The sequence below is a fragment of the Shewanella halotolerans genome, assembly GCF_019457535.1.
GTDB classification, from domain to species: Bacteria; Pseudomonadota; Gammaproteobacteria; order Enterobacterales; family Shewanellaceae; genus Shewanella; species Shewanella halotolerans.
The window spans coordinates 2938832-2996502 of the sequence record NZ_CP080417.1; the positions used below are offsets into that span (position 1 = coordinate 2938832).

Annotated in this window: 47 protein-coding genes and 1 pseudogene (2 of these 48 running past the window's edge); 21 read left to right on the forward strand and 27 right to left on the reverse strand. The window is 52.8% G+C overall.

Annotated features, from left to right (window positions below):
• The 3 genes from K0H81_RS12750 to K0H81_RS12760 form a co-directional block, all read left to right on the forward strand.
• A protein-coding gene (locus K0H81_RS12750) for a TRAP transporter large permease (RefSeq protein ID WP_220058556.1) crosses the window boundary here: on the forward strand, nt 1-683 show its final stretch. It extends 715 nt beyond the left edge of the window; the window shows 683 of its 1398 coding nt (coding positions 716-1398); the start codon falls outside the window, past its left edge; the stop codon is at nt 681-683.
• Between the two features lie 83 nt (nt 684-766).
• Complete coding sequence (locus K0H81_RS12755) at nt 767-2590, forward strand: sensor histidine kinase (RefSeq protein ID WP_220058557.1); 1824 nt, start codon at nt 767-769, stop codon at nt 2588-2590.
• Between the two features lie 2 nt (nt 2591-2592).
• Nucleotides 2593-3960, forward strand: coding sequence for a sigma-54-dependent transcriptional regulator (locus K0H81_RS12760; protein ID WP_011865241.1), 1368 nt, complete (start codon nt 2593-2595; stop codon nt 3958-3960).
• Nucleotides 3961-3975: 15 nt separating this feature from the next.
• Here K0H81_RS12760 and K0H81_RS12765 read toward each other — a convergent pair whose 3' ends face one another.
• Nucleotides 3976-5193: an MFS transporter gene (locus K0H81_RS12765; RefSeq protein WP_220060855.1), complete on the reverse strand. Its 1218-nt coding sequence runs from the start codon at nt 5191-5193 to the stop codon at nt 3976-3978.
• Nucleotides 5194-5393: 200 nt separating this feature from the next.
• Here K0H81_RS12765 and K0H81_RS12770 point away from each other — a divergent pair, with 200 nt between their 5' ends.
• Nucleotides 5394-6284: a LysR family transcriptional regulator gene (locus K0H81_RS12770; RefSeq protein ID WP_220044807.1), complete on the forward strand. Its 891-nt coding sequence runs from the start codon at nt 5394-5396 to the stop codon at nt 6282-6284.
• Nucleotides 6285-6313: 29 nt separating this feature from the next.
• On the opposite strand, the gene maiA is transcribed toward K0H81_RS12770, so the two are convergent.
• The 5 genes from maiA to phhA all read right to left on the reverse strand — a co-directional run bounded on the left by maiA (nt 6314) and on the right by phhA (nt 11234).
• Nucleotides 6314-6958: a maleylacetoacetate isomerase gene (gene maiA / locus K0H81_RS12775; RefSeq protein WP_220058558.1), complete on the reverse strand. Its 645-nt coding sequence runs from the start codon at nt 6956-6958 to the stop codon at nt 6314-6316.
• A gap of 95 nt (nt 6959-7053) precedes the next feature.
• Nucleotides 7054-8040, reverse strand: a complete 987-nt coding sequence (locus tag K0H81_RS12780) for a fumarylacetoacetate hydrolase family protein (protein WP_220058559.1) — start codon at nt 8038-8040, stop codon at nt 7054-7056.
• Nucleotides 8041-8286: 246 nt separating this feature from the next.
• The gene (gene tyrR / locus K0H81_RS12785) at nt 8287-9831 is read right to left on the reverse strand and encodes a transcriptional regulator TyrR (RefSeq protein ID WP_011865236.1); all 1545 of its coding nucleotides are present in this window, start codon (nt 9829-9831) and stop codon (nt 8287-8289) included.
• A gap of 233 nt (nt 9832-10064) precedes the next feature.
• Nucleotides 10065-10403, reverse strand: coding sequence for a 4a-hydroxytetrahydrobiopterin dehydratase (locus K0H81_RS12790; RefSeq protein ID WP_011865235.1), 339 nt, complete (start codon nt 10401-10403; stop codon nt 10065-10067).
• Between the two features lie 33 nt (nt 10404-10436).
• Nucleotides 10437-11234 (reverse strand): phenylalanine 4-monooxygenase, encoded by a 798-nt coding sequence (gene phhA / locus K0H81_RS12795; protein WP_220058560.1) that lies wholly within the window; start codon nt 11232-11234, stop codon nt 10437-10439.
• Nucleotides 11235-11687: 453 nt separating this feature from the next.
• Here phhA and galU (K0H81_RS12800) point away from each other — a divergent pair, with 453 nt between their 5' ends.
• The 4 genes from galU (K0H81_RS12800) to K0H81_RS12815 all read left to right on the forward strand — a co-directional run bounded on the left by galU (K0H81_RS12800) (nt 11688) and on the right by K0H81_RS12815 (nt 14708).
• Entirely contained in the window at nt 11688-12608 is a 921-nt protein-coding gene (gene galU, locus K0H81_RS12800) for a UTP--glucose-1-phosphate uridylyltransferase GalU (protein ID WP_220058561.1), read from the forward strand.
• On the forward strand, nt 12608-13621 hold the full coding sequence (galE, locus tag K0H81_RS12805; protein WP_220058562.1) for a UDP-glucose 4-epimerase GalE: 1014 nt from the start codon (nt 12608-12610) through the stop codon (nt 13619-13621). The genes galU (K0H81_RS12800) and galE overlap by 1 nt, the downstream gene beginning before the upstream one ends.
• Nucleotides 13622-13665: 44 nt before the next feature.
• Nucleotides 13666-14142, forward strand: coding sequence for a ferredoxin-type protein NapF (napF, locus tag K0H81_RS12810; RefSeq protein ID WP_220058563.1), 477 nt, complete (start codon nt 13666-13668; stop codon nt 14140-14142).
• Between the two features lie 110 nt (nt 14143-14252).
• On the forward strand, nt 14253-14708 hold the full coding sequence (locus K0H81_RS12815; RefSeq protein WP_011865230.1) for a bactofilin family protein: 456 nt from the start codon (nt 14253-14255) through the stop codon (nt 14706-14708).
• Nucleotides 14709-14866: 158 nt separating this feature from the next.
• On the opposite strand, the gene K0H81_RS12820 is transcribed toward K0H81_RS12815, so the two are convergent.
• The 4 genes from K0H81_RS12820 to cysQ all read right to left on the reverse strand — a co-directional run bounded on the left by K0H81_RS12820 (nt 14867) and on the right by cysQ (nt 18076).
• Nucleotides 14867-15535, reverse strand: a complete 669-nt coding sequence (locus K0H81_RS12820; RefSeq protein WP_220044800.1) for a DUF2982 domain-containing protein — start codon at nt 15533-15535, stop codon at nt 14867-14869.
• A 12-nt stretch (nt 15536-15547) separates the two neighbouring features.
• Nucleotides 15548-16288, reverse strand: a complete 741-nt coding sequence (locus K0H81_RS12825) for an ElyC/SanA/YdcF family protein (protein WP_220058564.1) — start codon at nt 16286-16288, stop codon at nt 15548-15550.
• A 74-nt stretch (nt 16289-16362) separates the two neighbouring features.
• A complete protein-coding gene (gene mak, locus K0H81_RS12830) occupies nt 16363-17253 on the reverse strand; it encodes a fructokinase (RefSeq protein ID WP_220058565.1) in 891 nt (296 codons plus the stop codon).
• A gap of 28 nt (nt 17254-17281) precedes the next feature.
• Entirely contained in the window at nt 17282-18076 is a 795-nt protein-coding gene (gene cysQ, locus K0H81_RS12835; protein WP_220058566.1) for a 3'(2'),5'-bisphosphate nucleotidase CysQ, read from the reverse strand.
• 385 nt (nt 18077-18461) lie between these two features.
• Between cysQ and K0H81_RS12840 the strand changes: the two genes are divergently transcribed.
• Nucleotides 18462-19928: a capsule assembly Wzi family protein gene (locus tag K0H81_RS12840; protein ID WP_220058567.1), complete on the forward strand. Its 1467-nt coding sequence runs from the start codon at nt 18462-18464 to the stop codon at nt 19926-19928.
• Nucleotides 19929-19963: 35 nt separating this feature from the next.
• Here K0H81_RS12840 and K0H81_RS12845 read toward each other — a convergent pair whose 3' ends face one another.
• From K0H81_RS12845 to K0H81_RS12855, 3 genes are read right to left on the reverse strand one after another with little or no spacing between them, the layout of a single operon-like run.
• The gene (locus tag K0H81_RS12845; RefSeq protein WP_220058568.1) at nt 19964-21460 is read right to left on the reverse strand and encodes a sigma-54-dependent transcriptional regulator; all 1497 of its coding nucleotides are present in this window, start codon (nt 21458-21460) and stop codon (nt 19964-19966) included.
• Between the two features lie 16 nt (nt 21461-21476).
• On the reverse strand, nt 21477-25043 hold the full coding sequence (locus K0H81_RS12850; RefSeq protein WP_258406287.1) for a PAS domain S-box protein: 3567 nt from the start codon (nt 25041-25043) through the stop codon (nt 21477-21479).
• Entirely contained in the window at nt 25040-25900 is an 861-nt protein-coding gene (locus K0H81_RS12855; RefSeq protein WP_220058569.1) for a phosphate/phosphite/phosphonate ABC transporter substrate-binding protein, read from the reverse strand. Before K0H81_RS12855 ends, K0H81_RS12850 begins: the two co-directional genes overlap by 4 nt.
• 400 nt (nt 25901-26300) lie before the next feature.
• On the opposite strand from K0H81_RS12855, the gene K0H81_RS12860 reads away from it, so the two are divergent.
• The 12 genes from K0H81_RS12860 (at nt 26301) to K0H81_RS12915 (ending at nt 41206) form a co-directional block, all read left to right on the forward strand.
• The gene (locus K0H81_RS12860) at nt 26301-27539 is read left to right on the forward strand and encodes a PP2C family protein-serine/threonine phosphatase (RefSeq protein ID WP_144204053.1); all 1239 of its coding nucleotides are present in this window, start codon (nt 26301-26303) and stop codon (nt 27537-27539) included.
• Nucleotides 27536-27928 carry an ATP-binding protein gene (locus K0H81_RS12865; protein WP_220058570.1) on the forward strand — a complete coding sequence of 131 codons (393 nt, stop codon included), beginning with the start codon at nt 27536-27538 and terminating at the stop codon, nt 27926-27928. The genes K0H81_RS12860 and K0H81_RS12865 overlap by 4 nt, the downstream gene beginning before the upstream one ends.
• A gap of 496 nt (nt 27929-28424) precedes the next feature.
• Nucleotides 28425-28784, forward strand: a complete 360-nt coding sequence (locus K0H81_RS12870) for an STAS domain-containing protein (protein WP_144204051.1) — start codon at nt 28425-28427, stop codon at nt 28782-28784.
• Between the two features lie 11 nt (nt 28785-28795).
• Complete coding sequence (locus tag K0H81_RS12875; protein WP_220058571.1) at nt 28796-30100, forward strand: polysaccharide biosynthesis/export family protein; 1305 nt, start codon at nt 28796-28798, stop codon at nt 30098-30100.
• Nucleotides 30101-30116: 16 nt separating this feature from the next.
• The gene (locus K0H81_RS12880; protein ID WP_258406288.1) at nt 30117-31532 is read left to right on the forward strand and encodes a GumC domain-containing protein; all 1416 of its coding nucleotides are present in this window, start codon (nt 30117-30119) and stop codon (nt 31530-31532) included.
• Entirely contained in the window at nt 31487-32791 is a 1305-nt protein-coding gene (locus K0H81_RS12885) for an O-antigen ligase family protein (protein ID WP_220058572.1), read from the forward strand. Before K0H81_RS12880 ends, K0H81_RS12885 begins: the two co-directional genes overlap by 46 nt.
• A gap of 281 nt (nt 32792-33072) precedes the next feature.
• Nucleotides 33073-34371 (forward strand): oligosaccharide flippase family protein, encoded by a 1299-nt coding sequence (locus K0H81_RS12890; RefSeq protein WP_220058573.1) that lies wholly within the window; start codon nt 33073-33075, stop codon nt 34369-34371.
• The gene (locus K0H81_RS12895; protein WP_220058574.1) at nt 34368-35414 is read left to right on the forward strand and encodes a glycosyltransferase family 2 protein; all 1047 of its coding nucleotides are present in this window, start codon (nt 34368-34370) and stop codon (nt 35412-35414) included. Before K0H81_RS12890 ends, K0H81_RS12895 begins: the two co-directional genes overlap by 4 nt.
• A 391-nt stretch (nt 35415-35805) precedes the next feature.
• Nucleotides 35806-37869: a WecB/TagA/CpsF family glycosyltransferase gene (locus K0H81_RS12900; RefSeq protein ID WP_258406289.1), complete on the forward strand. Its 2064-nt coding sequence runs from the start codon at nt 35806-35808 to the stop codon at nt 37867-37869.
• A gap of 21 nt (nt 37870-37890) precedes the next feature.
• Complete coding sequence (locus K0H81_RS12905) at nt 37891-39354, forward strand: sugar phosphate nucleotidyltransferase (RefSeq protein WP_220058575.1); 1464 nt, start codon at nt 37891-37893, stop codon at nt 39352-39354.
• A gap of 100 nt (nt 39355-39454) precedes the next feature.
• Entirely contained in the window at nt 39455-39871 is a 417-nt protein-coding gene (tagD, locus tag K0H81_RS12910; RefSeq protein WP_220058576.1) for a glycerol-3-phosphate cytidylyltransferase, read from the forward strand.
• Between the two features lie 33 nt (nt 39872-39904).
• Complete coding sequence (locus K0H81_RS12915; RefSeq protein WP_258406290.1) at nt 39905-41206, forward strand: CDP-glycerol glycerophosphotransferase family protein; 1302 nt, start codon at nt 39905-39907, stop codon at nt 41204-41206.
• Nucleotides 41207-41253: 47 nt separating this feature from the next.
• Here K0H81_RS12915 and cysC read toward each other — a convergent pair whose 3' ends face one another.
• From cysC to K0H81_RS12985, 14 genes and pseudogenes are all read right to left on the reverse strand, one after another.
• Complete coding sequence (cysC, locus tag K0H81_RS12920) at nt 41254-41883, reverse strand: adenylyl-sulfate kinase (RefSeq protein WP_220058577.1); 630 nt, start codon at nt 41881-41883, stop codon at nt 41254-41256.
• A 50-nt stretch (nt 41884-41933) separates the two neighbouring features.
• Nucleotides 41934-43661: an SLC13 family permease gene (locus K0H81_RS12925; RefSeq protein ID WP_220058578.1), complete on the reverse strand. Its 1728-nt coding sequence runs from the start codon at nt 43659-43661 to the stop codon at nt 41934-41936.
• A 160-nt stretch (nt 43662-43821) separates the two neighbouring features.
• Nucleotides 43822-45231 carry a sulfate adenylyltransferase subunit CysN gene (gene cysN / locus K0H81_RS12930; protein ID WP_041407060.1) on the reverse strand — a complete coding sequence of 470 codons (1410 nt, stop codon included), beginning with the start codon at nt 45229-45231 and terminating at the stop codon, nt 43822-43824.
• 65 nt (nt 45232-45296) lie between these two features.
• Entirely contained in the window at nt 45297-46202 is a 906-nt protein-coding gene (gene cysD, locus K0H81_RS12935; RefSeq protein ID WP_220058579.1) for a sulfate adenylyltransferase subunit CysD, read from the reverse strand.
• A 406-nt stretch (nt 46203-46608) separates the two neighbouring features.
• A pseudogene (locus tag K0H81_RS12940) lies at nt 46609-47351 on the reverse strand (phosphatase).
• A 181-nt stretch (nt 47352-47532) separates the two neighbouring features.
• Entirely contained in the window at nt 47533-48429 is an 897-nt protein-coding gene (gene rfbA / locus K0H81_RS12945; RefSeq protein ID WP_220058580.1) for a glucose-1-phosphate thymidylyltransferase RfbA, read from the reverse strand.
• A gap of 113 nt (nt 48430-48542) precedes the next feature.
• Nucleotides 48543-49427 (reverse strand): UTP--glucose-1-phosphate uridylyltransferase GalU, encoded by an 885-nt coding sequence (galU, locus tag K0H81_RS12950; RefSeq protein WP_220058581.1) that lies wholly within the window; start codon nt 49425-49427, stop codon nt 48543-48545.
• 70 nt (nt 49428-49497) lie between these two features.
• On the reverse strand, nt 49498-50541 hold the full coding sequence (wecA, locus tag K0H81_RS12955) for a UDP-N-acetylglucosamine--undecaprenyl-phosphate N-acetylglucosaminephosphotransferase (protein WP_220058582.1): 1044 nt from the start codon (nt 50539-50541) through the stop codon (nt 49498-49500).
• Nucleotides 50542-50694: 153 nt separating this feature from the next.
• On the reverse strand, nt 50695-51765 hold the full coding sequence (gene wecA / locus K0H81_RS12960) for a UDP-N-acetylglucosamine--undecaprenyl-phosphate N-acetylglucosaminephosphotransferase (protein ID WP_220058583.1): 1071 nt from the start codon (nt 51763-51765) through the stop codon (nt 50695-50697).
• Between the two features lie 424 nt (nt 51766-52189).
• On the reverse strand, nt 52190-53194 hold the full coding sequence (locus K0H81_RS12965; protein ID WP_220058584.1) for an NAD-dependent epimerase: 1005 nt from the start codon (nt 53192-53194) through the stop codon (nt 52190-52192).
• Between the two features lie 14 nt (nt 53195-53208).
• A complete protein-coding gene (locus K0H81_RS12970) occupies nt 53209-54375 on the reverse strand; it encodes a nucleotide sugar dehydrogenase (protein ID WP_220058585.1) in 1167 nt (388 codons plus the stop codon).
• Between the two features lie 377 nt (nt 54376-54752).
• Nucleotides 54753-55826: a DUF1972 domain-containing protein gene (locus tag K0H81_RS12975; protein ID WP_220058586.1), complete on the reverse strand. Its 1074-nt coding sequence runs from the start codon at nt 55824-55826 to the stop codon at nt 54753-54755.
• An 8-nt stretch (nt 55827-55834) separates the two neighbouring features.
• Nucleotides 55835-57577, reverse strand: a complete 1743-nt coding sequence (locus K0H81_RS12980; RefSeq protein ID WP_220058587.1) for an asparagine synthetase B family protein — start codon at nt 57575-57577, stop codon at nt 55835-55837.
• Nucleotides 57577-57671, reverse strand: partial view of an O-antigen ligase family protein gene (locus K0H81_RS12985; RefSeq protein ID WP_220058588.1) — the end only. Its footprint extends 1108 nt past the window's final position; 95 of the gene's 1203 nt are visible here — the last part of the coding sequence; its start codon lies beyond the right edge, outside the window; its stop codon occupies nt 57577-57579. Before K0H81_RS12985 ends, K0H81_RS12980 begins: the two co-directional genes overlap by 1 nt.

Sequence of the window (57671 nt, forward strand, 5' to 3'; positions counted from 1 at the left end):
CCGAGGCGGCGGCCGTTGCCTGTGTCTATGCCTATTTCATCGCAGTATTTGGTTATCGCGATATCGGCCCGCTGAAAAATGTCAGCTGGCGCGATAGCGGTGAATCGCTCATCAGAGCCGCGCTACGTAACCTTGGCTTCATGGTGCTGGCAGTTTTCAAAACCCCGGCCGACAAAGAGATCCGCCACGTGGTACGCGATGGTGCCAAGGTCAGCATCATGCTGCTGTTCATCATAGCCAACGCCATGCTGTTCGCCCACGTGCTCACCACAGAGCGTATTCCGCACCTTATTGCCGAAACCATAGTAGGCATGGGACTGCCGGTATGGGGCTTCCTCATCATAGTCAACTTGCTGCTGCTCGCTGCGGGTAACTTTATGGAGCCATCGGCCATCTTGCTGATCATGGCGCCCATATTGTTCCCAATCGCCACTCAGCTGGGGATAGACCCTATCCACCTGGGGATCATCATGGTCGTGAACATGGAGATAGGCATGTTGACGCCACCTGTGGGACTCAACCTGTTTGTGACCGCGGGGATCACCGGCCGCAGCATGGGATGGGTGATCCACTCCTGTATCCCTTGGCTGGCGCTGCTGCTCTTCTTCCTGGCACTGATCACTTATATTCCGCAGATCTCTCTGTTCCTGCCGGAATATATTGATAAGTTAAACGGTTATTAAATCACTTGATTTTGCTTAACAATTGGGCGAGTCTGAAACGGGATCTAATCGGTCCCCTTTCAGATTCGCTTTTTCAATTGGACATGCCTTATATGTCGAAAATTATAACAAGAAGAAAATATCTCGGCGTCGGCTTCATCATACTCCTAGGCCTCGCCTTTACCCTACGGGTCGCCTACTGGTTCCATCTGGAACATGGCTATGAGATGACGCGGCAACAATCCAACGCCCAGATGAAGGAGCTGCTGAGCTTCCTCTCGGGCTCTCTAAGTCGCTATGAGAGCATCCCCCATGTGCTCTCCACCAACCCGCTGCTGGCCAGTGCCCTGTTAAAACAGGACGATCCCGATACCATCACGCCGCTCAATCGCTATCTGGAGGAGATCCAGAGCATCACAGAGGCGCTGGATATCTATCTGGTCAATATCGACGGCGATGCCATCGCCGCCAGCAACTGGCAGCAGAGCTACTCCTTTATCGGCAAGAATTACGCCTTCAGACCCTATTTCAAGGATGCCATCGAGGGCAAGATGGGCCGCTATTTCGCCGTCGGCACCAGCTCGAACAAACGCGGTTATTACTTCTCCTATCCCATCTATAGCCACGGCTATCCGGTTACCCCCAGCCAGGGCGAGGCCAAGGTGTTAGGGGCGATAGTAGTCAAGGTCGATGTTACCGAGATAGAGCAGCAGAGCACGGGCATGGCCAGGGGCAGCAACTATGAGTTCGCCATCAGCGACCCGGACCATATTATCTTCCTCTCCAGCCGACCTGAATGGCGCCTCACCGCGCTGACGCCTGTGACTCATCAGCTCAAGCAGCGCATCGAATCCTCGAGACGCTACGCCAACCGCGAGATCAGTCCGCTGGCGATCGAGCCCCCCTTTGCCCCATCCCTAGCGGCAGACTATCAGATCTATCAGATAGGCGATGACAAGCGCGGCGCCGAGTTTATGGATAACGCCGCCTACATGAGTGACGCGGGCTGGCAGGTGCATATCCTCTCGCCCATGACACCCATCTACCGCTCGCTGCCGCCACTGCTCCTGCTCTATGGCGCCCTCTATCTGCTGTGCGCGCTGGCACTGTTATTCGCCATCGAGAAGCGTAAGAACACCCGCCGCATGCAACAAGCCCATGAGCAATTAGAACAAAGAGTCAAGGAGCGCACCCAGGCGCTGGAGACCAGTCACCAACAGCTCAAAGAGGCCCAGGATGAGTTGATCCAGGCCGCCAAGCTGACTGTGATCGGCAGCCTGTCGGCCAGCATCAACCATGAGATCAACCAGCCGCTGGCGGCGATTCGCAGCTATGCACAGAACACCCAGACCCTGCTCTCCCGCGCCAAGTGGGACGATGTCTCCAGCAACATAATGACCATCATAGAGCTCACCGACCGTCTGGCGGCCATAGTTTCGCAATTTAAGAGCTTTACCCGTAAGAGCCAGGGCAACGACAAGGCGATTAGCGTGGCGCAGTGCATCAGGGATGCGCTGACCATAGTCCAGCCCGAGGTGGACAAACAGGGGATAGATCTGGTGCTCAACAACACTGAGTGTCAGACGCTGCTCTGGGGCGACCCGATTAGGCTACAGCAGGTGCTGATCAACCTGATGAGCAATGCCATGGTGGCCATGCGTGCCAGCAACCCGAAACAGCTGATCATAGGCGTGGTGGTGAGCAATCGGCTGGAGATCACCATAGAAGATACAGGCACTGGCATAGACGAGAGCCAGATGCAGAAGATCTTCGACCCCTACTACACCAGCTCGCGTCAGGGGCTGGGCTTGGGGCTGTCGATCTCCCGGCGTATCGTCGAGGCGATGCAGGGTAAGATAAGCGTTGCCAACCGCCAACAGGGCGGCGCCATCTTCCAGATCACCTTGCCCATTCATGCAGTAGGATAACGATGCAAAATCAAGTTTTTAATCAATACGACATCTTAATCGTCGATGACGAGCCCCTGATAGGCTCGGCGCTGGTACAGCTGTTTGAACTGGAATCCTACCGCGCCCTGGCCCTCACCGACGCCAAGCAGATTGGCCTCGGCCTGCCCGACAACTGGCCGGGCATAGTGATCTCAGACGTCAACATGCCAGATATCGACGGCCTGTCGCTGATGCGCACCCTGCTGGCTCAGGACAAGGATATTCCCATAATCCTGCTGACCGGCCACGGTGATATCGCCATGGCGGTGCAGGCGCTGAAACAGGGGGCCTATGATTTTATCGAGAAACCCTTTAACAACGAGCACATGCTGGATATCGCAAAGCGGGCGCTGGAGAAACGCGCCCTGACCCTGGAAAACCGCAGCCTGAAACGTGAGCTGGAATCCCAGAGCACCCCTGGGCCACGTATCCTGGGCCACAGCCCGGGGATCAAGCAGATGCGCCACATCATCCACCAGGTGATCGATATGCCCGCCGATGTGTTGATCGAGGGCGAGACAGGCACGGGTAAGGAGCTGGTCGCCCGCTATCTGCACGACCACAGCCCCAGAGCCGAAGCCAACTTCGTCGCCATCAACTGCGGCGCTATTCCCGAAACCATCATAGAGAGCGAGCTGTTTGGCGCCGAATCTGGCGCCTTCACCGGCGCCGATAAGACACGTATCGGCAAGTTCGAATATGCTAACGGCGGCACCCTGTTTCTCGACGAGATTGAGAGCACGCCGCTATCCTTGCAGGTTAAGCTGCTCAGGGTGTTGGAAGACAGAAAGGTGGAACGCCTCGGCTCCAACAAGAGCATAGACCTGGATATTCGCATCATTGCCGCCACTAAGGTGGATCTCAAGAGTCTGTGCGACACGGGCGAGTTTCGCCAGGATCTCCTCTATCGCCTCAATCTGGTGACAGTGCCGATTCCGGCCCTCAGGGAGCGACGCGAAGATATCGGTCTTCTGTTTCTGCATTTCGCCCGGGTCGCCTCGGCCCGTTATCACAAGGCGCTGATCCCCTTGACGGCCGAATACACGGCCCAGCTGGTCTCCCACGACTGGCCCGGCAATGTCAGGGAGCTGCGCAATCTGGCCGAACGTTATGTTCTCTTAGGGCCAGAGGCGGCCTTTGCCACCTCACTGGGTCAGAGCAGTCAACTCAACGCCAACATGTCGCTGCAGCAGCGGGTGGAGTTTTTCGAGCGCCTGCTGATCGAAGAGGCGCTGAGTAACAACAAGGGCAGCATCAAGCTCACCATGGAGCAGCTGGAGCTGCCGCGCAAAACCCTCTATGACAAGATGCAGAAGTTCGGCCTCAACCGTAAGACCTTCATCAACTAGTGGCAGCCCTAGGCGTTAGCTCGCCGCATCTAACAGCGGAGTGCGCGGCCTATGGGTGCGCTGCAGCATCACCACCAAGAAGATCACACCGCTAAGCAGGGTCAGGCTGCCAGCCACCACGCCGCTCCAGCCCCAATGCTGCCAGAAGGGCAAGAGGAAAGGGCCGCCCAGCGCCGCCCCCAGATAGTAACTACACAGGTAGAGCGCCGTGGCCTTCGCCCTGTGCTGCTGGGCGCGCTGGGCTACCCAGGCATTACAGACGCTGTGGAAGGTGAAGAAGCCAAAGCTCGACAGCAGAAAACCTATGACGATGGCGCTGCTGGTATCCCCCAGGGTCACCAGACTACCGACGCACATCATCACCGCCGACAGGATAAACAGCGGCTGACGTCCCAGGCGGGTCACCCACTTGGCGGAGCGAAACGAGGCGTAGGTGCCGCTCAGATAACAGAGGAAGATAAGGGTGACCTGAAACTTGCCCCAATGAAACGGCTCCTGCATCAGGTGCAGCTGGATATAGCTAAACTGATTGACCATCACCATGAAGGCCAGCGCCCCCAAGAGGTAGAGCTTCACCAGGGTGGCATCGCCAAGGTGCAGGCCAAAGCCCTTGAGATCGGCGAGGCCAAAACCGCTCTTGTGTTGACGGCGACGGATCCGCACCCGGTCGAGTCGCGGCAATAACAGTAACACGCCCACCACGCCAGCAAGGGTCAAGACACTCACCAGCCCCATGGCCTCTACCCAGGTCAGATACTCTGTCATCAGACCGCCGAGCAGGCGCCCGGCGATGCCTCCCAGGCTGTTGGCGCCGATATAGATGGCCCCCGCCTTAAGCAGCACGCTGGTATCGAGCAGATCCTTAAAATAAGCCATGGCGATGGCGGGCACCGCCGCCAGCAGTATCCCCTGAAACAAACGCACCGCCACCAACGCCGAGAAATCCTGCACCCAGATCAACATGAGATCCGCCACCACAAGTAGCGCCAGGCTCCAGAGCAGCGGCTTACGCCTGCCTAGCTTGTCAGACAGGGTGGCATAGAAGAGCAGCGCGAAGGCCATGGAGAAGCTGGTCACAGACAACAACAGGGTGGCGTGGGCCGGCGACACGCTAAAACTGGTCGCGATCAGCGGCAACATCCCCTGCACCATATACAGGTTGATGTAGATCACCACGGAGGCCAGAGAAAGGCCCCAGATCAGACGAAGTTGTAGTGGACGGCTGGCGGTCATGTTGTCGCGCTCAATAGGATAGATAGACACAGGCTAGCACCGGCGCTAACATAACAAAAATAGATTATACATATGATGTCGATAACAACTTGTTATAGACAATTCCGATGACCAAAGCTTGAAAACAATCTGCTAAAAAGCGCTTAAGACAATGGTGCTAACTCAGCGTGATAGAAAAATGCGAGAAGGTGGGATGAAAGATGGATATCAAACAGCTTAGGCAGTTCGAGGCGCTGGCGACCAAGGGCAGCTTTACCCTGGCGGCCAAACAGCTCAACCTCGCCCAGCCCGCCCTGAGTCAGGGGATAAAACGCCTCGAAGAATCCCTCGGGGTCACGCTCGTCAACCGTAACAAACACTATCGCGGTCAAGATGGCAGCCGCCTCACCCTCACCGCCGAAGGCGAGGCGCTGGCGCAACATGCCAGGCTGATCCTCAAGCAGGTCAAACAGGCAGAGGCCCATATTAAATCTATGGCCAATCTCACCAAGGGCGAGGTGCGCATCGCGGTGCCCGGCATGCTGGGCTCCTACTACCTGCCCTCTCGCTTGATGGCCTTCAGGCACAGGTATCCAGATCTCAAGCTCTCCCTGTTCGAGGGCGGTACCCGAGACAGTCTGCGCATGTTGCAAAACGAAGAGGTGGATATCGCCATCATCACGGGCCAGGATCTGCAGCCTAATTTCGACAGTCATCTGCTGCTCAGAGAGCAGATGGTGGTGGCCGTGGGAGAAGATCACCCCTTGGCGGAGCACAAAGGGATCACCCTGGAGCAGTTTTTCGAGCAGGAGCTGGTGATGTTTAAACCCGGCTATTTCCACCGCGAGTGGATGCTGTCTCAGGCCAAGGCATTGGATCTCGAGGTGAATATTGCCTTCGAGACTAACCTTATCAACCTGATCAAACAGGTGGTCGCCCAAGGATTTGCCATCACCAGCGTGCTGGAGATGGTGATCGAGGCCAGGGATCCTATCCGCGCCATCCCCTTCTCACCTGCGGTGCATCTGGATTTGCATATCGCCTGGAATAGAGAACGCCCCATCGGCCTTGCCGACAGGGCGTTTGTCGAGTTCTTGATGAATAACCCTTAGCGGTATGCTAACGGCTTCATGAGACCAATCTAACTGGCATCTGTCTGACGCTCGGGCGCCGCTAACTGGAAGGCCTCGAGCTTATGGCAATTATCCCAGATACGGCGAATGTTGGGATAAGCGCTCAAGTCGACCTTGAAGCGATTGGCGTTATAGACCTGAGGGATCAGGCAGAGATCCGCCAGCGTCACCTCATCACCATAGCAGTAGGTACCGGCGTGCTTTTCCAGTTGCTTTTCAAACGCGCTAAAGCCCTGGTGGATCCAGTGATGGTACCAGGCGTTCTTGGCATCCTCATCGAGCTCAAGCGTGTTGGTGAGATACTGCAACACCTTGAGGTTATTCAGCGGATGCACCTCACAGGCGATAGAGAGTGCCATGGCGCGCACCTCGGCTCTCGCCTTGGGCTCTCTTGGCAGCATTATAACGCCGCCATACTGCTCATCGAGATATTCGATGATCGCCAGCGACTGAGACAAGACAAATTCGTTGTCGCCCTCGATCAGGGTTGGCACCAACTCCTGGGGATTGAGCCCGGCATACTCAGGCAAGTGCTGCTCGCCGCCATTCTTCACCAGATGCACAGATTCGAGCTCTGCATCCAGTCCCTTCAAATTCAATGCGATACGCACCCGATAAGCGGCGCTGGAGCGCCAGTAGCCCAATAATTTCATCACACGGCTCCTTTTCTCTCTCCGCCCATTGCCCGGCGGCTGTTACAAAAACGGGGCAACCTTGGTCGCCCCGAAGTCTCAAAAGTTTTTGAGAATTAACCTTTGTACTCAACCACCTGCTGATCGATGGCACCAAAGATAGATTGCTCATTTTCATCCAGCATCTCGATACGCACGCGATCGCCGAAACGCATGAATGAGGTCGATGGCTTACCGTCGCTGATGGTCTCCAGCATACGGGTCTCGGCCAGACAGCTAGAGCCAGCGCTGCGATCATAGTTAGAGATGGTGCCCGAACCTATGATGGCGCCGGCGCCCAATGGACGAGTCTTGGTGAAATGGGCAATCAACTGACTGAAGTTAAAGGTCATGTCGATGCCACAGTTTGGCTTACCAAACAGCTCGTTGTTCAGATGGGTGATCAACGGCAGATGCACCTTAGACTCATGCCACTTGTCACCCAGCTCATCAGGGGTCACGGCGACAGGAGAGAAGCTGCTGGACGGCTTAGACTGGAAGAAACCGAAGCCCTTGGCCAGCTCGGCTGGGATTAGGTTACGCAGCGACACATCGTTCACCAGCATCAGCAGCTTGATATGCTTCTCGGCCGAATCAGCGTCTATGCCCATAGGCACGTCGTCGGTGATCACCGCCACCTCAGATTCAAAATCTATGCCCCACTCTTCGCTGGCCAGCTCGATATCCGCCTTAGGCGCGATAAAGCTGTCAGAACCGCCCTGATACACCAGAGGATCTGTCCAGAAGGTTTCTGGCATCTCGGCGCCGCGGGCCTTACGTACCAGCTCAACGTGGTTCACATAGGCGCTACCGTCCGCCCACTGATAGGCACGTGGCAGCGGTGACAGGCACTTGTTCTCGTCGAAGTCGACCGTGTTGTCTAGCACGCCTTGGTTAAGGGCATCATAAAGCTCTTGCAGTTGCGGCTGAAGCAGATCCCAGGCGTCGAGCAGCTGCTGCATGGTGTGCGCGATGGCCGGTACTGCAACAGCCTTGGTTAGATCTTTACTCACAAGCATCAGCTGACCGTCACGACGGCCGTTGTTATAACTTGCTAACTTCATACCCACTCCTTCCGAATTCTTCTCTTGCCAGACCTTAGGGGCGCGCCGCTAACGGGTCTGGGACTATCAATTTGGCATAGAAATACCCTATGCGCCTCAAGATAGGAATAGCGTGATACAAATCACACTCCTTCCCCTAACATTCAAATTTGTAAACAATTCATGACAGGCAGCGAGAACCCCAAATTCATGGGGTTTCGGCCTTGTTGCTGCCTAGAAAACCGTCTGCCAACTGGCAATAAGGTTTTACATCCCTTTTTGCTTGCTGATCTTATATTCCCTCAGCTTGTTGGCGATGGCCGTGTGAGACACCCCGAGTTTCTTCGCCAGCTGGCGGGTACTGGGGTACGCCGGATAGAGGCGTCTGAGCAGGCTCGCCTCAAACTGTTTCATCGCCTGATCCAGGCTGCCCTCAAACTGATGATCGAAATAACCAAAGCCTTCGGCGTATGACGGTAATTTTAGCTGATCCACCGTCAGCTCCGCCGAGCCATCCCACATGGATACCGCACGGAAGATGGCGTTTTTCAGCTGACGCACGTTACCCGGCCAGGCATAGCCCAGCAGGTGCTCACGGCATGGGGCCGAAATGCGGCGAATGGGGATAGACAGCTGCTGACTGTAATGCTCGAGGAACATCTCGGTCAGGGGGATCACATCCACCTTGCGCTCGCGAAGCGACGGCATATGGAAGCTGAGCACATGGATGCGATAGTAGAGATCTTCGCGGAACTCACCGGTCTGGCATAGTTCGGCCAGATTCTTCTGGGTCGAGCAGATGATGCGCACGTCCGAGCGCACCTCCACATCGCCGCCCACCCGGCGGAAGGTGCCATCCTGCAACAGACGCAGCAGTTTGACCTGAGCCGCCTTGGACATCTCGGCAATCTCATCTAAGAAGACGGTGCCACCCTTGGCCTCCTCGAAGAAGCCACGCTTGACCACCTCACCACCGCTGACATAACCGAAGAGCTCCTCTTCGGCCGCGCTGTCTGGCATGGCAGCGCAGTTAATCGCGATAAAGGGATGCTCTCGACGCATGCTGGCATCGTGGCAGGCTCTGGCCATCAGCTCTTTGCCTGTGCCCGTCTCACCCGTGATCAACAGAGGCGCATCGAGCTGGGCCATGCGTCTGGCCTGCACCAACACCTCTTTCATCTTGTCGCTGACCGCCAGGACATTCTCAAACCCTGTGGTCTGATTCTGTAGGGCGTTAAACTGCTTGCCGACCCGTGCGGGCGATTTGAGGGAGACTACGGCGCCCGCCAGTATGGTCTTGTCGTTCTCGTCGGGCAGATAGATGGGCAACATCTCGGCCAGGTATTCGCTTTGGCCTATGTTGACCCGTGTGGCCTGGGCCAACACCAACGGCTCGCTGAGCCAGCGGTTGAAGTTAAAGCCCTGCACCCAATGATTGAGGGGTTCGTCGAGCACCTCGTGCTCACCCATGTTGACCGTCATCAGCGCCGACTCGTTGACGATACGGATCCGCCCCTTAACATCAATGGAGAAGACAGAATCCGGCAGTGTCTTCAGCAAGGTCTTAAGCGCATAATGCTCCTGCTCGGAAGGCATGAAAGAGACAGTGCGCACGTCGTGCACCCCTTCCACCTTCCTGATTAACGGCAGCAGCTCACTGAGCACATCAAAGTTGACCTCAGCAAACTGCAGATAGAGAAATCCCTGGTTACTGGCATCGATAGCTATCAGGTTAATGCCATAGCCTTCGAGGATCACCAGAATGTCTTTTGCTAGACCCACGCGGTCGATGCAACTTACTTCTAAGCGCATACCCTTTCGTCCCTTTTTATATTTATTACTTCACGGTTTTTGGGATTATCGCGAGCATGGTTGCGTCTCATGCCAGAAAAAGTGTGACACGCCACGCAGAAATGCCGATAAAACGCCTATACGTTAGAGTGTAATGAGATTTGTGGCAAGAGTTGTTTACACCGGATTCGAAAAGCAACCAAAAAAACAGCGCCATAGCTAGGCTATGACGCTGTTTTTAAATCAATTTTAACTTAGTCCAATAACTGGTCTGTCTTGGCCGCCATGATGAAATCGTTGCGGTGCAGCCCCTTGATGGAGTGAGACCACCAGGTCACGGTGACCTTGCCCCATTCGGTTAGAATGCCGGGATGATGAAACTCTTCCTCAGCTAAGTCAGCCAACTTATTGGTAAATTCCATTGCCAGCTTAAAGTTTTTAAACTTGTAGACACGCTCAAGCTGCATGATACCATCACGCACCTCGACGCCCCAATCTGGGATCATGCGGATCAGCTCGGCCAACTCGGCATCGGTCACCTTAGGCGCGTCGGCCTGGCAGGCTTCGCATTTCATTTGGGCTAATTCAGTCATACTTCTTCCTTCTGATTTTCTTATCTGGCTTTCTTAACTGGCTTTCGATTTTGGCTCAAACATGGGGGCATGTAGGCCTAACTGACGCGCCTTAGTCACGGCAGCCATGATGTCCATTTTGACGATTTCGTCTAAATAATCAATTGAATCAATAGCGTAATAAATTGGCTGCATGATATCGATTCGATAAGGGGTTCTTAAGATATCCAACAGATCGAAAGGCTTCACCACCGGGGTGTCGCTCATGGCGTATAGCGTCTCACCTGGCGAGCTTAATATGCCGCCACCGTAGATCTTCAGCTCATCGTTGGCCTGACGGATCAAACCAAACTCCACGGTAAACCAATAGAGTCTGGCGAGAAAGACACGCTCCTCTTTCGAGGCGGCCAGACCCAACTTACCGTATTCGTGAGAGAAACGGGCAAATGAGGGATTGGTCAGCAGCGGACAGTGACCGAAGATCTCGTGGAAGATATCGGGTTCCTGCAGATAGTCGAACTCCTCCTTGCTGCGGATGAAGGTGGCAACCGGAAACTCCTGGTTCGCCAGCAACTGGAAAAACTTCTCGAACGAGATCAGCGCCGGGACGGCAGCCGTCTTCCAACCTGTGGCCTGTTGCAGCACAGCATCGATTTCGCCAAGCTGCGGGATGCGATCTGCAGGCAAGGCAAGATCTTCGAGGCCTTTCAGATAGGCATCACAGGCATAGTGGGGCAAATTGCCCTTCTGTCTGTCGTACAGCGCTTGCCAGATCTCATGTTCATTGTCAGGGTATTGGATGAACCCTTGGTTATCAGGCAGTCTGGCCTGATACGTAGTTTGTTTACTCATGATAAATACAACACAAATGACTGCTCCTGCCTCCATATTTGACTAAACGCCAGAGTTTGTTAACAGGATCACACTTTATAATTTGGCTTGAGCGCCGCTCAAGATGTAACCTCAAATTTACATCAGGCAGAAGATGAAAATTTAAATCGTTTTTATTTAAAGACTTATCGAATAATTCATATGTAACACTCTTGACACAAATGCCGACTTTGACATCAATTTCATCTGCTTACCCCATGGGACAAATATTTGTGTAAAGGCATTTGACTAACTCTGCTCAACCCAGTTCTGGTATCGAGCGCACCTTTACAAGCGTTAAGATAAGGCTAAAGCCGACGCCGAACAGGTCGACAGATACCGAGAACCTAGCGGCCAAAGCGCCTAAATCTCCTGGCTTTTCAGGGCGTTTTTATTAGAATAAAAGGGCATTTTGCGCAGCCAACTAGGATTAGGATGAAACAGCACAAAGTTCGCAAGGCCGTTATTCCCGTCGCGGGTCTCGGCACTCGCATGCTTCCGGCAACCAAGGCGATCCCCAAGGAGATGTTGCCCATAGTCGACAGACCCTTGATCCAATACGTGGTCAACGAGGCGATAGCCGCCGGGATCAACGAAATAGTATTAGTTACCCATGCCAGTAAGAATTCCATCGAAAACCATTTCGACTCCAGCTTCGAGCTCGAGGCCCAGCTCGAACGCAGGGTAAAACGTCAGCTACTGGCCGAGGTGCAGGCCATCTGTCCAAGCGACGTGACTGTGATCAGCGTGCGCCAATCCCAGGCTAAGGGGCTGGGCCACGCCATTTTATGTGCTCAGAAGGTCGTGGGCGACGAGCCCTTTGCAGTTTTGCTGCCGGATGTCATCATAGACGATGCCAGCTGCGATCTCACCCGGGATAACTTGGCCGAGATGGTGAAGCTGTTTGATGAAACCGAAGTGGGCCAGATCATGGTCGAGGGCGTGCCAGAGAGCAGCGTCGACCAGTACGGTATCGCCGATGTGAACGGCCATCAGCTGGAGGCCGGGCAATCTAAACCCATCAATGAGTTGGTGGAGAAACCTAAGGTGGGCCAGGCGCCATCTAACTTAGCGGTAGTTGGCCGATACGTGCTACCTAAGCAGATCTGGCAACTGCTGGGCAAGACCCCTGCCGGCGCCGGCGACGAGATCCAACTGACGGATGCCATCGCCATGTTGATGAACAGCCAAACCGTCAACGCCTATTACATGCATGGCAAGAGTCATGACTGTGGCAACAAACTCGGCTACATGCGCGCCAATGTGGAATACGCGCTGCGCCATCACGAAGTGGGCAGGGATTTTGCCGACTATCTCAAAACATTAGATTCAGATTTACAACAGGATAAAGATTAATGACGATTTTAGTCACAGGTGGCGCAGGCTACATAGGTAGCCACACTGTCGTTGAGCTACTTAATGATGATCAACAGGTCGTGATCATAGACAACCTGAGCAACTCAAGCGTCGAGGCCCTCAAACGGGTCGAGCAGATCACCAATAAAGGGGTCACCTTCTATCAGGGCGACGTGCTCAACAAGGCCTTCCTGCAGAAGGTCTTTACCGACCATGATATCGATGCCGTGATCCATTTTGCCGGCCTCAAGGCGGTCGGCGAGTCTGTGGCCCAGCCGCTGCGTTACTATGAAAACAACGTTACCGGTACCTTAGTGTTGTGCGAGGTGATGGCCGAATTTAATGTGAAAAACCTAGTATTTAGCTCATCGGCTACCGTCTATGGCGATCCCGCCTCACTGCCCATTACCGAAGATTTCCCCACGGGAGCCACTAACCCCTATGGTCAGTCTAAGCTGATGGTCGAGCATATCCTTAAGGATCTGCACCACTCGGACTCGAGCTGGAACATCGCCAGATTGCGTTACTTCAATCCAGTGGGCGCCCACGAGAGCGGCCTCATAGGCGAAGATCCCAACGATATCCCCAATAACCTGATGCCCTTCATCGCTCAGGTTGCCGTGGGTCAGCGCGAGAAGCTTAGCGTCTTCGGCGACGACTATGACACCCATGATGGCACAGGTGTGCGGGACTATATCCATGTGGTGGATCTGGCTAAGGGCCATCTGAAGGCGCTTGCAAAACTCAACACCCAGCCAGGCTTAGTCACCTATAACCTGGGCACTGGCCAAGGCTACAGCGTGCTGGATATGGTCAAGGCGTTCGAGAAGGCCTGCGGCCATACCATCGCCTACCAGATCGCGCCGCGTCGTCCTGGCGATATCGCCGCCTGCTACGCCGATCCTCACAAGGCGCAGACAGAGCTGAACTGGCAGGCCACCCACACCATAGAAGATATGGCCAACAGCAGCTGGCACTGGCAGTCCTCTAACCCGAGCGGCTACAAGGCCTAAAGCAGACGGGGGCTCAGGCCCCCCATTTGATAGCAAGTGAATCTATGAGTAATCGCATCAACCAAAGCCGCCGCAACCTCTTCAGCCGCCGCAAGAGCCAGGTGATCCGCCCGCCCTGGAGCCGCACAGATGTCGAATTTACCGACATCTGCACCCGCTGCGATAAGTGTATCGACGCCTGTGAGACCAAGATCCTCTCCCGTGGCGATGGTGGCTTTCCCGAGGTCAGCTTCAGTCAGGATGAATGCACCTTCTGCGGCGCCTGTGCCAAGGTGTGTCCCGAGCCGCTGTTTACCGACATCGAAGAAACTCCCTGGCAGATCAAGGCCAGTATCGACCAGAGCTGTCTGGCCAACAGCGGCATCTGGTGCCAGACCTGTAAAGATGCCTGCGATCCCAGAGCCATCAGCTTTACCGCCAGCATAGGCCAGGCGCCCAAGCCTGTGATCGATACCGAGCTGTGTAACGGCTGCGGCGCCTGCGTAGCGCCCTGCCCTAATCAATCGATAAAACTCAGCTAATGTAGTGAAAAGCATTGCCAAAAAACTGACAGGCAGCGCCAAATATTAGTGGTTTTGTTACACAAAGTTTAAGGGTAATATTGGGCAAAACGGGCAAAAAGTTAATCATTATGTTTGGAAAGAAAAATAACAAAGCAGGTCTCACTTTTATTGCGCAAGGGACTAAATTATCAGGGGAAACTCATTTTGCCGGCGAAGCCCTCATTGGCGGCGAACTGCATGGCAAAATCAGCGCGACCGGTAAGCTGACGATCGAAGTCGATGGCTATATCGAAGGCGAGCTGCAGTGTAAGGAGATTAAGGTCTCTGGTGCGTTTAAGGGCAAGATGAAGTGTGAAAAACTAAACATCACCAGCACAGGTAGCGTCGAGGGTGAGATCGCCTGTAACTCGATGGAGATCTTCGAAGGGGGTCAGTTTATCGGGATGCGCGTACGCGAAGAGGTCGCCCTGCTCGCCAGCGAACCAGACGTCCAAGCGATTAACCCTGAAACCAAATCTGATGCCGAACCTGAGGCAGAGTCTCAGTTAGACAATTACTTTAAAGAACTCACTAAATCTGCCTAATCTAGGTAAGCTTGGCGAGAGCCCTATCAGGCTAATTTAAGTGGACAGCTTTAACAAATAAGGCCACACAATCCTGTGGCCTTATTTATATCCATCCCTCGCCCCCATAACAATGAGTCTATGGTCAGCAGTAACTGTTAATAGGCTAGTACGACCTGCTATTGACTAAGGTTGCTTCTATATTCCCTCAGCAGCGCGAGAAACTCCCTCGGCGCCCTGTCTAAACAATCTTCCGGCAAGTAAACATGGTAACCCAGCTGAGTATTGAGCTGAGCGCAGCGCCGGGCAAACATCGCCTGCACGCCACTGAAATCTGTGCCTTCTAGTGTGATGGGGGTGAATTCAGAGTTGAGATAATGCTCGAGGTCCGCAAGCTCACCGTCCAGATTCAGGGAGGAGATCAGCAGCGGGCGCTGCTCGCTCAAGAGCCCTGTCGCCAGCCTGGGCGGTATATCGTCGATCAGCGGCAACAGGGATTTCAGCCTGACCCCGATATAGGGCAGATCATGGCTATCAAACGTCTGAATGCTGCGAGGGATATCGACCCGTTGAATGTTGTCCCATTCCAGATAGATACTGCCCCTGTGATGGTGATACACCAGCCCCCTGGGCCTTAGCTCTATGCTCACCTCGGGCTGCATCCACTTGGCTATCCCCAGCACGGTAAAGATCATGCCGAAAATGAAACAGACCATGCCCGGCCCCATCAGCGCCCTGGAGGCGATAAACATGCACAGGGCGCTGATTAAGGCGATGCCACCAATCAGGGTAAAGGTGCGCGCATTACGCTTGGTCACCGCGCGAATGACAACTGCTTCTTGTTCCATAATCTCCAAACGCTAATCTGCCAAAGCAAATTTAATCTTAAGCCAAGTCTGCCCCAGATATTCATGGATCGAACGCTGGGAGGCCAACAGGTTGCGGGCATCCAGCTGCCACCAGTAGCCGCCCCGGCCGATAAAGTCTGCCGGCGCCCCCTGAGGGTGCATGCCAGCCTGATGAAAGATCATCATGGCCCGTGGCAGATGGGTGGCCGAGGTCACCAGCCTGAAGGGGCTATCACCTATCTCCCACTTGAGAAATTGTGCCTCCTCCAGGGTATCTTTGGCCAGGGGAAACTGAATGATCCGCTCAGGGTTCACCCCGAGCTCGATGGCAGCATTGGCCATCACCTGCGCCTGAGGCACAGCGTCACTGCCACCCCAACCGCTGACCACCAGTTGGCAATCCTGCCCTAGGCTAAGTTGTCTCACCCCTTCGGTAAGACGGGCCAGTGCGGTGGCAGAGAGCTGCAACGTGGCGCGATCGGCGATAGTGGAATCGTGACCACTGCCCAGCACCATCACCACGCAGGCGTTTTCTATCGGGTCGTTGTTGACTGGGTATTGCCCCTCGAGCGGTGCGGTCAGCTGATGACTACCCCATTGACTGCTCGCCAGCAATAAGATGGTAAAAGAGAGTGTGATCAGCGCCTTAACGAATTTGCGTCGTCGCAGGATCAGGATCGCGATAAACAGACACAATACCGACAATGGGATCGGCATTAAGAGTTGTGAAATTAGTTTTTTTACCCAGAACATGGCTATCCTTGCCCCTACGTTTTGCCCCCAATGAAAAGTGGGGGCAAGTGTAACCTAGGGATGTAAGGAAGTCATTACCAGAGCCAGGCGGCGCCGCGAACCCCAGATGAGCCGCCATACATGTTCTGCACCACAGGAGTACGACACTCACCGCCAAGCACGTACTTAGACAGTGCCTCGGGCAATCTTGGATAGATGGCCTCTATGTTGGATACGCCGCCACCCAGCACGATAATGTCGGGATCCAGCATGTTGATCATATGGGCCAGCGAGCGGGCCAGACGGTCGATATAGCGCTCAAACGCCGCGGTCGCCAGCGCTTCACCCTGCTCCATTCGACGGGCGATCTCGATACCGCTGGGCGCTTCGCCACCGGCCGCCTTATAGTCGCGCACGAAGCCGGTGCCAGAGATAAAGGTTTCGATACAGTCTTTGTTGCCGCAGAAGCACTCGGTAGAGTTGAACTCGTCAGGGGTCATCCAGGGCAGCGGGTTATGGCCCCACTCGCCGCCGATGCCGTTGCCACCGCCGTGGACCTTGCCATTGATAGCGATACCACCGCCGCAGCCCGTGCCTATGATCACTCCAAACACCAGGCCCTTACCGGCCGCAGCGCCATCTACCGCCTCGGACACGGCGAAACAGTTGGCATCGTTGGCCACCCGCACCTCACGATCCAAACGCGCACCTAAGTCCAAGTCTAACGGATGACCATTGATCCAGGTCGAGTTGGCGTTCTTCACCAGACCAGAGAAAGGAGAGATCACCCCGGGAATACCGACACCCACAGTGCCTTTTTGACCCAGAGTGGACTCTGCTTCATTGACGAGTGCCTCGATGGCATCCAGGGTGGCTTTGTATTCACGCGGCGTAGGGATACGTTTCCTAAACAGTTCCTTACCGGCCTCACTCAGGGCCACCAGCTCAATCTTAGTGCCCCCCAGGTCTACACCCATTCTCATCATACTCTGCTCCAATCTTATTTTCTTTTTCTTACTTATCGCGCCAATGCTTTGCGGTGGCGATAAAGTAGGGATTCAAAATATCTTCTTTCTGATTGTAATCCAGCGGCTTGCCGTTATCGGCATTCACCACAAGACCGCCAACACTTTCCAACACTGCCTGCGCCGCCGCCGTGTCCCACTCGCTGGTCAGGCCCAGGCGGGGATAGATATCCGCCTTGCCTTCGGCCAGCAGACAAAATTTCAGCGAGCTGCCGATACTGGTCATCTCATGCTCACCTATGGCCTCGAGATAGGCAGCAAGCCCAGGGCTCACATGAGAGCGACTGCCGACAATCCTGGGCACACTAGGCGCCGCAACCACCAGCTGGTTCAAATCTGTCACCCCGTCTGCGCTGGCCAACCAGGCGCCATAATGCTTGGCGCCGTAATAACATTTATCCAGCACGGGCGCATAGACGACCCCAGCCTGGGCGCGGCCCTTGTCGATAAAGGCGATATTAACGGTGAACTCACCGTTACGCTTAATAAACTCTTTCGTGCCATCCAGTGGGTCGATAAGCCAATACTGCTGCCACTGCTTACGCGTCTCCCAGGGAATGTCGGCGGCTTCTTCAGACATCACGGGAATGTCTGGTGTCAAGTGTGCAAGCGCCTCGACGATCACCTTGTGGCTGGCCAGATCGGCTGCGGTCACCGGACTATCATCGGCCTTGGCCTGAATATCCATCTGGTCGCTGCCATAGACCTGCATAATGGCCTCGCCCGCCTTCTTAGCGATCTCGACCAACTCATCTAACCATTCTTGCTTAAATGTATGACTCACAATATAAATTCTCTTCGTCCTAGATTGCCTTAGTATGCCATCTCCACGGCTAAGAATTTAATAACAATTTGATCATACTTTGCGTAAAAGATACTAAGCTAGGCGCGGGGCAGTGAAAAGCCTTTCGCCGCGCCTTGCATTCGTATTCAGCACCTTGTCAGGCTTGCAGCCAACCGATGAACGACCCACAAGCTGTTAACCTTTCACCTCTATCGCCAGTACAAAATCACCACCGAAATCCCACGCTTAATTCACCTAGAAATCACCCAGGCAACACAAAGCTACAAAGCCAGGTGACTAATCCGGCAATTATCGATATTTCCCTTGTTAATTAGCCAATTAATTATCATATTCGCGCAAAAATTCAGATCGAAAAGATGAGCCGATGAAACGATACCTAGCCGTTCCCCTCCTACTTGTTAGCAGCCAGTCGGCATTTGCCGCCTGGTGGATAGAGCCTACCGATCTTCCCCTGCGGGCAGACATTCAACTGCTCGCCGATACTGGGATAATCAAGCAGCCGGTCACCACCTATCCGCTAATGTGGGCCGGGCTCAAGCAAGATCTCGATGCAGCCGAATTGCCCGAGCTTTCTCAGGCTCAGGCCGCGGCCTACGACAGGGTGATGAGCGCCTATGCCAGAGACCATAGAGATGTGAATACCCGCATCGGCCTGGGCGCGGCAACCGACAGCGCACGCTTCCTGGGCTTTGGTCATGACTATAGAGACAAGGCCGAGGCCAAGGTGGACGTAGAGGTCACCAAGGTGTGGTTTAGCGGCCGCCTCTCGGCGAGCTATCATCAAGACCCGATAGATGGCAACAGCAGCCGGCTGGACAACAGCTTCGCAGCACTGAGCCTGGGCAACTGGATCCTCAGCGCCGGCGCCCAGCAAAAATATTGGGGACCGGGATGGGATACCGGCCTTATCCAAACCACCAATGCCCGCCCCATGCCTAGCGTGACACTGAGCCGCAACAACAGCGCCGCATTCGAATCACCTTGGCTCAACTGGATAGGTCCCTGGACCTTTACCACCGCCTTCAGCCTGATGGAGAGCGATCGCTATGTGCCCGATGCCAGACATTGGGGCGCTCGCGGCACCCTCAGACCTATCTCGAAACTAGAGGTCGGCTTCTCCTGGACCATGCAGTGGGGCGGTGAAGGCTATGGCAACAGCCTGGGTGACTGGTGGGATGGCCTATTTAATGGCGGTCAGTCTGAGGGTGATGTCACCAACGGCCAGGAAAATATGCTCGCCGGTTATGATTTTCGCTGGTCGGACACCGCCTTCGGCGTCCCCTACGGCATCTATTTCGAGCGGATCCACGAAGACTATCACCACGGCAAAAACAAGCTGATCAATGCCGCCAACTTGGGCGGGGTAGACTTTATGCTAGATGCACTGAGCACCCGGGTCTTCATCGAGTATGCCGATACCAAGGTGGCCTGTGGCATCGACCCAAACGCCTATAACTGTCTGTATGAGCATGGCTTTTACCAGAGTGGCTACCGCTACTACGGCAGGAGCCTGGGCAGCACCTATGATAACGATTCCGAGACCTTAGTCCTTGGCGGCATCACTCAGCTGGGCGATGGCCACAGTATCACCAACAAGCTGCGCTGGCTCAGGCTCAACACAGACGGTATCGATACCGGCAATAGCGCAGGCGGTAACCCTGTCTCTCCTGGCGAATATGAGCGGGTCTATCAGTTCGATACCAGCTACCACAGACCTTGGTTTGAGGGCACTCTAAAGCTGGGTGGCACTCTCAGTTATCGTCAGTTTGTTCATAGCGGCGGTCACGACTGGGACACCAGCCTGTATGCCCTGTGGGAAAGAAGCTTCTAGCCTAAGCTTGGCCAAGGTCGACTGTGACGCTCAGGCTAGGCATTTAAGCTTTCGCGCTCCATCTCCTCCCAACTCTGACGCTTGCGATAGATGGTCGAGGCGCTGATATCCAGCAGCGCCGCGGCCTTGGGTACGTTACCGTCACAGCGGGCGATGGCCGCCTCTATGGTCTGCTTCTCGGCGATCCACAGAGGCACTATCTCATCATTGCCCACGGCTAACGCCTTGTCAGCCCCCTCGCTTGCTGCGACAGTTTCCTGGGCGAGAGTTTCATGAGCAACAGCTTCCTGACCAATAGCGCTAGCTGCACCAGACACTCGGCCCTGGCGAGCCTCTGCTGGCTCGGCGGCCCCCGAGACGATCTGCATCGGCAGCATCTCCTTGGTGACACTCGGCCCCTCGTTAAGCACCACCACCTGACGAATGACGTTCTGCAGCTGACGCACATTACCGGGCCAAGGGTAGCTTATCAGCAGCTGGCGCACCTCATCGCTCAGCTCGGTAAACACCTTGCCCTCCTCGGCGGAGTACTCGGCCAGCAACTTGTTGGCCAGTAAGAGGATATCTTTGCCCCTGACCCTCAGTGGCGGCAGCTCTATGGGGATCACATGCAGGCGATAGAAGAGATCTTCACGAAAACGCCCCGCCTTCACCTCCTCCCAGGGATCGCGGTTGGTGGCACTGACGAAGCGCACATCCACCTGCTCCTCCTTGGCGCTGCCGACCCGGTGAAACACGCCAGTCTGAATGAATCGCAACAGCTTGCTCTGCAATTCAAGGTCCATCTCACACAGCTCATCGAGAAACAGGGTGCCGCCATGGGCGCGGCTGGCAGCGCCTTCACGGCTAGCATGGGCGCCAGTAAAGGCCCCCTTGGTGTGGCCGAAGATCTCACTCTCTATCAGATCTTTCGGTATCGAGGCGCAGTTCAGCGCGATGAAGGGGCCGTCGCGGCGCGTGCCCGCATGGTGCACCGCCTGGGCGCACACCTCCTTGCCCGTGCCGCTTTCGCCGACGATAAACACTGAGGCCTTACTGTTGGCCACACAGTCTATGGTCTTGTAGACAGTCTGCATCGCTAGGGATTCGCCGATAAAGCCCATGTAATTAGACTTAGGCAGGCTGTTTTCATACTTGCTGACCAGGCTCACCAGCTGGCGCTGTTTTCTGGCGTTGCGCAGGGTAATGCTGAGCCGCTTGGCATCGAAGGGTTTCACCAAAAAGTCGAAGGCGCCGGCGCGCATGGCATCCACGGCGATATCGATACTGCCATGGGCGGTGATCATGATCACCACAGTATCTGGGTACTGGGCCTGCGCCTGGGTCAAGATATCCATCCCCGACATGTCGGGTAGCTTGATATCCAGCACCAAGATGTCGGGTTGCCACTGCGCCAGCTCCCTCAGGGCGTCCTCGCCATAGTTGACCTGAGTCACCAGGGCGCCCTCGCCGCGCAGATACTCGGTATACAGGGCGCCAAGAGACAGGCTATCCTCCACCAGTAAGGCGGTAAATGTCTCCTTCATTTCCATATGCACTCCTTTGAACTCAGGCATCGGCAACGCGCCGCACCGCCTCATCTTGATTATGGGTTATCTTAGCCGCTATGGCCGCCATCGTCAGCTCGGCCACAGTAAAGAGCTCACTTAGCAAAGTTTCGACCTGCGCCCAATCGCGCCGCTGCGCCGACTGCTCCAGCGCTTTGGCGACCTCGGCCAGCGCGCTGGCGCCGAAGCTACCCGAGCTACTCTTGAGGGTATGGGCCTGGGTCTCCAGCTGCTCGAAACTATCTTCATCTAACTTATCTAACGCATCTAAGGGCAAGTCGCGCAAACAGCTAAGGCGCGACTCTGTCTCTTTGAGATAGACCCCATACATGTTATCCAGCGAGGCCTGACCTAAGGTCTGGGTCAGCTCAGATATCACCTGACTATCCAGCAGCCTGTCCTGGTCCGCCAGTGAAATAATCGCCTGAGTTTCGAGCCGTTGGTCACTGCTCTTTTCATATCTATCTTCACTTCTATCTTCATAACTCCCTTCATAAGTCTCATCATAACTCTCACCACATATCTCATTATCTGGCTCTCTATGGTTATCCAGCTCAGTCGAGTTCTCAAGCGCCTGAAGGCTCGCCTTATCGAGCCAGTAGGCGACCTTTTGGAGCAGCTCGGCCCGGTTCACCGGCTTGGCGATGAAGTCTTGCATGCCGGCGTCGAAGCAGTCCTCGATATCCTCTTTCTGCACATTGGCGGTCATCGCCAATATGATGGTATGTGGATGGCTCGCCAGTATGCACCGGGTGGCCTCCAGCCCATCCATCTCCGGCATGCGCATATCCATGAGCACCAGCCCATAGTCATGCTTGGCGACACACTCCACCGCCTCGATCCCATTGTTGGCAAACTCCACCCGGTAACCCGCCTTGGTCAGCATGGCGCCGCCGATAAGCTGATTCGACTTGCTGTCTTCGGCCATCAAGATGGGCAGTTGGTTCTGACTCGAGGCGGTGGGCAGCTCACTCTGACGGGCCGTATCTTGTGCTGGCGCGGCGCCATCTTGCAGCAGTTGCAGCATCTGCTGGCGCATGAGCGGTTTAGTCACATGGCCGCTTATGCCTAGCTCGGTGAGATTCGGTCTTAATTCACTCAGCTGGCTGTCGATCGACGCCACTAGGCTATCCATCAGAGCCAGCAGGCGGCCCTGCTCGGTCAGGTATCCTTGAGATAGGCGCTGACAGTCAGCTTGGCTCAATCTATGTAGCCAGGACTCATCAAGCAGGATCAGATTAAAGCGCCCCTTGACCAGATGGGGCTGAAACAGCTGCTCAGGCGAATCCACACAGACGCAGCTTACCCCGTATTGGCTGTATTGCTTGCTCAGCACTCTGTGGAAGTGGCTATCTGGATGCAGCAGCAAGACTCTGGCATGGGCGGGCAGATGGCGGGGCATTGCGGCTCCTTGGCTATTCAGTTTCACTCTGACATCGAACTTGAAGCAGCTGCCCTGCTCTGGCAGGCTCTCCAGGGTAAGCTCGCCCCCCATGAGACGCACCAACTGGGCGGATATCGCCAGCCCCAGACCTGTGCCGCCATATTGAGTATTGCGCTGGTCATGTACCTGACTAAACTCCTTAAACAACTTGCGCTGCGCCGACTGGCTGATCCCAATTCCCTGATCGGCCACGCTAAAGCAGAGCGAGGCCTCGCTCTGGGCCGCATCGGGCACCCAGGCCTCCAGGGTGATATGGCCGCGATGGGAAAACTTGATGGCATTATCCACCAGATTTTGCAGTACCTGCCTGAGATGCTGCAGATCCCCCTCCACCTCATCGGGCACATTGCGATTGATAAAACAGGCGAAGGCTATCCCCTTCTCCCGCGCCTTAGGCTGCAAGATATTGATCACCTGCTCCAGCAACTTCTGCACCGAGAAGGTCTCCAGCTCGACGCCTATCTCCCCCGCCTCAATCTTAGAAAAATCCAAGATATCGTTGATGGTAGAGAGTAGCGCGGTGCCTGCCTCCTTAGCGGTCTGGGCATAGAGGCGCTGCTCCTCATCCAGGCTCGAGCCTAAGATAAGATCGACACTGCCCAGCACGGCGTTGAGTGGCGAGCGGATCTCATGGCTCATGGTCGCCAGGAAGCGCGATTTGGCCTGACTGCCCGCCTCGGCCTGCTCCTTGGCACTCTGTAGCTCGCGCTCATAGGCCAGGCGCCTGGAGATATCGTGTAAGAAGGCGGTCAGCAAGATCTCATCGCCCATCTGCACAGGCACTAGCTTGAGCTCTACCGGCAGCGCCTCGCCATCTTGCTTGCGGGCATGCAGGGTAATGTTAGATTTAATGCCAGGACCGGCCCCTGTCTGGCGGAAGGTTTGCAGGCAGCGACTAAAGCGTTCATGCTGGCTGTCGACAAACAAGAGGTCAGCCATTTGAGCACCGATGGCCTGTTTACGTCCATAGCCAAACAGGCTGCTGGCCGCGTCGTTAAAGGCCTGTATCTTGCCCGCGATATCTATGGTGATCAGCGCATCCGGGCTGGCCTCCAGGGTTGCCAGCAAGATAGCCTCGCTGCGGCGGATTCGCGCCTCTTTACGCTTGATCTCGGTGAGATCTTTCACCAAGCCCAGTAACATGGTCTGGTTGTTGATCACCATCTTGGAGATCGCCATGTCCACGGGGAAGCGCTCACCGTTGGCCCTAAGTGCCAGCAGCTCACGCTGCTTATGGCTCAACCGGCTGCGGTTAGAGGCGATAAACTGCATCAACTGTTGGTGGTATTGCTCGCGATAATTTAGCGGCACCAGGTTAGCGATCGGCTGGCCTATCAGCGCCTGCGCCTCATAGCCAAACAGTGAGACGATGGCCGGATTAACCTCGACTATCTCTCCCTCGACGTTGAAGATGATGAAGCCATCGACCGCCGATTCCAAGATGGTCGAGAGTTGGGTATTGGCCTGCTCCAGCGCCTGGCGATTGCTTTCTACCTTGTCTAACATGCGGTTGAAGGCCTTCGCCGTCTGCCCCAGCTCATCGTCACTATTCACCTGCACCTGCACCCCCGTCTCGCCCCCCAGGATCCGCTCCGAGGCCAGTTTTAATGAGTCCAGGTTTCGGGTCAGATAGATCCCAAGAAGCCAGGAAAACAGCGCCACCAAGAGCATCTCCAGCCCGGCGATAGAGAGAAACTGCCGGGTCGCGCTGGAGACCAGCAGCTCATAATCTGTGGTATCCAGGCCAACTTCCACCCGACCGAAAGCGAATCCCGCCACCTCGATAGGCTGACTTATTGGCAACAGATGTGGATAGTCGGCCTCGCTGACCCCGGCGGCGCGCTCGTCAATAAGCAGATTCTGTTGATCATAGACGCGCACATAACGCACATGCTCTTTACTCAGCAGCTCCTGAGTTAGCTCCTCCAGGGTCGACAGATCTGTGCTGATCACCGCATCCTTGGTCGCCGCGGCAAACAGGCTGATGATAGAGCTGGCGCGGCGCTGGATCTCCGCCTCATTCGAGCTCTTGAGATAATCGATACTGGTGTAGACGAGCACCAGCAACAACACGCCCTCGATAAGCGCGATCCCCAGTACCGTCTTGAGGCGAAATGAGATCATGGCGCGCCTCCCTCAGTCGATTTCAGCGGCTGGGACAGCTCACCCAGTTGCAGCGCCCGCACATCGTCCCAGTCGCTGTCACTGGCCTCGACGAGCGGTCGAAAGCCTATGGCGTCCAGCGCCGCCTGCCCCGCCTGGGTGCCCGGCAGGGAGACGAGCGCCGCTAATAGGCGCTGTCTCAGGGCTTCGTCGAGTCGCACATGGGTGGCAATCGCATGGGGCGTATAACCCGGGGTGCGCCACAGCACCCTGAGCTGCTCGCGGGTCTTGGGCGTCATGTTGGCGAAGGTGCGCTGCACCCCGCCGCCGGCATCGGCCAGGCCTCTGGCCACCGCCAGATAGACAGAGTCATGGGAGCCTATGTAGCGGATCTCGTTGCTCAGCCCGAGACGACTCAGATTGGCCCTGGGCAGCACGCTGGCCGCGAAGGCCGCCGGCGCAGGAAAGGCCAGGGTCTTACCATCGAGCTGGGTGATTTCGGTATAGGGCGCATCTTTTCTCACTACTATGATCCCCTGCAGCTGCTTGTCACGCTCGCGCGCCAACGCCTTGTAGTGATCCGCGCGACTAAACACCGCATAGTGATAGGGGTTCATGTAGGCGATGTCATACTCCCCGGCGGCGAGTCTGGCTTCGAAGGTGGGAATATCCGGCGCAGTTGCAAATTGCACTCTGATATTTGCATTTTGCGATAGCAGCGCCACCAGTGGCGACCAGCTTTGGGCCAACTTGGCCGAGGCTTGCTGGGGCACGACGCCGAAGATAAGGGTCGGCTTGACCTCCAAATCCTTTGCTAGCGCAGGGCTCAGCAGGATAAGGGTTAAACATAGGCTTATGAAACGAGGCAGAATGTTCATCTTATTTCCTTTACACCAATCACTGTCGACGAGAGGGATAACCCCTGCTCAGCAATCGCTATGCCAAAGCTTTTTGCCTCTGTCCCTTTGAGCCCTTGACCTCTTCAGTAAGTGACCTCTCCCCAAGTGCGCCGCGCCTCCCTGCTGTCCGATGAAGATCAACACCTTAGGTCTCACTATGAATGCAAGCCTCGCATTTTGCAATTTAGCCAATGGTGTAAACCCCGTCATGATTTAGTTGCCAACCTCAGGCAAAGAGTCGCTATTACATTGAATAGATTGAAAAATAAGTAGATGAATAGATGAAACCAAGGCGCGGTGGCACAGAAGTTGTTAGTCATGCACTAAGCACTATCTCCACTTCACTATGTTTACTGCCCAAGGGCTAGGAGTTGCCACCATGAAACAGCCAAGCCAGCCCGCCGCCCTATCGGTACTGGTCGTCGAAGACAGCAGCTGTGAGCGCCTGATGATAGTGAGTCTGGTGCGCCAGCTCGGCTTTGAGGTGTCCAGCTGTGATAACGCGCAGCAGGCATTGGTAAAGCTGCAACAGACAAGCGTGGATATCATGATCAGTGACTGGCGCATGCCGGGCATGAGCGGCATTACCCTGTGCCAAAGAGTCAAAGGGCTAAGTCAACCGCCGTTTATCATACTGCTCACGGGCAAGAACCGGACCGAGCATATGATCCAGGGGATTGAAGCCGGCGCCGATGACTTTATCGCCAAACCCTTTCAGGCCTCGGTACTCAAGGTGCGCCTGCTGGCGGCCAAGCGTCTGGTGAGTCTGCAGCGCAGCCTGGCGGTGCAGAATCATAAGCTCCACAGATCGATGCAGACCCAGGAGAGATACCTTGGGCAACTCAAGGAAGATCTCACCAGCGCGGCGCAGCTGCAACGGGCGCTCTTGCCGCCGCAGGATCAACACCTCAACCTTTGGCAGATAAGCTCTCACTTTCAACCCGCCACCAGCCTGGCCGGCGATATCTTTCAATGTTTCGCCATAGATGAAAGCCATCTGGGGTTCTATCTCTTGGATGTGGCTGGCCATGGCATCGCCGCCTCCATGCAAGGTTTCACCCTGGCGCAGCAGCTGTCTCGCCAGCGCGCCGACTGGGAGGCCCTGGACAGCGCCAGGCTCGTCACCCGGCTCAACCAGTTATTTGATGATCCCCAGCAGTGCGGGCGTTTCGCCACACTTATCTTAGGCATAGTCAACTGCCAGAGTGGCGAGCTAGACCTGACCAATGCAGGCCATCCCGCGCCGCTACTGCTGGACAATCGAGGCAGCGACACGCTCGACGCCGAGCCTCAGCTCCCTATAGGCATAGACAGAAACTTCCAGTATCGCAGCAGCCGCTATTACCTGAGACCGGATCAGCGACTGCTGCTCTACTCCGACGGTCTCTTTGAGAGTCGTCACCCCAAGTTTGGCGAGTTTGGTCAGGCCAGGCTAAAGCGGCTCTGTCATCGGGCGAGCGGCCTGAGCGCCGAGTCGTTGATCAGGCATCTCACCCATAAGGCCAAGCTGTGGCAGCAATCGAGTCCCCAGGACGATACCTCACTGCTGCTACTCACCTTTCATCGCCGCGCCGCGGCGCCAGCAGCGTTATACACCCAAGGGAGGAAAAGCGCATGAACAGCCTAACATTCACCCTGACCGACAAGGCCTGGCAGCAAGATCTGCTCTGCCTGGAACTGGAACAATTCATGTTGCAAAACAGCGTCCTCAAGCAGGAACGCTTCAAGGTGGTCACCTGCATCCTGGAGGCGCTTGGCAACAGCATCAAACACGCCAGCAGCGAGCTGAGTGACATCACGGTGATCCTGCACTGCGACCACGACAAGATCACCGTAGATCTGCTGGACAGGCGCCCGCCCCATCAGACGAGCGGCGAGCCAAACTGCCCTCAGCCCATGGCAGGCTCAGGCCGCGGCCTGTGGATAATGAACAGCTGGATGGATCAGGTGAGGTTTCAACCTTCGGTGCAGGGCAGTCACCTGCGTCTCAGCCTGCTGCGCCGCTGACTTTAGATCATGGTTTAGGCGCGCGAATAAACGCGCGCCTAAACTAGGTCAACTCCCTCTTTCTTTAAACCCGCTCGGCTTACCCCTAACCTCACCCTTCACCTCCCGCTAGTCTCTAGCCCACTCCTCTGCAGCATTCCTAAGCGATACTTTGCCTTTAGCTCACCCCAATCTCGGCACAATCTCACTCCAATCTCACTCCAATCTCACTCCAATCTCACTCCAATCTCACTCCAATCTCACTCCAATCTCACTCCAATCTCACTCCAATATCGCCCAAACTCGCCAATGCAAAAGCACGCAGGAGCGATGCAAATTGCAATGCACAATTCCAAAGCCTACGCTGACCGTCGGTATAACAAGAGCCAAAATAAGGCTAACATAATGTAATTAAAGACTTTTAAAACTTGGCCTAGCTTGTGCAATGTCTTAGTCGTCCACCACCGAAACGGTGAGTGACCCTATCCACTAAGATGGCATCGCCAAGGAGTCGACTATGAAATTTATCCCCTTAGCCCATCACAACGCCGCCATGGTGGTGTTGCCGAGTCAGGTGATCATGTCCCAAACCGCCACCCTGCGCATGGCCATCATCCGCCAGCTGGAGAGTGGCAGCCACAGGCTGGTCATGGATCTGAGTCAGGTGGAGTATATCGACTCCAGCGGCCTCTCTATCCTGATCTCTGTGCTGAAGAAGGCCAAGCAGCTGGGCGGTGATGTGGTGCTGCTCTCCCCAACCCCTGGGGTACGCGCCCTGATCGAGCTGACCCGGCTGCACCAGATCTTTACCCTGTTCGAAAACCGCGAGGCGGCCTGCGAATATATCTGCTCACCTGCCGCGGCCAAGGCCTCTTAGGGAGACACGCCATGTTGTCATTTCAGTTCGGCGCCTATCGGCCAAAAAAGCAAGCGAGTAAGCAGCAAAGCGGCTTTTCATTAAGAGGCCATGCCTATTCGCTTTTTTTCTTGCTAACGCTCGCCTCGCTCGGCGGCTGCGTCACCCCGGCCCAGCCCAAACAGCAGGCCTTGTGTCAGCGCCAGCTTGATAGCCAGCCCCAGGATTGCCACTACTATGATGACATGGTGCCCTACAGCCGTCGCTATAGTGAGCAGGCAGAGCAAAGCAGCCCAAATCAAGACACCCGCGGCGATCTGGTAGCCGCAGGCGGCGAGCCCCAGTTCTATTCCTTAGACAGCCTAAGCGCTCCCAGGCTGTCGGCCGGAGATCGTCTCAAGATCCAGATCCTCAACGGCGAGGAGTTTAGCGGCGATGTGGAGGTCAATGCCGACGGCTACATCTATCTGCCCTACCTCAACGCCATACGGGCGGAAGGCGTCGCCATCCCTGAGCTGAAACAGGCGCTCAGCGACGAGCTGATAAAGGAGCAACTCATGCTGGCCGGCACGGTGCGGATCAGCATAATGCCACTGCAGTGGGGGGCGATTAATATTCGCGTCTCAGGCGCCGTCTATGAACCTGGGCAACACAAGATCAATCGCCACAGCGAGGTGGATATCGCCGAGCAGCACGCCAACTTTCATGGCGATAACGCCCAAGGTCGCAGCCTGACCAAGGCGCTGCGCTCCTCTGGCGGCGTGCGCCCCGACGCCGACATACGCCAGGTGGTGCTCACCCGTCAGGGCAAACAGTATCGGCTGGATCTTAGCGGCATCCTCAGCGGCAAGGAGGTCGACAACCTCATCTTGATGTCCGGGGACCATATTTATGTGCCTGAGACCCACTATTTCGACGACAGCCTGGCGCGCCCGTCGCAGATCACCATTCCGGGGATCCGGGTGTTTATCTCTAACCTGACCCAACCGGCCAGCAGCAACTCTCAGTCGGCGGTGGATACCGAGGCGACCCGCTTTCCCTATGGCACCCGGCTGCTGAGCGGTGCCATCGCCGCCAACTGCATGGGCGGCGCCCAGAGCACCAATGCCTCACGCCACGTGATACTGATCACCAAGAATCCCATGAGCGAGCAGATAGATGTGGTGGAGCGCTCTCTGAGCAGCCTCATCAGCCACTCCTATCAACCCGAGATCAATCCCGTGTTGCTGCCGGGTGACGGCCTGGCCTGCTACGACTCCCGCGTCACCAATCTTCGCGAGGTCGCCCGCACCCTGACGGATCTCTTGGTACCCGTCAGCCTGTTAGGCCTGCTTTAACCGGTAAAGGATGACCATGATGACCACGCCAGCCGCCCCTTCCAGCCTTGCCAAACTAAAGCACTTCCTGGTGACTGGCAGCAAGATGCCCCTCAACCGACGTCGCTGGGTCTACATCAAGACGGCCCTGGGCGCACTGGCGCTGATCTGGGGTCTGGTAGGGCTGTTTCTGCTGTTGGCGCCGCCGCGTTACGTGAGCAAGTGGACCCTTATTCTCCCCGGCGCCGGCGCCGGGGCTCAGGTGAGCCTGGACAGCATAGGCCACGCCAGCAGCTCATCAAGCTCTCCCTATCTCAGCAGCGCCATAGATCCCAGAGAAAACTACAAGGCGCTGGCCAACAGCGAGGTGCTGCTCGCCGCCGCAGCCATCAGCCTGAGCCTAGCTCCCGGCGAACTGGGCAAACCTAAGCTTAAGCTGCCCAATCAGACCGGGCTGATGGAGTTTAGCCTGGTCAGTCGCGACGCCAATAGCGCCCAGCAGAAGGCCTGGGCCCACTACCATGCCCTGCAGCGCCTGCTCGAGACCCTGAGGGAAGATGAGATCAGCCAGCGGGAAAACGGCATCAAGCTGGGGATCGAGGGCTTTGCCCAGAAGGTGAGCCTGAGCCAGCAGAAGATCCTCGCCTTTCAGTCAGAGATAGGTTTGGTGTCGCTGGATCAATTCAAGGAGCTGGCGCTGACCATAGAGCGGCTGCGTCACAAGCGGGTGACTATGGTCGCCAAACAGCAGGGAATGCTCGCCAGCCGCGGCCAGCTGCAGGCCCATCTGGCGCTCTCGCCGGAGCAGGCGGCGGACTTACTCAAGCTTAAGAATGACCAGCTGTTTCAGCAGTTACTTGTGCTCTACACGGACGCCACCACTATGCTGGCCAAATTCGGCGGTCAATACGGCAACAAGCACCCTCAGGTGGTCACCCAGCGCCACCAGCAACAGACACTGTTTGCCTCGCTGCAGCGTCGCTGCCAGCACCTGCTTGGCTACCGCGACGATGAGCTGATGCTAAAGCTGTCCGCCGACGATCTCGACAGCCGGGCGCAGCTGATGCAGCAGCTACTCAACCTCTCCACCGAGGTGCAGGGGCTGACTCAAGAGATCGCCACCTTAGATGAACAGATCGCCAACTGGAACGATCGCCTGGCCCACAGCAACGACGATGCGGCTAAGCTCGAGGATCTCCACCGGGAACATCAGCTCGCCACGGCGGTGTTTACCTCGGCCTTGGCCAAGATGGATGTGGGTAAGGCCGACATCTACTCGGCCTATCCCTTGGTGCAGCTGCTGGCGGCCCCCAGCCTACCCCTCAAACAAGATCCCATGCACAAACTCCTGGCGCTGATCGGCGGCGCCCTCAGCTCTCTCATGACAATCGGAGGCCTGGCGGTATTATGGATACGCAAACCTATCATGCAGCGAATAGTGACGAAAAGTTAGTCTACAAGGCGATCACCTGGACCTATGGCTTCTGGCTGCTGGGCGCCATGTATCTGGTCGCTCCCGTGATCGGCTGGGTCTTGCTGCTGCGCATGCTCAAACGTTACACCTTCGATGGCGCCCACTATCGCATCTCCATGGCGCAGAAGGCTTGGCTGCTGGGGATGTTCGTCATGTTGCTGGTGCTGATCATCGGCCATCTGGAGCAGGCCCTGGGGATCCCTAAGCTGATAAAATCTTCCATCGGCTGGGCCAAGGGCTGGGCGCTGATCGCCATCTTCCCCCTGTTGGGAGCACTCGATATTCGCCCCAGTATTATCTATCGCGCCCTCTGTGTGGTAGGCAAACACACCCTAATGCTGCTACCGCTGTTTGTGATCGCCTGGCTGATAAAACTCCCCAGCACCCTATACGTGTCGCCCCTGAGCATAGTGGGCGGCCCAGGGCCCGAGTTCTTCAGCGTCAGCCTCTACGAGATAGACCCGGGTAGCGGCACCCCGCGCTGGCGCCTGTTCACCCCTTGGGCGCCTGCGCTCGGGCTGATGGGCAACCTAGTCAGCCTAGGGGCCTTACAGGAGTTAACCCCTAAGTTTCGCCGTTATGGCCTGGGCGGCGGCCTGATGATGATCCTCATCTCCCAGTCGCGCCTCGCCATCATCTGTTATCTGTTTATCCTGGGCTTCTTTGCCCTCATCCGCTGGCATCGCTCCCCCTGGCTCTACCTGCTCGCCAGCCCAGTCACTTTGCTAGGCGGCATGGTGGGCACACAGGTTATCGAATCCATCGACAATACGATTCATGCGGTAAAGGCCGCCAGGGCGGGCTCCACCCGGGTGCGTCAGGAGCTTGCTAACATCGCCCTGGAGCGCTGGGCCAATGAGGCTGTGCTCTGGGGCCATGGCATCGTCGAGCGCGGCCCTCATCTGGTGGAATATATGCCCATCGGCTCCCACCACACCTGGTATGGTCTGCTGTTTGTCAAAGGTATAGTCGGCGCTATCGCCCTGGCCCTGCCCCTGGGTATCGGCATCTTAAGCCTGCTCAGACCCGCCCTTAACTGTCCCCTGTGCGCCACCGCCCTGGCGTTTCTTAGCATGTTGCTCCTCTATACCTTCGGCGAGAACCTGGAGATCTTGGCCTACCTCTTCTGGCCCGGCCTCATCTTGGTAGGGCTGGCCCACAAACAGGCCGCCAAGGACGATCAAATCGGCTCCCAGACAGAGACGGCCACGCCTGCGACGGCTAGCCAGCCGATCTAGGCACTTAATTGAAAAATTGAAAATGAAGACACAAGGCAAAATGCGAACACTACGTCAGCTGCTTTGCAAAATGCCTCCCAGGGAGTATTGCCGCGATAGCGCCTCTTAGATGAAAAGATAAATACCAGATTAAAAACAATTAGTTAGTTATTTAACGATGTGATTTAAAAATGTGGCACAGATAGTGAAATGACCAGGAGAGATGTAAAGCTCGTAGCAAGGCAGGTCAACTCGACAACAGCCGCGGCGGAAATGGCGCAGGACGCACAAGGGGAAATCAGATGAACAACATAACCCATCTCTTTATCAGACTCTCAGAGCAGCACCTCGCCAACGCCCTCTTCTGGCTGGGCTCGGCGCAAGTCTTTGGCCGTATCGTCAGACTGGGCGCGAGCATCATCATCGCCAGGCTGCTGACCCCAGAGGTGTTTGGAGAGGTCGCCATCATACTCACCTGCTTCGAGCTGCTGGTCACCCCAACCCGGCGCATCAGCTCGGCGGCGTTGATCAAGATGGATAGCTCAGACTATATTGCCAGCCTGGGCAGCGCCAACCGTCTCAATTGGATCGCCTGCCTGAGCGCCTTAACCATCATGTGCCTGCTGAGCCTTCCCCTGAGCCTCTACTATCACAAACCCAACCTCATAGCCCCCATGTTATTGATGGCCAGTAGCTATCTGTTGCTGCCCTTTGGCATGCTGTACGCGGCGCAGAACCTCAAACATAACCGCATGCGAATCGTCGGCCGCGCCGTGCTGTGGCAGACGCTGTTCGATGGCGCGCTCACTGCCTTTTTAGCCCTCTTCGGCCTAGGCATCTGGGCCATCATAGTACCTAAGGTGTTGGCCGTCCTCGTCTGGATCTGGGTGCACAGGCAAGACAACCCACTGCCATATCACAGAGGTATTAAACCCAGCTCGCTACCAGCAGGCATGACAACACCGCAGATGGCGCGCTTCGGCGTGCAGATAGGCCTTAGCGATCTGCTGCTCTTTTTGCGCCAGAACATAGACTATCTATTGATCGGCTACCTGCTGGGCGTCGAGGCGCTGGGCATCTATTTCTTTGCCTTCAACGCCAGCCTGGGGATCAGCATGGGGCTTATCCAGAGCTACGGCACGGCGCTCTACTCACACCTGTGCGCCGGCGAGGATAAGGCCACTCACTACCTTAAATCCCTGAAATTAATCGCCGGGATCAGCTTGCCGATCATCACGTTACAGGCGCTGCTGGCCCCCTGGTATCTGCCCTTGGTGTATGGCCAGCAATGGATAGATGCCGGCGCCCTGCCCATCTTCCTGCTGCTCTGCCTAAGCGGTCTCACCCGTCCCCTCGGTGAGGCCGCCAGCCAGCTGTTGATCGCCCTGGGCAAGAGCCGATTCAACCTCATCAGCAACGGCGCCTTTACCGCGCTGCTGATGCTGGGCATCTTGCTCGCCAGTCCATGGGGATTGGTCGGTATCGCCACGGCGGTACTCGCCCTGCACCTCATTGTACTGCCCCTGTTTTCCCTCTATCTATACCTCAGCTTGCCCGCCTTCGCGCCGTCGAGCCCTAGCCTTCAAGGAGAGTCATTATGAGTCCTACCGTTTCCGTTGTGATGCCCGTCTACAATGTGCAGGCCTTCGTGGGTGAGGCGATCGAATCTGTGCTCGCCCAGCGTTATACCGACTTCGAGCTGATCTTGGTCAACGACTGCGCCACAGATAACAGCCTCAAGATCTGTCAGCAGGTGCAAGACAGGCGGGTGCGCATAGTGCAGCACAAGGTCAACAAGGGGCTGGCCGCCGCCCGCAACACGGGCGTGCGTCACGCCATCGGCAAGTATGTGGCCTTTCTCGATTCCGACGACAAGTGGCACCCCGACAAGCTGGCACGCCATGTGGAGCATCTGGACAGACACCCCTTGGTAGGGATTAGTTTCTCCCGCTCCGCCTTCATGGAACATGACGGCACCCCGACAAACTTCTATCAGATGCCCCAGTTGAACGGCATAGACGTGGCCCACCTCCTGTGCCGTAACCCGGTCGGCAACGGCTCGGCGCCAGTGATCCGCCGCGAGACCCTGAATGCCATCCGCTTTCAAATCCGCGACGGCGAAGGTCTGCAGAGCTGCTATTTCGACGAGAGTTTTCGCCAGTCGGAAGATATCGAGTGCTGGCTGCGAATTGTTGCCACCACCAGCTGGTTGATGGCAGGGATCCCCGAGCCGCTCACCTACTATCGTCTTAACCCTGCCGGGCTGTCGGCGGACGTCAACAAGCAGCTGGCCTCCTGGGAGAAGATGATCACCAAGGCGCGCCTGTTTGCCCCTAAGGTGCTGAAACAGCACGAGCGTCACGCTCGCGGCTATCAGCTGCGCTACCTGGCGCGCCAATCGATCCGCAGCGGTAACGGCAAGATGGCGGTGCACATGGTTAACCGCGCGCTGATCCACGCGCCGCAGATCTTGCTAAAGGAGACGGGACGCACCCTCACCACCCTAGGCGCCGCCTACCTGTTATGGCTGCTGCCTAAGCCCCTGTACCAGGCCTGCGAGCAGCTGGGGCAGGAGATCATTGGCAGGCGTCAGCGCCAGCGGATCGCCAAAGATGGGGTCAAGGGGTCGCTTATCTCTCAGTAACTGTTTTCACAGTAACAGTTTCACAGTAAGCGTTTTTCATCACTGCGTCGCCCACTGCCAGCATGAGTGGGCGGCTCCTTTTCAACTGAGCAAAGCAATACAGCTTAGACACAGTGACAAGTCTGCTAATACCTGACTAATGCCTAGTTAAAGCCTAGCTATACCTCGCCAATGCCTTGCAATTGCTAAACGGAAAGAATTGCAATACGCGATGCAGGGCGCAATCCGCCCCACTTCAAGATGCGAAAAGACAGCAAGCAAAAACACTAACCACATGTTTTACAACAGATATTAAAATTGGCATCCCTTGTGCTATCTAGCCTATAGGCAGGATTCATTTTTTAAAGCGAATTAACAAGCGCCAGGCCAGTCAAGCAAGAGGAGCTTCACCATGGGAAATGAGATGCGCACCGCCCAGTCGGTCACCACCAGCAGCATTGCCAATGTGGACACGAATGCAACCAAAGCCGCTAAATCCACTGAGGCCAGCTCGACCAGAGTACCTGCATCTATACCAACCATGGTGCGCGCCATAGACCTGATGCTGCTGATGCTAATTCTGCCCATCTGGGCGCCGCTCCTGTTGGCGTCAATGACCTATTGCAGACTCTTTCGTGGCCAGGCGCTGGAGACCATCTACTTCTTCGATGGCCAGAGCCGGGTTCGCCCACTCTATCGACTCTATCAAGGGACTCACCTCGCCGCCCTGCCGAGCATTTGGAACCTCGTCAGGGGCGATGTCAGTCTAATAGGCGATCGCCTGCAGCTGGCATTGACTCAAGCACCAGACGCGCCATCTCGTCCAGGCCTCATCAATTTTGAGCAGCTGTACCTGAGAATGGGGCTGAGTTTCGAATCACCAGAAGCGGCGATAGACGGCGCCTTTTTAAGTCCTCAGGGCTATCTGCTGGCGCTAGTGCGCGCGCTGACCATGACACTGCTGGCGCCAAGCCTGCTTGGCAGTCGCCACAGCCTCTCACTGTTTGGGCTTAAGATTGCCAATCTCAGCATGAATCAACTACTTGAGCGTATGCTTGCAGCCTGTGAGCGACAAGGCGCTATGGAGCGCTACTGCTTCGTCAACGCAGATTGCATGAACATTAGCCGCGATAATAAGGCCTATCATCACAACCTGACCCAAGCCGATCTAATCCTGGCCGATGGCCTGGGGCTTAGGCTCGCCAGTCGCCTCAAGGGCACGCCGCTTGGGGATAACCTCAACGGCACCGACATGTTCCCGCTGTTGTGTGAGCGCCTGGCCAAGTCCGGCTACGCCATCTACCTACTGGGTGGCCGCCCCGGCATCGCCCAGCTGACCGCCGACAAGATGCAGGCCAGATATCCGGCGCTCAATATCGCCGGCACCCATCATGGCTATTTAGATTCAGAGCAGGAGACGGCTAAGGTGATCGCGCAGATCAACGCCTCCAAGACCAACATACTCCTGGTGGCCATGGGCGCGCCCCAGCAAGAATTCTGGCTGGCCAAATACCAGCCCCAGCTCAATGTCGCTGTGGGCATAGGCGTCGGCGGCCTGTTCGACTTCTACTCGGAGCGCATCATACGCGCCCCGATCTGGGTTCGTCAGATAGGCATGGAGTGGATAGCCCGCCTGCTGGCTGAGCCCGCGCGCATGTGGCGCCGCTACCTGCTGGGAAACCCCAGGTTTCTCTATCACGTACTCATTGAGACCATCTCAATCAAGCTACGCCGGGCCCCGCACTCTTCTCTAACTCAAGCTAGAGCTCAGGCTGGCCAGGCGGCCTTGGCTCGCCAAATAAGCACGCCGAAACTTGATGGTCGCACTCAAGGTGCGCAGCTAAAACGCAGCGCACACGCCCTGAGGCTCAGCCTTAACCGCGTCAGCAAGCGCCTGCTAGATATCCTGGGGGCAGGCATACTACTTGTTCTGCTCACGCCACTGCTGCTGCTCACCGCGCTGCTGATCCGCCTCGAATCACCTGGGGCCATTCTCTACAGCCAGCAGCGCGCGGGCCTCAACAACAAGCCCTTTACCATGTGGAAGTTTCGCTCCATGTACCAGGATGCCGAGGCACGCCTGGCGGCGCTCAAGGCCAGCAATGAGATGGATGGCGGCGTGCTGTTTAAGATGAAGCGCGATCCCCGCATCACACGTATCGGCAAGCTGATCCGCAAGGCCTCTATCGATGAGTTGCCGCAGCTGTGGAACGTGTTCAAGGGGGAGATGTCACTGGTCGGCCCGCGCCCGGCGCTGCCCAGCGAGGTGAGTCAGTACAGTCTTAGCGATCGCCGTCGTCTGTCGGTGAAACCCGGCATCACCTGCATCTGGCAGGTCAGCGGCCGCTCGGATATTCCGTTTGACAAGCAGGTGCTGCTGGATGTGGATTACATCTATCAGCAATCCCTGTGGGCCGATATCCGCTTACTGCTTAAAACCATACCCGCCGTGCTGTTCGCCAGGGGCGCCTATTAATCTGTTGTGGAGAGCAATCTTATGCAAGCCATTATCTTAGCCAATCGTTCGGGTCATGAGTTAGCACCGCTGGATCAATACTACTGCCCTGCGCTGCTGCCCGTGGGCAATCGCGCATTGATTGAGTACACCCTGGACGATCTCAGCAATTCGGGGATCACCCAAGTCAAGCTGGTTCTAGGCCCACAGGCCGGCGACATCGAAGCGCTGCTTGGCAAGGGCGAGCGCTGGGGACTCGATATTGACTACTTTCTCTGTAGGGCGGATGAGCCAGCGTCCGAGGTGATCTCCCGTCTGCAGTTAACGCCGGAGCAGCCTGCCCTACTGCTTAGGGGCGATATACTGCGCACGCCAGTGATAAAGGCGTTCGTCGACTTTGCCAAGCAGTTTCCCAAGGAGCTGGTCAGCGCCAAGATAGCCGGCATGCCAAGCGGAATGATCATGCTCCCTGGCGCCAGCGCCAATCTGGACCATCTCAATTGGCCGCTCATCGCCCACCCTAGCGCTACCGCCAGCAAGCCTCAGGGGGTCACCCTGGTACTCCATGGCCACCAGCACCACCTAGACAGCCTGAACGACTACCTGGCCGCCAACCTCAACTTTGCCAGCAATCGCCTGGCGAGGCTCAAACCCCAACAGCGCTTTCAGGCCAACGAAAATGGCGGCGGGTGTTATCTGGCACAGAAAGTGCTGTTTAACGGCGCGGCCAATGGCCAGGGCATGATAGGACAATGCAGCCAGCTCGATGACAACGTGCGCCTGGATGGCGACTTCGTGATTGGCGAGCACTGTCTCATCGATGCAGGCGCCCAACTTAGTGACAGCCTGGTACTGCCTAACACCTATGTGGGACGCGACCTCAACCTTCATAGGGCGATCGTCTGCCAGCGCCTGCTGATCAATCTGGAGCATCAGGGCTATATCAGCATAGAGGATGCAAGCCTTATCGCCCCCAACCGCGCGGCGCAGCATCGCCAAGGCATGACTTTTAGTGCCAATGACATAAGCAGAGCAAGGCTGAGTGACAGAGTGCTCGCCCTGGTTCTCCTGCTGCTGACGCTACCACTACAACTGGCCATAGGCGCCTACCTCACTATTCAGTCCAAGCGGCCACTGGTTAGCAGCCAGCACCTGACCAATGACAGAGGGTTAGGTTTCAGGCTCAAGCGCTGGCAAGTTACAAACCCACTGCTGGCCAGCCTGCCGGGCCTGATTCAAGTGTTCAAGGGTAAGCTCGCCCTCTTTGGCGATAGCCCTGATTGCAACGCCGATTACAGCCCTGCCGACAATGGCAATTTGCATGGACTCGGCGCGACCGTCGGGCTATGGGGACCCGTACAGCTGCTGCTCCCGAACGATGCACCGCTGGAAGAGAAACAGCTGGTCGCCCTTAGCTTTAACGCCGAACCGGGCAAGCTGAAATACCTGAGGCTAATGGCGAGCTGTTTCGCCCTGCCGGCACGCTTATCGCGCGCCAACGCTTAGGGTGAGCTGACGAGTAACGATAGCAAAGCTCACCGATGCCAATACGACACTATGACTCATTCAAAAAAACGTGAATATCTATAGGGATAAGGAGCGCAAGATGAAAACCATCATAACTTACGGCACCTTCGATCTGTTCCACTATGGCCATGTGCGCCTGCTTGCCAGGCTCAAGCAACTTGGCGACAAGCTGATCGTCTGCGTCTCTACCGACGAGTTTAATGCCCAAAAGGGCAAGGCCGCCTTCTTCAGCTACCAGCAGCGCGCCGAAATACTGGCCGCCTGCCGCTATGTGGATCTCGTGTTGTCCGAGACCCACTGGGGTCAGAAAGTCACTGATATTGAAAAATATAGTGTCGATATCTTCGCTATCGGCGATGACTGGCGGGGACATTTCGATCATCTTCAACACCTGTGTGAGGTGATCTACCTGCCCCGCACCGACGAGATCTCTACAACCGAAATAAAAAACGATCTCGCCTTCTTACCGCCCTTTCCCGATGCCTCAAACGATTAAAGCGGCTCAGATTAACGAGACTTAGGAGGCGATATGAAGCGACTATTGGTTATCATGAGACTGTCTGGGACCAAGCTAGTGTCCTTGATAAAGGCACTGTTCACCCAGGGCATCTATCAGCTGTCAGCCTTCGCCCCCCGCAGCCACAAGGCGGTCTTTGGCAGCTACAAGAATCGTTTCACCGACAATAGCAAGTACCTCTACCTGCACTGGCGCCGCGAGGCCTTTATCCGCTGCATCTGGATTAGCGGCGACAAAGCGCTGATTAAGCGCCTCCAAGCCCAGGGCCATGAGGCCTACCCTCGCCGCTCCCTGCAAGGCATCTATCACTGCCTGACGGCAAAGTATTACTTTTACAGCAGCTATCTGGGGGACATTAATCAACATCTGGGGAAAGGTGCGGTAAAGGTGAACCTCTGGCACGGCTCGCCAATGAAAAAGATTGAGTTCGATATCGACTCTGGCCCGCTGGCCGAGATCTACCGCTCCCCCAAGCCTGCCAGGCTCCATTACCATCAGCAGCATATTCGCCCGGATCTGATGCTCAGCCCCAGCGTTCAGATGAGTCGCTGCTTCCAAAGCGCCTTTCGGCTAAAACCCGAGCAACTCCTCAGGGCCGGTTATCCACGTACCGATTATTTTAGCCGCTACCCAAGCGCGGCAACGCCTCTCAGCCAGCTGATTGGTCATCCCTTTAAACAGGCGATTCTCTACGCTCCTTCCTGGCGTGACACAGGCCTTAAGGAGCAAGCCAACCAGACCAGCCCCTATGACCAGGCCTTTAACTGGGCCAAGCTTTCGGCGAGCCTGCGGGCCAATGGGCAGGTGCTGCTGCTAAGGTTTCACCCCAACGAGGCCCACTTGGCTGGGCGCTACAGCCATTTTGCCAACATCATAGATATCTCCCAAAGAGAGGATGTGTACGATATTCTTGGTCAGATAGACCTTTTGATCACTGACACCTCATCGCTGTTTATCGATGCCCTCTACCAAGGCTTAACTTTTCGTCTCTACGACCTGAATAGCGGCAAACAGTGCTTGCATCAGCAACAAGAGCAAGCGGTAACAGCCGAGCGCAGCCTGTATGACTACGCCGCATCACTCCCCCTGCTGGATAAGACGCGTGCCCGCCATTGGCATCTTAAGGATTTTGGCGAGCTACTGACATTTTTAGCCACGGGAGACTTTAGCGTGAAGGCAGAAGAGATGGAGGATTATCGCCAGCTGGTCGAAACCTACTGGCAGGCGGATGCGCCGAGCAGTTTCGGCGCCTTGGAGCAATGGATGAGACAAACGAGCGGCCAGACACACTGGGTAGGCGCTCAAGAGGCCTAGGCCTACTCGAGCCAAGTGATCAGCTAGAATTTTAGCTAGAGTTTTAGCTAGGCCAGCAGCCCCTGCCGAACTAAGTAATCTACCACCTGCTGTGCACATTCTTCTATTGTCTGCTCGGCGGTTTTGACATGCACCTCGGGGGAAACCGGCGCCTCGTAGGCGGAATCGATACCGGTAAAGTGTTTAATCTCACCGGCGCGCGCCTTCTTGTAGAGCCCCTTGGGGTCGCGTTGTTCACACACCTCAAGCGGCGTATCGATAAAGACCTCGATAAACTGATGGGCCGACAGCAAATCTCTGACTAGCTGTCGATCGGCACTAAATGGCGAGATAAAGGCGGTCGAGACCAGAGTGCCAGCATCGACAAACAGCTTAGCCACCTCGCCGATACGGCGGATGTTCTCGACTCTGTCCTCATCGGAAAAGCCCAGGTCGCCATTGAGTCCATGGCGCATATTATCGCCATCGAGCACATAGGTGGTACAGCCCTTGTCATGGAGCAGACGGTCGACCGCGTTCGCCACAGTCGACTTGCCAGAACCACTCAGACCAGTAAACCAGAGCACGGCGCCTTTGTGGCCGTTGGCCTGCTCGCGCTCCGCGTGAGTCACGCTGGCCTGATGCCACTGAACATCGCTGGATTTCACACTAACATCGACTGTCTTGTAGGGGGACATCGGCTTTCCTTAACGGGTTAACTGCAATCACGATGGACGAAACTCATCGTCTAAAACGGGAAAAACAAGGGTACTGTCAGTAGGACTATGGCCCCATAGGTCAGGCTCACGGGCACGCCTACCTTAACAAAATCCATCAGGCGATAGCGACCGGCGTTATACACCATGAGGTTGGTCTGATAGCCATAGGGGCTGATGAAGCTGCCGCTGGCGGCAAAAGCCACCGTCATCACGAAGGGTAAGAAGTCCACCCCGAAGCCCAAAGCTATACTGTAGGCGATGGGAAACATCAGCGCCGCCGCCGCGTTATTGGTAATGAGCTCTGTCATCAGCCAGGTGGCGAGATAAACCAGCAATAACGCCAGCATCAGATGTTCTTTCTCCGCCGTCCCCTCTACCCAGCTGGCCACCAGCTCGGCCACACCGCTGTTGACCAGGGCGTGGGAGAGCAAGATGGCCGAGGCCACCACCAGCCAGATATCCACAGGGAAGCGGCGCACCACCTCGTTGACGTTGAGGCACTGGGTGAAGATCAACACGCCCAATAGCAACAACATTCCTTGAAGCATCTCAACCACGCCTGTGGCGGCAAGCACCAGTGTCAGCACGAAGCCACCGATAGAGATCCAGGCCTTCTTGCCGTTGTTTCGAGTCTCGGGCTCGACGCCGCTGATGACGATAAAGTTCTTGCTGATGTTGTGGCGGGTAAGGAAGTCCTTACCGACGGCCAGCACTAAGAAGTCGCCCGCCTTGATCTGCACCTCACCGAGCTTACCCGAGATCTCTTCGCCGTCACGGCGAATGGCCACGGCAGCGGCGTCAAACAGGGCGCGAAACCCCGCCTTCTTCATGGTCTTACCCACCAGCACGCTCTCTTGCTTTACCACCACTTCGGTGAGGTTGCTATCGAGCAGGCCATTTTTTTCGGCAAACATCTCAAGGCCAGAGAACTGACTAAGCTGCATCACCTTGGCGATATCGCCGCTGAAGATGAGCCTGTCATCCTGCAGCAGTACCTCGGTGGGCGTCACCGGGCTGATGAGGCGGCCATTACGCACCACCTCGACCAGGAACAAGGATTCGAGGTGTCTCAGGCCGTTATCTTCTACCGAACGCCCAATCAGCTCAGAGCCCGCCACCACCTTGGCATCGATAAAGTAGCCCTTGGAGCAGGTCTCCTGGTGAGCGATATCCGGCAGCCATCTTGAGGCGATACGCAGCACCAGACCACAGCCCAGCACCAGCAAGGCACCGATGGCGGTGAAAGAGAAGAAAGAGAGCGACTGACCTGAGGCATCAATCACCATACTGTTGACGATAAGGTTGGTCGAAGTTCCCACCAGGGTCAGGGTACCGCCGAGTATTGCCGCGTAAGACAGGGGGAGTAATAACTTACTCGCCACATGGTGCGGGTTATTGCGAATGGGCGATAACAGGGTCGCCACCACGGCGGTATTGTTAAGCAGAGCCGAGCTCAGCGCAGTCATGCCGTACAGGCGTAGCCAGGTGGTACGGTAGCCGCTGACGATAACCTTGGCGGCGATGACCCGCAGCAGCCGGGTCTTCTCCAATGCAAAGGAGCAGAGGATCAGCAGTACCAAGGTTACCAGGCCAGGATTAGACATGCTGGAGAGCAGTTGCTCCTTGGTCACCAGATTAAACGCCACCAGCACCAGCAGGGTCACACCAAACACCAGCGCTGGCCGGTTTTGGAAACGCACCAACCCCACGATAGTCGCGAGGAAGATGGCGATGGTGAGATAAGCGTTAAATGTCATAGTTTGCTTTCTTAAGCCTCAGGCTAGCGGTTCTAAGTCGGTGTTCGCCATCAAAACGATATTAAACACCTTACTTAGCGCTAGCCCTTGGCCTCAAGTGTCCATAACAGATATCAGCGACTAATGTCTGTCACTAATATCTGCCACTAAATATACGTAATTAGGCCTTGGAAATATCCTTCACACCCCAGTGCGGGAAATGCTTACGCACTAAGGCGTTCATCTCCAGCTCGAAGGCCGAGATCTCACGTTGCTTGCCCTTGCCAGCGTCGATCGCTTTGCGGATCATGCCAGCGCCCACTGTCACATTGGTGAGCCTGTCGATGATGATAAAGGCGCCGGTTGCACGGTTATCTTCATAGGCGTCAAACTGCACAGGCTCGGTCACCGAGAAGTGACAGTTACCCATCTCGTTCAGTGCCAGTTGCTGGGCGCTGTGCTGGGTCAGATGGTTGATATCCACCTTGTAGTTGATGGCATCGGCATAGCCGTATACCGCCTTGCTGCCAAGCTTAAGCGCATATTCTCTATCGACACACAGAGGCTCTTCGGTCATCCACACCACGTCGGCCTCGAAATGAGTGGTCGAGTTCGGTTTATCGTGAGGGCGCACCAACATGTCGCCGCGGCTGACGTCTATCTCATCGGTAAGAGTGAGTGTCACCGCCTGCCCTGCCACTGCCTTTTCAAGCTCACCATCGAAAGTCACGATTGACTTGATGCGGCTCTCTTTGCCTGATGGTAAGGCGGCGATGGTGTCGCCGACACGGATCTCGCCCGATGCTACCGTGCCACAGAAGCCCCTGAAGTCGAGGTTTGGACGATTAACGTATTGCACCTGGAAGCGGAACGACTCGCTCCTGTCCTGCTCGACGGAAACCGTGTTGAGCAGCTTGATCAGAGTCGAACCTGGATACCAGGTCATGTTTTCGCTCTCGTTCACCACGTTATCGCCCTTGAGCGCCGAGATCGGCACGAAGCGCACGTCGGTAAAGGCAAGATCTTTGGCAAACTCGCGATACGCCTTCTTGATCCCCTGATAGATCCCCTGGTCGTAGCCGACCGCATCCATCTTGTTGATGGCGATGATCACATGCTTGATGCCAAGCTGTGAGCAGATGTAGCTGTGACGACGTGTCTGTACCTGCACCCCATGACGGGCATCGATCAGAATAATGGCCAGATCGGATGTCGAGGCACCTGTGGCCATGTTGCGGGTGTACTGCTCGTGGCCCGGCGTGTCGGCGATGATAAACTTACGCTGCTCGGTGGCAAAGTAGCGGTAGGCCACATCGATAGTGATCCCCTGCTCGCGTTCCGACTGCAGACCGTCTACCAGCAGCGCCAAGTCAAAGGCCTGATCTGTAGTGTTGAAACGCTTAGAATCTTTCTCGATAGCCGCCATCTGATCTTCGAAGATCATCTTGCTATCGAACAGCAAGCGGCCGATCAGGGTCGACTTACCGTCATCCACGCTGCCACAGGTCAAGATACGCAACATATCTTTGTTTTCGTGAAGCTTTAGGTAACCTTCGATGTCGGTCTGCAATAATGTGTTTTCAGTCGTCATGGTATTTCTCGTATTCGTTATCTGCTGCGTACCTGGCCAATGGGCCGTCAATGCAATGCCTTAAGTTAGAAGTAGCCTTCCATCTTCTTCTTTTCCATCGAGCCGGCAGAGTCGTTATCGATCACCCGTCCCTGACGCTCTGAGGTAGTACACAGCAACATCTCCTGAATAATTTCCGGCAGGGTTGTCGCTTGAGATTCGACGGCGCCGGTCAGCGGATAACAGCCTAGGGTTCTGAAACGCACCATCTTCTGCTCTACGCTTTCACCTGGCTCGAGCTCCATGCGCTCATCGTCGACCATGATCAAGGTGCCATCACGCTTCACAACTGGACGTGGCTCGGCAAGATACAGCGATGGGATCTCGATATTTTCCAGATAGATATATTGCCAGATATCCAGCTCGGTCCAGTTAGACAGCGGGAACACCCGGATACTCTCGCCCTTGTCGACCTTGCCGTTATAGATATTCCACAGCTCGGGGCGCTGATTCTTAGGATCCCAGCGATGCTTGCTGTCACGGAACGAGTAGACACGCTCCTTGGCGCGGGATTTTTCTTCGTCGCGGCGGGCGCCACCGAAGGCGGCATCGAAACCATGCATGTCCAGCGCCTGCTTAAGGCCCTCTGTTTTCATGATATCCGTATGTTTGGCACTACCATGGGTAAAGGGCGAGATGTTCATCTCCAGGCCGCGGGGATTCTTGTGCACGATAAGATCGAAACCATACTGTTTGGCCATGCGATCGCGAAACTCGATCATCTCCTTGAACTTCCAGTTGGTGTCGACATGCAGCAAAGGAAACGGGATCTTGCCAGGATAAAATGCCTTGCGCGCCAGATGCAGCAACACAGAAGAGTCTTTACCAACGGAATAGAGCATCACGGGATTTTCAAACTCTGCGGCAACTTCACGCATGATCTGAATCGATTCAGCCTCGAGTTGTTTAAGATGGGTTTGCTGTGTAGACATATGGCTTTCCGTTTTATTCCAATGTTATCAAATTGCTATTAACCAAGATGCCAACCTACTCTACATTTCATTCAACATAAAATCTAAGCATGGTTAACCAAAAATCGGCCTAAACAGGATAATACCAGCACGGAGTCGTTTTAGAAGTTATAAATATTAATTTATTTATACCAAAAAGAAATAACAAGTAATCGAAGAGAAAATGGAATAGAAATCGAGATGTTTGGAGATTGGAAATTAAGGAATGAGGGTCGAGGGTCGAGGGTCGAGGGTCGAGGGTCGAGGGTCGAGGGTCGAGGGTCGAGGGTCGAGGGTCGAGGGTCGGCAGCCTCACTTAAACATGAGTAATCGTTCAACTGCTATTTTACTCATTCGAGACTTTTCCTCATGATTGAAACATCGCCCCTTAAACAATGCTCGCATACTCATTCAGCCCCTTATGGCCCCTTGACGTTAAGAACTCCAGCAGGGCTTTGGGACTATGGTTAAGAATTCGCTCAATTGGGAAATCAACTTCTTGAATCAACTCAATCGCTTTGTCAAAGCCACCTAAGCTGAAGGCAACATGGGAGTCTGATCCCAAGACCAAATAGCCTCCAGCCTCCTTTACAGCACGGGCAATTGCCGTGCAGTTTTTCAAGCTACCTTGTCGTGACGTCAAAAATGAGGAGTTGTTGATCTCAAGGGCAACATTGTGCGTCGCCGCAGCTTTGGCAACACGTTGGATATCGATGGGATAAGCAGGATTACCCGGATGACTGATGATGTCTACATTGCCACTCTCAATGCAATTGACTAATGCTTGAGTGTGACAGCTTGATTAGATGGTGGAAAAACAGGCTCATGAAACCCGGCTAGCACGATATCTAGTTCATCAAGGTAGTCACCAAAGAAATCAATATCACCATCTTCATTCTTAATATTGGCTTCAATGCCTCTCAGCACACCTATACCATCGACAATCCGAGGCAATACACGCATGTTGACGAAGTGCCAAAAGTTCGGCGCATCAGCCATATAGGGCCCATGATCAGTAATGGCAAACAGCTTAATCCCCTTCTCTTTTGCCACAGCAAGATAATCATGAACAGTACTATAGGCATGGGTTGAGGCAATGGTATGAGCATGAACATCAACAAGAAACTTCATCGGTGATTCCGTTAGTAAGTGACCTGATAAGAGAAGAATTGAAGCAGAGACTCAAGTCTAATCATTTTGACCGCTATTCTCCATAACAGAGCTCGCAATTAAAACTCCGTTAGTCGATTCTATTCATTGCTCAACACCTGAACTTCTTTATACTTAGATATCTGCGCTTTCGCTCTTCTTACTATGTCACAGACACTGTATCGCTTATCAAAGAGAGCAAATAGTGCCCATAACTATTGTTCTGCATAGGCTTGGCAAGACGATGAATATCCTCATTGGTTAGCCAACCATTACGCCAGGCTATCTCCTCAAGACAAGCGACTTTTAGCCCCTGCACTGTTTCTATGGTTTGAACAAAAGATGAAGCCTGCTGCAGACTGTCGAAGGTACCAGTATCGAGCCAAGCAAAGCCACGTCCCAATAATTCGACCTTTAGTTGGCCACGCATTAGATAAGATTGATTAATTTCGGTAATTTCAAGCTCACCACGTTTTGAGGGCGTTAACTCTTTAGCGATATCGATGACTTGATTGTCATAAAAATAGAGTCCGGTTACCGCCCAGTTAGATTTGGGGAAAGCTGGTTTTTCATCGATTGCCAAGGCGTTGAAATCATCATCAAACTCCACCACGCCAAATCTTTCTGCTTGGTCTACCTGATAGGCAAAGATAGTCGCTCCTACCGAATCTGCATTGCTGAGTTCAGCTACAGTCTGTTTCAGCGTGAGACTGAACCCCTGCCCATAAAAAACATTATCTCCCAGCACTAAACACACGCTGTCGTTACCAATAAACTCCTCAGCAATGATAAATGCCTGTGCAACCCCCTCAGGCTTTGGCTGTACTTGATAGGAAAGCGAAATCCCAAAATCACTGCCATCGCCGAGTAAACGCTGAAACAGCATCTGTTCTTCAGGGGTCGTGATGATCAAAATATCGCGAACTCCCGCCAGCATAAGAACAGAAAGCGGATAATAGATCATTGGCTTGTCATACACCGGAAGCAGCTGCTTAGATACGCCGCGTGTGATGGGATATAACCGCGTGCCAGTGCCACCGGCTAATAAAATACCTTTCACTATATCCCTCTCGTTTGGTGTTAGCTTAAAGCTCTCAATAGATAATACACTACGCTGAAATGAAAAATGCCCACTTCAGCAAGCCAAAGTGGGCATTAAATTCCGGGGCAAGATTATTGTGCTAGCAAGTTCTCTAACTGCTGACGAAACTCTTTACCCAACTTTTCGTTACGCAGACCATATTCGACAAAAGCTGTCATATAACCGAGCTTGTCGCCGCAATCATGAGACTTACCGGTCATATTAAAGGCTTCAACGGTGTCCGATTCAATCAGCATATCAATCGCGTCTGTCAATTGGATCTCATCGCCTGTACCTGCGGGTGTTCTAGCGAGTAAATCCCAAATTTTTTCTGACAAAACATAACGACCCACAACTGCAAGATTAGATGGGGCTTCATCAATGGTTGGCTTTTCGACCATAGCCTTAATGACTGATGATTCACCAGGTGCGATATCTACACCGCCACAATCGGCAATTCCGTACTTGTTTACTTCATCAGGAGCCACTGGCGCTACCATGATCTGGCTAGCTTGAGTCGCCTTATAATGTTTAATCATTGCAGCTAGGTTTTCTGAACTTTGATCGGCGCTATACTCATCTAAAATCACATCGGGCAAAACAACTGCGAAAGGATTATTGCCTATACAAGGTTTAGCGCAAAGCACCGCATGACCTAACCCCTTAGCTTCCCCCTGACGTACATGCATAATTGTCACGTCTTTAGGGCAAATTGATTGCACCTCATCAAGTAGCTGACGCTTTACACGCTTCTCTAACGTAGACTCTAGCTCATATGAGGTATCAAAATGGTTTTCGATAGCGTTTTTACTGGCATGCGTTACCAATACAATCTCCTTCACACCAGCTGCAACACACTCATTCACTATGTATTGAATAAGCGGTTTATCAACTAAAGGCAGCATCTCTTTTGGGATAGCCTTGGTCGCAGGAAGCATACGGGTACCAAGCCCAGCTACGGGAATAACAACTTTCATAAACAATCCAATAATATAATACGCACAAAAAAATCCTCATGAGAGGATTTTTTCCCAAGAGCTCGATAAGCTAAGCTTTACGAAGCCAGGTCAATATTTGCCAAATGTGTGCTAATGCCCAGTTATAGGCCACAAAAATCCCGACAAAACCAAAAAACATAATCCACTCAGGCACATGCAACCATTCTCCCGAAATACCAATTCCGGCGAGCGCTATAGAAGCCAGAGAGATCCGTACCAGGGTTTGTTTTCGGCTATAACCCGCTCTTTCAAATATATGGTGGAGATGATCCCGGTCCGGCTTAAAAGGTGACATCCCTTTTTTAACTCGGCGATACATGATTGCAGCCATGTCCATTAACGGAATACCAATCAGATACAGTGCAGTAACGGGAGCAAATACCCGAACGTCAGTTTCAACACCCAATACGAGCAGCCATACTACCGTCAACCCAATCAACATACTTCCTGCGTCGCCCATAAAGATTTTTTGAGCGGTTTCAAAAGGCCATCTCAAATTGAATATCAAATAACCAATTATTGCGCCGATGAAAAGTAGAGGAAGAACAAACCAATCATTATCGGCAGCGTAAAACAGCAATGCCAGAGAGGTAAAGGTGACGAGACTCAACATCCCGGCTAAGCCATCAATACCGTCGACCATGTTAAAGGCATTAATTGCACCGATAACGGCCAGTATAGTGACGAAAACACCTAAATATCCAAGCTTTAACTCAAAGAAATAAGTGATATGACCCAGTGATGTAAGATAAAACCCTGCGCCAAAGACTAGGATCGAAGCTGTGATCACTTGCGCAACGATTCTCACGCGAACAGACAAATCATATTTGTCGTCCAATACCCCCAAAAACAATATCAGCGCAGCAGAAATCAAGTAAAGGTTAAATACCTGATTTTGTTCAAACACAATACTGGAAACAAGCAGGACACTACAATAAATAGCCACCCCACCAATTAACGGTATGGCGCCAACATGTGTTTTTCTGTCATTGGGTAAATCTACTAAGCCGACTTTTTCCGCAATTGGGTGAAACAACTTAATCGCAGCACACGTTAAGCAAAACACCGTCACAAACGGTATAAAGTATTCCATAAACTCTCTTCCCTAAGCCAATATAGAATGACGAGGAACCATACCGATCCCTACCGCCAACAACTACCAGTCATACAGTATAACCTCTATATGACAAGGTAAAAACGGTTCAACATAAAACGCTGTAACTTTGTACCTGAAGCCAGGCATATTCTACGATGGCTTTGTGAATTTAAACCATCGATGCATGAATGCGGTAATGCGCCAGACATAACTTATCGCGAGATAGTACAAAGCAAACACCAACAAAAATGAGACAAACATCACGGTTTCATTAATCTCGAGATACTCAGACCAAACGCCAACAGCCGCCATCATGGTCGCAATCAAACAAATCACCAATAATGATACTCTCGGCGACATCCCGACACGTTGACAGATGTGATGCAAATGTTCTCTATCGGGCTTAAACGGAGATTGACCTTTCTTGATGCGGCGCGACATGATACACACCATATCCATTAACGGCAGCCCGATAAACCACAACGCAGTCACAGGGCGAATGACCTCTTGCTGATCCTGACTCGCTTCAATCAACAACCAAATAACGGTAAAACCAATAAACATACTGCCGGCATCGCCCATAAACACCTTAAAACGACGACCAAATGGAAAACCTAAATTCAGCAGGATATAAGGCAGCATCGCCACCATGAGCAGTAAACAAAAGTGTGCTAACGCTATCTGCCCTGCACCGTAAAACATATAACCCAGTGCAGCAAAGGTCACCAAGGCTAATCCACCTAACAAACCGTCAATGCCATCAACCATATTAAAGGCGTTAATGGCCCCGATCACGGCAAAAATAGTGACGACATAACTCACAAAGGTCGGTAGGATCAACGCCTCATCACCAGCAATAAAGCCGAAGTAATATAGACTCTTATAACCGATCAAAATCATCGCCATCGAAATCGCTGCCTGCACCACCAAACGGGCTTTAAAGCTGAGATCAAAGCGGTCATCAAGCGCACCTAGTACAATGAGAACCGTGGAGCAAATCATGTAAAGTATCACATTACTGGTAATATCGAACACCAAACAGATGTTAAGCATGATAGCGGTAAAGATTGAAATACCACCAATTAATGGCACTTGGCCTACATGTAACTTACGCTCATTAGGCTTGTCGACCAGGCCAATTTTTTTAGCTAACTTACGGTATACAAACAAAAAGAAAAACGAACTTAAAAATACACTAACTACGGATAAACTGGTCGACATACTAGACTCGATGGTTTACTAAACCAAAATGATAATTAAAAGCAGGACTGATCATGCTCCGTTACCAGAGTATGATCTGAATCAGTATAAAAAGCATACAGAGCAAAACATCCATGTCTTTAATTTCAATTGGTTAGTCGATACTGAGACAGCTTTACACAAACCAAAACAAGCGGTAACGCAATAACATCCCAATAGGAAACTAGGCGATTATAACGTAAAAAGTCTAACAAAATAATCAAGTACCGGTGATTTGCACAAAAAATGAGACAGTCTTGAGAATCTGTCTCAAAACCGTCTCATTCGTTCGGCATCCCCTTGATTAATGGCCACAAAACAGGCTAAATCGAATAGCCTTGACTATCGGTTTAGAGTTGAAATTGATTTCATCAACAAGGTTTCGTCAAGCTGTTACAGGCTGATTTTACTTTTGGTAAAAGTCTTTATACCACTTCACAAACTCAGCAACGCCTTCTTTGACTGTAACTTTCGACTTATAACCCGTCGCTTCAAATAAGTCATTAACCTCTGCATAGGTTTGATAAACATCACCAGGCTGCATTTCACGGAAATTTTTCTTCGCTTCAATGCCTAATTCATCTTCTATAGCTTTTACAAAGTCCATTAGATTAATTGGAGAGCCGTGCCCAATGTTATAAACCGCATAAGGAGCTGAACTACTTGCTGGAGAACCTGCTTCAACGGTCCAGCTCGAATCCCGAATAGGGATCACATCAGCAATGCGCACAACCCCTTCAACGATATCGTCTACATGAGTAAAGTCTCGCCACATATCACCATTGTTGTTGATATCAATCGTATCACCATCTAGTATTTTCTTAGTGAAAATAAAGGGCGCCATATCAGGTCTACCCCAGCTGCCGTAAACAGTAAAAAAACGCAGACCAGTTGTAGGAATATCGTACAAGTGCGAGTAACTATGAGCCATCAACTCATTCGATTTCTTGGTCGCCGCATAAAGCGAAACCGGATGGTCAACAGAATCTGATGTGGCAAATGGGGTTTTAGCATTTAAACCGTAAACAGAGCTAGAGGAAGCATAGATAAGATGCTTGACCTTGGTTTGACGACATCCTTCAAGAATATTTAGATGACCTACGAGGTTAGAATCTGCATATGCGTGAGGGTTTTGAATGGAGTAACGCACCCCCGCTTGTGCGGCAAGATGAACAACTCTATCAAACTGCTCCTGCTCAAATAAATTTGCTATCTCATCTCTTTGCGCAATATCTAATTGAACAAAGCGAAACGCTTCATGCTTTATACGCTCAAGGCGTGCATGTTTAAGATTAACTTCATAGTAATTATTGATATTATCAATACCAACAACATCATGTCCGGCTTTGGTGAGTTTTTCAACGACTGCGCTACCGATAAAACCAGCTGCACCGGTTACTAAATACTTCATTCTTTAATCCTATATTAATCCGAGCCAAACAAGTCACGGGTATAAACCTTATGCTCAACATCGCGGATCTCATCTACCATGCGGTTAGAAACAATCACATCACAAATTGATTTAAACTCGTCTAACGATTTAATCACTTTGGAATGGAAAAACTCGTCTTCCTGTAACACCGGCTCATAAACCACAACCTCAATCCCTTTTGCCTTTAAACGTTTCATGATCCCTTGAATACTAGAGGCGCGGAAGTTGTCTGAGCCCGCCTTCATGATTAACCGGTAAATACCGACCACTTTAGGTTGACGTTTCAAAATTGACTCGGCAATGAAATCTTTACGAGTACGGTTAGCATCTACAATCGCGCCAATAATGTTATTGGGCACATCTTGGTAATTGGCTAACAGTTGCTTGGTATCTTTAGGCAGACAATAACCTCCATAACCAAATGAAGGGTTGTTATAGTGATCGCCAATACGTGGATCTAATCCGACTCCTTCAATAATTTGACGAGCGTCTAACCCGTGAGCTTCGGCATAAGAGTCCAACTCATTGAAATAAGCAACGCGCATCGCAAGATAGGTGTTCGAAAATAACTTTACCGCTTCTGCTTCTGTCGATTCGGTAAACAGCACTGGAATATCCTGTTTCTTAGCCCCTTCAAGCAACAAATTAGCAAAGATTTTGGCTCGCTCAGAACGTTCACCCACAATGATGCGCGATGGATATAAGTTATCAAACAGCGCTTTACCTTCACGCAAAAACTCAGGCGAGAAGATAATATTGTCACAGCTTAACTCTTGCTTAATTCGGTCGGTATACCCAACAGGAACAGTAGATTTGATCACCATCACTGCATTGGGATTAATAGCCATCACGTCTTTAATCACGGACTCAACAGAAGCGGTATTAAAGTAGTTGGTTTTAACGTCATAATCGGTTGGGGTTGCGATCACCACATAACTCGCGCCTTGATACGCTTTCTCTTTGTCCAACGTCGCAACAAAATTGAGTGATTTGGTTGCTAAAAAATGTTCAATCTCATCGTCCACAATTGGCGACTGTTTATTATTTAACAGTTCAACTTTATCTTTTATGATATCAACAGCAACCACATTATGGTGTTGCGATAATAACATGGCGTTAGAAAGGCCAACATAGCCTGTTCCCGCAACTGCAATTTTCATAATATAAACTCTACAAATTAAAATAAATAACAAAACATTTTAGAGCGCGAACGAAATGTCAGTAAAAAGCGCATCAAGTGTTAAGCATCTATTTATCAAAACGATCCGTGCATTTACCATTTAAATAGTAAACATTCAAAAAACATGCTCCCAGGAAACTAAAAAATGTTCAGAACAGGCATTTATATCGATTAAGCATAAGCCACACATTAACACAATTAACAAAACATTTACCATTCAGTTTTTATCATAAAAATAGACTAAGGAGAATCTTCAACTACAAAAACAAAACAAAAATTCATATTACTTAAATAACAAAAGGTATAATTTTCTGAGTGATATTATTCATAGCTTTAAAATATAAAACTTATAAACATTCAATTCAAACATAAAAGCGAAAAATATCTATCGCCAATTCGACTCCACGTATAATGAATGCCAGCAATATCTTTCATACGCAACCCTACTTTTAACACCTCTAATTTATCAAATTCGTTTAGAATATTTAACAAATCTGCCGAGCTATGAAAATACAACGCATCATTACACGTCGTGTAACCATTAAAGTTACATTGATATGCCACAATTGGAATTCCAAAATGCATCATCTCAACCAATGAAGGATTAGTACCTCCAGCAGAATGTCCATGAATATAAACACAAGCCTTCGAACGGATTGTCTTTAATATTCCAGTGTCATATATAGGATCCAAAAGAGTTATATTTGAAAAGCCCTTATACTTTAATTTAGTTGTTGAACCAAACTCTGAAGAGCTCCAGTTACCAACGAAAACCAAATCAAAGTCTGATTTAGAAAACGCTTCTAAAATCATCTCAACATTATTTTCAGGTTCTATTCGACAAAGCGCTAAAGCAAACCTATCGGGTAAAGCGCCACTAAATGGCTTTGGTTCTATGTTGACTGCTTGATCACCACCGTAGGAAATTACTTGACAATCATAATCATATGTTTCTTTAACGTAATCTTTGATACCTTGATTATCTGCGATGATATCATGAGAAAACTTAACAGCACAATATTCTGAAAATCTCAAAAAATATTTAGCTATTCCCTTCCATTTGTCACGCTTCCACTCTATACCATCAATGTTTGTGACAATTTTGACATTAGAAATAAGTCGAATGATCGGCAAAATTAAAGCACCTGACACACCTAACAGCAAAATTACGTCATTTCGTCTAAACACAGCAGAAAACAACGAGACAATATCATATAAGACACTTTGAACTCCATTCGCGCCGATTGGAATATATAACAATCTGGCATTTTTATAGTGGTTAACATTAGGGTTCTTACCACTACAATATACGGATAAATCAACATTCACGTCATTTTTATCTGCATAATCAACCAGATTCTGAGCTAAAGTTTCAAAACCACCATATGAAGCCGGAACTCCAACTGTACCTAAAATAGCAACCTTCTTCATTAAAAACCTCAAAGACACCTTTTATTTATTTGCAACCAAGACTGTAAAACAATATAAAACCATAAAGCCTGACAAGCTTTAAAAGAATCAGGTTTCAAACTAAAGAAAAGCTTTTTATAGTGCTCGGAACGTTGTGTATCACCATCTGATGCTAACAACTCGAAAAGTCGATTACGTAGACCTCCGTTTAACCAACAATAAACAGGAGAAATGAATCCCTGTTTCGGTGTATTGAACGAATCACTTCCGGAAAAATAACTAGCAATATATTTACGAATCAATTGCTTTCCGTACAAATTTCTTTTCTCGCTATCACACATTTCACTAGAGTATCTCCTAGATAAAAACGGAGTTCTAGCCTCAATGGAATTTACCATTGTAAGTCTATCAGTTTTTACTAAGAGGCCTTCAGGAAGATTAAAATCAAAATCGAAGCATTGAGCCTTTGAAAAATATTCTTCTTCATTTGAAAATTGTAAATTAGGAAAAAGAGAATCACTATAAAGGTAATTAACACGTTGATATGCATATGGATTGCTGGTAAAAACTTTATACCTAAAAAGTTCATCGCCCGCGACAGACAGCAACAACTTACATACGGAGTTAACATCCGTTATGCCTAATCGCCCTAAAATACTATATAAAAATTTTGAGCCTGGTAAAAAATTCAACCGATTGTACAAGGAATACATTTCATAACCGGCAAACTTCTCATCACCACCATCACCTGTTAGAACTACTTTAACGCTTTTCGCAGCTTCCTTAGCGAGAATATAAAATGGCAGCCCAGCTTGATCTCCGATTGGTTGATCCATTTGAGAAATATACTCAACGAAATACTCTTCAACTCGCGAGTCATCAAAATTAACAATATTAGACTTAAAACCTAAAGCATTAGCTACTCTAATTGCTTTATGACTTTCATCTATTCTTGGGTCATCAAAAGCAAGTGTAAACGTCGATATATCAACTTCGCAGTTCTTTAATGCGACTGCGACACTCGTTGAATCTACTCCCCCGGAAAGCAAAAGCCCGCAAGGAACATCAGCCTCACTTATTCGTCGAACTTGTTCTTCAAAAATGGTACTGAACAAAAAATTTCTTTCTAAAGGTCTTACTAAAGTACTACTAAAGTCGCTAATTGTTATTTGATTGCCCGAATATGAGTATAATTTACCGGGTTTTACTGAACTTAACCCGCCTACGGTATTTTTCGACTGAGATAATCTACCTGTATTTAAAAAGTCAACCTCAGACGAAAATGGTTTCGAATCATCGAAGGACAAAAAGCTTGAACTAATATGAAGAGAATTCTCGCCCAACAAATAGTATAACGGTTTTTCTCCGAATACATCCCGAGCAAAAAATAACTTAGACTCCAAATTATCGTAAAGAACAAATGCATATGGGCCATCAAAATACTCTAAAGATTTGGAAATACCGAATTTGGAAACAAACTCTACAAAAACCCTTGTATCAGACTGGTAGTCTGTACCAAGATAACGCTTTGACAAACTGCGAAAATTGTATATTTCACCGTTGAAAACGATTACGTAGCGTTTACAATATGAACGCATCGGTTGCTTCCCTTGCAAACCTAAACCATTAATAGCCAATCTAGCATGGCCAAATCTAAGTTTTGATGTAATAGCTAACTCTGAATGAGCGTCTTTACCCCGAAACTTTATTCTTTCAAATGATTTGTCAAATACAGTTTTGTCTAAATTATAAGTCGCCACTAAACCACACATTAATTAATATCCCTTAGCCCTTTACGCATACCCACTACTATCCAAAAAGAAAAATAACTTACTGGGTTATATAAAAAAGGAGTTCCAAGCATCT

Bases quoted from the DNA above. Each gene is read 5' to 3' on its own strand.
- K0H81_RS12850 (WP_258406287.1), bottom strand. From the start codon at position 25,043: ATGATCTCATTTCGCCTCAAGACGGTACTGGGGATCGCGCTTATCGAG.
- K0H81_RS12765 (WP_220060855.1), bottom strand. From the start codon at position 5,193: ATGACCGCCAGCCGTCCACTACAACTTCGTCTGATCTGGGGCCTTTCT.
- K0H81_RS12790 (WP_011865235.1), bottom strand. From the start codon at position 10,403: ATGACTGAATTAGCCCAAATGAAATGCGAAGCCTGCCAGGCCGACGCG.
- galU (WP_220058561.1), top strand. From the start codon at position 11,688: ATGAAACAGCACAAAGTTCGCAAGGCCGTTATTCCCGTCGCGGGTCTC.
- K0H81_RS12780 (WP_220058559.1), bottom strand. From the start codon at position 8,040: ATGAAGTTAGCAAGTTATAACAACGGCCGTCGTGACGGTCAGCTGATG.
- K0H81_RS12970 (WP_220058585.1), bottom strand. From the start codon at position 54,375: ATGAAAATTGCAGTTGCGGGAACAGGCTATGTTGGCCTTTCTAACGCC.
- K0H81_RS12760 (WP_011865241.1), top strand. From the start codon at position 2,593: ATGCAAAATCAAGTTTTTAATCAATACGACATCTTAATCGTCGATGAC.
- K0H81_RS12870 (WP_144204051.1), top strand. From the start codon at position 28,425: ATGAAATTTATCCCCTTAGCCCATCACAACGCCGCCATGGTGGTGTTG.
- K0H81_RS12895 (WP_220058574.1), top strand. From the start codon at position 34,368: ATGAGTCCTACCGTTTCCGTTGTGATGCCCGTCTACAATGTGCAGGCC.
- K0H81_RS12755 (WP_220058557.1), top strand. From the start codon at position 767: ATGCCTTATATGTCGAAAATTATAACAAGAAGAAAATATCTCGGCGTC.
- K0H81_RS12860 (WP_144204053.1), top strand. From the start codon at position 26,301: ATGAAACAGCCAAGCCAGCCCGCCGCCCTATCGGTACTGGTCGTCGAA.
- cysD (WP_220058579.1), bottom strand. From the start codon at position 46,202: ATGTCTACACAGCAAACCCATCTTAAACAACTCGAGGCTGAATCGATT.
- K0H81_RS12820 (WP_220044800.1), bottom strand. From the start codon at position 15,535: ATGGAACAAGAAGCAGTTGTCATTCGCGCGGTGACCAAGCGTAATGCG.
- K0H81_RS12855 (WP_220058569.1), bottom strand. From the start codon at position 25,900: ATGAACATTCTGCCTCGTTTCATAAGCCTATGTTTAACCCTTATCCTG.
- K0H81_RS12900 (WP_258406289.1), top strand. From the start codon at position 35,806: ATGGGAAATGAGATGCGCACCGCCCAGTCGGTCACCACCAGCAGCATT.
- K0H81_RS12865 (WP_220058570.1), top strand. From the start codon at position 27,536: ATGAACAGCCTAACATTCACCCTGACCGACAAGGCCTGGCAGCAAGAT.
- K0H81_RS12875 (WP_220058571.1), top strand. From the start codon at position 28,796: ATGTTGTCATTTCAGTTCGGCGCCTATCGGCCAAAAAAGCAAGCGAGT.
- tagD (WP_220058576.1), top strand. From the start codon at position 39,455: ATGAAAACCATCATAACTTACGGCACCTTCGATCTGTTCCACTATGGC.
- maiA (WP_220058558.1), bottom strand. From the start codon at position 6,958: ATGAAATTATTGGGCTACTGGCGCTCCAGCGCCGCTTATCGGGTGCGT.
- K0H81_RS12980 (WP_220058587.1), bottom strand. From the start codon at position 57,577: ATGTGTGGTTTAGTGGCGACTTATAATTTAGACAAAACTGTATTTGAC.
- wecA (WP_220058583.1), bottom strand. From the start codon at position 51,765: ATGTCGACCAGTTTATCCGTAGTTAGTGTATTTTTAAGTTCGTTTTTC.
- tyrR (WP_011865236.1), bottom strand. From the start codon at position 9,831: ATGCGCTTAGAAGTAAGTTGCATCGACCGCGTGGGTCTAGCAAAAGAC.
- K0H81_RS12885 (WP_220058572.1), top strand. From the start codon at position 31,487: ATGGATACGCAAACCTATCATGCAGCGAATAGTGACGAAAAGTTAGTC.
- K0H81_RS12770 (WP_220044807.1), top strand. From the start codon at position 5,394: ATGGATATCAAACAGCTTAGGCAGTTCGAGGCGCTGGCGACCAAGGGC.
- K0H81_RS12905 (WP_220058575.1), top strand. From the start codon at position 37,891: ATGCAAGCCATTATCTTAGCCAATCGTTCGGGTCATGAGTTAGCACCG.
- K0H81_RS12965 (WP_220058584.1), bottom strand. From the start codon at position 53,194: ATGAAGTATTTAGTAACCGGTGCAGCTGGTTTTATCGGTAGCGCAGTC.
- galU (WP_220058581.1), bottom strand. From the start codon at position 49,427: ATGAAAGTTGTTATTCCCGTAGCTGGGCTTGGTACCCGTATGCTTCCT.
- K0H81_RS12825 (WP_220058564.1), bottom strand. From the start codon at position 16,288: ATGTTCTGGGTAAAAAAACTAATTTCACAACTCTTAATGCCGATCCCA.
- galE (WP_220058562.1), top strand. From the start codon at position 12,608: ATGACGATTTTAGTCACAGGTGGCGCAGGCTACATAGGTAGCCACACT.
- K0H81_RS12845 (WP_220058568.1), bottom strand. From the start codon at position 21,460: ATGGAAATGAAGGAGACATTTACCGCCTTACTGGTGGAGGATAGCCTG.
- K0H81_RS12840 (WP_220058567.1), top strand. From the start codon at position 18,462: ATGAAACGATACCTAGCCGTTCCCCTCCTACTTGTTAGCAGCCAGTCG.
- K0H81_RS12815 (WP_011865230.1), top strand. From the start codon at position 14,253: ATGTTTGGAAAGAAAAATAACAAAGCAGGTCTCACTTTTATTGCGCAA.
- K0H81_RS12880 (WP_258406288.1), top strand. From the start codon at position 30,117: ATGATGACCACGCCAGCCGCCCCTTCCAGCCTTGCCAAACTAAAGCAC.
- K0H81_RS12925 (WP_220058578.1), bottom strand. From the start codon at position 43,661: ATGACATTTAACGCTTATCTCACCATCGCCATCTTCCTCGCGACTATC.
- K0H81_RS12890 (WP_220058573.1), top strand. From the start codon at position 33,073: ATGAACAACATAACCCATCTCTTTATCAGACTCTCAGAGCAGCACCTC.
- napF (WP_220058563.1), top strand. From the start codon at position 13,666: ATGAGTAATCGCATCAACCAAAGCCGCCGCAACCTCTTCAGCCGCCGC.
- wecA (WP_220058582.1), bottom strand. From the start codon at position 50,541: ATGGAATACTTTATACCGTTTGTGACGGTGTTTTGCTTAACGTGTGCT.
- K0H81_RS12975 (WP_220058586.1), bottom strand. From the start codon at position 55,826: ATGAAGAAGGTTGCTATTTTAGGTACAGTTGGAGTTCCGGCTTCATAT.
- cysN (WP_041407060.1), bottom strand. From the start codon at position 45,231: ATGACGACTGAAAACACATTATTGCAGACCGACATCGAAGGTTACCTA.
- cysC (WP_220058577.1), bottom strand. From the start codon at position 41,883: ATGTCCCCCTACAAGACAGTCGATGTTAGTGTGAAATCCAGCGATGTT.
- phhA (WP_220058560.1), bottom strand. From the start codon at position 11,234: ATGAGTAAACAAACTACGTATCAGGCCAGACTGCCTGATAACCAAGGG.
- mak (WP_220058565.1), bottom strand. From the start codon at position 17,253: ATGATGAGAATGGGTGTAGACCTGGGGGGCACTAAGATTGAGCTGGTG.
- K0H81_RS12915 (WP_258406290.1), top strand. From the start codon at position 39,905: ATGAAGCGACTATTGGTTATCATGAGACTGTCTGGGACCAAGCTAGTG.